Origin of the sequence: Streptomyces sp. NPDC032161 (genome assembly GCF_040636995.1) — a bacterium.
Taxonomy (GTDB): domain Bacteria; phylum Actinomycetota; class Actinomycetes; order Streptomycetales; family Streptomycetaceae; genus Streptomyces.
Genome location: NZ_JBEZVN010000017.1, coordinates 57,672 through 112,589, shown reverse-complemented (window position 1 = coordinate 112,589; position 54,918 = coordinate 57,672). Strand labels below are relative to the sequence as shown.

The following is a 54,918-nucleotide window of genomic DNA, read 5'->3' as shown; positions in this document are numbered from 1 at the left end:
GTGACGTCGGTGACCGATACGGCGGTGTTCGTCCCGCCGAAGGTGGCCTTCCAACTGGCGGTGAAGGCGGGCACCTCGCCCGGTTCGACGTACACGTGCGTCGTGTCGTACTGAGGACCGACCGCTATTCGGGTGCTGTCCTGGGCGGGGGCCTGTTCCGGGGCGTCCGCCGAGGTGGGGGCCGGGTGGGTGGCCAGCAGGCCGGATACGGCCGTCAGGGGCAGAAGGCAGGCGAGAACGCGTTTCCTCATGAGGGCTCCTCCGAGTCGTGAACGACTGTCGGGATGTTCTCGGCCCGGGCTGTCCCTGCCGGGGCCTTCCGTCGAATCCCTGTGACCGCGTACCGGGACCGCATACCTACGTAGAGTAAAAAGGTCCGCGCACGGCTGCACCTCGGAGAGCTCGGAGAGCCGATCACGCCGCGAACGCCGGGCCGTCGCCGCCGCCCGCTCCTCGGCCGACACCGGTGCTTCCCCGGTGCATACCCGGGGTGATGCCCGACCCCGACGCCCGGCCCCGATGCGCGCGTCCGGCCACTGGGCCCGTCGTGCGGAGCCGGGACGGCGAGTGCCGGGGCGCCGCAGGCTCCGCGAGCCGCTCTCACCGCCGCGGGGCGGACTTCATGAGCCAGTTCACCGTACGGCTGACGTCGGACAGCGACAGGATCCCGACGAGTTCGCCCTCGTCCACGACCAGGACGCGGTGCTCGGCGCCGGGTTCCATGCGGGGCAGCAATTCCGCGAGCGCGGTGTCCGGACCCGCGACGACGGTCTGTGACAGCGGCACCATCACCTCGCCGACCGTCACCGTCCCGCCCTGCCCGGGCGGCACCTGCCTGGCGGAGTTCAGGGTCACGAGCCCGACCGCCTCTCCGTGCTCGCCGGTCACGGGGAACGCGGAGTGCCGGTACCGGTATCGCGGGTCGGCCAGCAGGTCCGCCACCGCCAGGCCCACGGGCGCGGTGACCGGATCCCTCGTCATGACGTCACGCACCGGCACCCCTGCGAGCAGACCGCGCAGCTGGGCCTGCCTCCCCTCGGCGGTGGCGGCAGCGATGAGGAACCAGCCGATCAGGGCCAGCCAGAGTCCTCCGAACCCGCCGCCCCTCATGAACGCCACCAGCCCCAGCAGGACGAGCAGCCAGCCGAGGACGCGTCCCGCCGCGCTGGCCCCGGCGGTCGCCCGCAGCCGGTCTCCCGTACGCCACCACAAGAAGGCGCGCAACAGCCGTCCGCCGTCGAGCGGGGCGGCGGGAAGGGCGTTGAAGACGGCGAGCAGCAGGTTGATGCCCGCGAGCCAGGCCACCACCTCGATCAGGAGCCCGGGCGCGGACACCAGGGTGAGCAGCCAGTCGCCCAGGACGAAGAGTCCGCCCAGCAGGAGGCTGACCAGCGGACCGACACCCGCGATGCGCAGTTCCGCGGCCGGGTTCGACGCCTCCGACTTGAGCCGGGCCACCCCGCCCAGCAGCCACAGCACGATGTCGTCGACGGCCACCCCGTTGTGCCGGGCCACCACGGCGTGCGCGAGTTCGTGCGCCAGCAGTGAGGCCAGGAAGACCAGGGCGGCCCCGAGGCCCGCCGCCCAGTACACGACCGGGGCATGGCCCGGATACGTGTGGGGGAACCGGCCCTGTGCGAGGCCGAACGCGATGATGACGAAGATGAACAGTACGCTCCAGTGGACCCCGACCCGGACCCCCGCGATCCGCCCCAGCGTCAAGGTGGCCCGCACGGCGTCCCTCCTTGCCCGGCGTTTCTCCAGCGCCGCTCGACGTACGACAGGTCTCCGCCCATGGCCGACGGGCCGAAGAGGGCGCCGGCGTGCAGCGGACGTGCGCCGAACAGGTTCCGGTCCCGTCGGGCCCGGTTCAGATCAGCGGAACGACGACGGCGACCGCCAGCACGATGATGATGATCAGGGTGATCCACACCCAAGGGGTCCGGTGCCGGGGAGACGGATCCTCCGGACCGCCTCCACGCGGCCGGTCCTCGGGAAGACTGGCGTCATCGGGCCGGTCACGGCGGTAGAACTCGGAGTCGGACATGATGAAAGCCCTTCTCTCGCCCGGTCGCCCCATTCGAGTGGGACGTCCCACACGCCCCATGGTCCCACTTCCGTCTCTTGCGCGACGCAGTGCCGTCGCCCAGCGGCCGGGGGAGCTTCGGCGGCTGTGCGCCGCACCCTGGGAGAAACACCCCTGACCGGTCCGTGCGTGTGCCGGGCCCGGCCGGCCGTGCCCGAAGACCGACGTCCCCCGTCCGGCGGCACCGCGCGAGTGCCGTGCCCCTGATCTGCGTAATGCGGGAGTACGCGCAGGACAGTCCGCATAGTGCACAGGGGCGCACTGTGCGCCGCGGGCGCGCTTCCCGGGTGTGCCACCCGCAAGCCGTGGAGGGAGTCGACCGGTGCTTCTGTTCCCCGGACGCAGGCGCGCGCTCAAGGAGAAGACGCGCCGGATCGCCGAGGCGGGCTATGTCGCGGCCGACCGGCGCGCGCCCGTCTCGGAGGCCGCCCGGGGGATGATGCGCAAGGCGTTCCCCGACCACTGGTCCTTCCTCCTGGGCGAACTCGCCCTGTACAGCCTGATCGTCCTGGTGGTCACGGGCACCTTTCTGACGCTCTTCTTCGATCCCAGCATGAAGCAGGGGACGTACCTGGGTTCCTACAGTCCGCTGCACGGCCTGAGGGTCTCTCAGGCGTACGCCACGACGCTGCACCTCAGTTTCGACGTGCGGGGCGGGCTGCTGGTCCGGCAGATGCACCACTGGGCCGCCCTGATCTTCGTCGCGGCCCTGGGAGCGCATCTGCTCCGGGTGTTCTTCACCGGCGCGTTCCGCCGGCCTCGGGAGGGCAACTGGATGGTGGGCGTGACGCTGTTCCTCCTCGCCCTCCTGGAGGGCTTCTGCGGCTACTCCCTGCCGGACGACCTGCTGTCCGGAACCGGACTGCGCACCGCGGACACCATCGTCGGCTCCCTGCCCGTCGTCGGCACGTACCTGAGTCATTTCCTGTGGGGCGGAACGTTCCCGGGGCAGTCGATCCTCCCGCGCCTCTACGTCGTCCACGTCCTGTTCGTCCCCGGTCTTCTCATCGGCCTGGTGATCCTCCACCTGGGAATGGTCGTGTACCTGAAACACACTCAGTGGTCGGCGCCGGGGAGGACCAACCGCAACGCGGTGGGACAGCCGATGTTCCCGCACTTCACCGCCAAGTCGGCGGGACTGAGCATGATGGTCGCCGCTGTCGTCGCGTGGCTCGGCGCCACCGCCCAGATCAATCCGGTGTGGAGCTACGGCCCCTACCGGGCGGATCAGGTCTCCACCGGGTCGCAGCCGGACTGGTACGTCGGCTTCCTGGAGGGCGCGCTGCGGCTCATGCCCGCCTGGGAGAACGTGGTGGCGGGACACACGCTGATGTGGAACGTGCTGGTTCCGGCGGTGCTGCTGCCGGGGCTGTTCTTCCTGGTTCTCTACATGTACCCCTTCTTCGAGAAGTGGGTCACCGGTGACGTGGGCGAGCACCACCTGTGCGACCGCCCCCGGGACCGTGCCACGCGCACGGGCCTGGGCGTGGCGGCCATCGCCTTCTACGCGGTGCTGCTGGCCGCGGGCGGCAACGACGTGACGGCGTTCGTCTTCGACGTCTCCATCGAGACACTGACATGGATCCTCAGGGTCGTGCTGGTCGTGGGGCCGCTGATCGCCTACCTCGTCACCAAGCGTGTGTGTCTCGCGTTGCAGGCACGCGAACGTCAGCTGGTGGAAAAGGGACTGGAGACGGGGCGGGTGGAGCAGAACGTCTACGGCGCGATCGGCGGCGGCCATCGGCCGCTCGACAGCAAGCGGCGCTACCGGGCACTGGTGAGGGATGTTCCCCCGCCGCTGGCCGAGCCCGGCAGGAGGGCCTCGCGCCGGGCCCGCGTCCGCTTCCGGCTGAGCAATTGGTACTACGGCGACCGGGTCGACATGCCGACGACGGAGGAACAGCGCGCACAGATCGAGGAGAGGCTCGGAGACCCGGTCGGCGAGTCCGAGAAGCGGTGAGGGACGGTCGCCCCGGTCATGTGGCAGCGGCGCGTCCGTATGCCGGGTCCGGCGTCGGCGCGCGCCGACGCTCCTGAGCGGTCTCAGTCCTCCCGGTCGGCGAACTGGAACGTCATGCCGAAGACCCCGCACAGCGTGATGCCGAGGCCGATGAGGAACAGGAAGAGTGCATAGACCACGCCCAGGGCCATCAGCACCATGCCCACGGCCACGGTCACCGGATAGGCGCTGTGCGGCGGGAAGAAGTCCACGAAGCCGGAACGCTCCTGGATGTCCGAGTCCGGACGGTCCTCGGGTCTCGCGCCCCTCCTGCGGTGGTTCGCCCAGCAGAAGAAGCTGACGAGCGCCGACATGAGGAAGGAGACGGTGAGCGCCACGGCGCCGGCCGGTTCGCGCGCGAACCAGATGTAGGCGGCGCCGGTGAACAGGAAGAACAGTGCCACAACGGCGAAGAGTCGTGCCTCCGGTCTCATGCGCCCCGCCCTCCGATCGTGTCCGGTGTGGGCGTGTCTCCGCCCGGCCGCGCCGCCTTCGGCGCGAGTGCCTCCGGATGATGGAGATCGAACGCGGGGGAGTCGGAGCGGATCCGCGGCAGTGACTCGAAGTTGTGCCGCGGCGGGGGACAGGAGGTGGCCCATTCCAGTGAACGGCCGAAGCCCCAGGGGTCGTTCACCGTCACCGCCGGAGCGTGCCGGGCCGTCTTCCAGACGTTGTGGAGGAAGGGGAGTGTGGAGATCCCGAGCAGGAAGGCGCCCACCGAGGAGACGGTGTTGAGCACGGTGAAGCCGTCGTTCGCGAGGTAGTCCGCGTACCGGCGGGGCATCCCCATCTCGCCGAGCCAGTGCTGTACGAGGAAGGTGGTCTGGAATCCGATGAACAGCGTCCAGAAGTGGATCCGGCCGAGCCGCTCGTCGAGCATCCTGCCGGTCATCTTGGGCCACCAGAAGTAGAAGCCGCCGAACATGGCGAAGACGATGGTGCCGAACAGCACGTAGTGGAGATGGGCCACGACGAAGTAGCTGTCGGTGACGTGGAAGTCCAGTGGCGGCGACGCGACGAGGACGCCGCTCAGTCCGCCCAGGAGAAACGTGGTGAGAAAGCCGAGGGCCCAGAGCATCGGTGTCTCGAACGACAGGCTTCCGTGCCACATCGTGCCGATCCAGTTGAAGAACTTCACGCCGGTCGGCACCGCGATCAGGAACGACATGAGCGAGAAGAAGGGCAACAGCACGGCCCCAGTGGCGAACATGTGGTGAGCCCAGACGGAGGCCGAGAGCATGGTGATGGCGATGGTGGCCCCGACCATCCCGACGTAACCGAAGACGGGTTTTCGGCTGAACACGGGAAGGATCTCGGTCACGACGCCGAAGAACGGCAACGCGACGATGTAGACCTCCGGATGTCCGAAGAACCAGAACAGGTGCTGCCAGAGCAGTGCCCCGCCGTTGGCGGGATCGTAGACGTGCGCCCCGAACTTGCGGTCGGCCATCAGCGCCAGCAGGGCCGCCGTCAGCACCGGGAACGCCAGCAGGACCAGGATCGAGGTGAAGAGGACGTTCCAGGTGAAGATCGGCATCCGGAACAACGTCATTCCCGGGGCGCGCAGGCAGACGATCGTGGCGATGAAGTTGACGGACCCCAGCGTGGTGCTGATGCCGCTCAGGACCAGCCCCATGGCCCAGAGGTCACCGCCGGCCCCGGGCGTGCGGATGGCGCTGTTCAGCGGGGCGTAGGCGAACCAGCCGAAGGAGGCGGCACCGCCGGGGACGACGAGACCGCCGACGACCATCAGCCCTCCGAAGAGGAAGAGCCAGTAGGTCAGCGCATTGAGCCGCGGAAACGCCACGTCGGGCGAACCGATCTGCAGTGGCATGACGGCGTTCGCGAACCCGGCGAACGTGGGCGTCGCGAACAGCAGCATCATGACCGTGCCGTGCACGGTGAACAGCTGGTTGTACTGCGTCGGATTCAGGATCTGGAGCCCCGGCCGTGCCAGTTCGGCGCGCATGACCATCGCCAGAGCCCCGGCGAGCAGGAAGAAGGCGAACGAGGTGACGAGGTACATGTTGCCGATCGTCTTGTGATCGGTGGTCGTCACGATCTCCCGGATCCGGCAGCCCATGCGCACACGGGGGTTGTCGGTCACGGCCTTCTCCGGCGGTGTCCGCTGCAGGTGGTCCAGCTGTGACATGGTGCCTCCGTGGTTCCGCGCGGCGGCGGTGACGGGGCCCGCCGCCGCGCAAGCTGGGTGGTCTCCTTCTGACGGCCGGACACCTTCCGGTGAGCCGACGACCCGCCGCGGGCACCGGTGGGCGCCCGCGCTCGGCGGCACGGGACGCCGGTGAGATGGCGGTGAGGCCACGGCGGAGTGCCGCTGGGGAGGGGTGTGGGCCGTCCTCCCGGACGGAGGGCGGTGGGGACGAGGAGCGACGGCTCCGCTTCGGTCACGTCGGGGCCCGGGCAGAGCCGTGACGGTGTCCGGCACCCCGAGTTCCGGACACCGTCACGGGGAGCCGAAGCGGGCAGCGGCTCTCCACCGATATGAACGAAACCCCCTCTGCGGAGGATTCGCCGCCGAACGGGTGAGCGGTTCAGGCCGACGGAGAACGCCGTGCGCCCCTGCCGGAGCGATGCGTCTCGGTGGCCGTCCCACCGGCCATGGGGCCGAAGCTAGAAAGCGGTTTCTGCATACGGGGATCCGGTCGGCGCGGTGGGCGCACTCCGCCCGCCGCCGGTGCGCGCGGCGACCCCGTTACGCGAACACGCCAGGGCTGCTTGTCATACCAACACGGCATAGACGAGGAAGAAAGCCGCCACGAATACGACGATGACAAGAATGGCGATCAGTGGCCCCGCCGCCCATCCCCTGGGGGGTTCGTTGCGCGGCCCTGCCTCGGAGGTACTGCCTTCGGCGGGAGGCGTCTCACCGGGTGGGACGCCGCCGCCGGGCTCCAGGCCGGTCGTATGGCGCGGATCAGGATCCGGATTCCCAATGGTCATATTCTGTATCTACCCATTTGATATCAATCGCACCATCTCCTCGTGGAGAGGTCCGCTCTCCACGAGGAGATGTCCGGCGCTCTGCCGCCTGGACCGTGCGGTGGGATGGGTCTCTGTTGTGCCGTCGGGGTCCGTGCCTCTTTGCGCGGGAGAACTCACGGCTGAGGGTGACGACGGAAAGCCCTATATCATGAAGTAGCGCCGCATTGTGGTGAGAACGGTAGGTTATCTCCGCCTTCGGAGAGTGAACATGGCCGCAGCCGAAGAAGACGAGACGCAGCGCCTCAAGCGACCGTCGGGCAGGAAGGCCGCCGAAAGAGCCGGTGACCGGCAGGGCGACGACCGGACGAATGGAGCCGGACGTGCGACACACGCCGTGACCGCGCCGCAGGCCATGCGACGCGCGGCCGACCAGCTGCGGGAGTTGCTGGGGCGAGCACCGGAATCGGTGTCGGCGGTCAGACCGACCGATGAAGGCTGGCAGGCCGACATAGAGGTGCTGGAACTGGAACGCGTTCCCGGCACCACCAGCGTCATGGCGAGCTACCGGGTCCTGCTGGACGAGGAAGGCGAGCTGGTGGCGTACGAGCGCACCCGCCGCTACACGCGGGGGCAGGTGGACCGGGGCGGTTGACACACCGGACGCCGTCGGCGTGCCCGAGAAGGAGGGGTACGGCCGCGCCCGGCGCCGGAGGCTTTTCCTGAAGGGAGGCACCCATGACTGTGGTGCCGCAAGGCGCGGGAACCGTCGCCACGGGCGGCGGAGGCTCCGCCAATCTCTACGACATCCTCGACCTGATACTCGACCGCGGCCTGGTCATCGACGTCTTCGCGCGGGTCTCACTGGTAGGCATCGAGATCCTGAAGGTCGACGCCCGCGTCGTCGTGGCCAGCGTGGACACGTACCTGCGCTTCGCGGAGGCGTGCAACCGCCTCGACCTGGAGGCGGGACGCAAGGCGCCCGCTCAACTCACCGACGTGGTCGGAGAGGTGACGGAGGGCGGCTCCCGCGGCAAGGCCAAGGGCGCACTGAGCGGCGCGGCCGAAGTCCTGAGCGACGCTCTCAAGGGAGGCCGGGACGACGAGGAGACCGAGGAGACCGCGGAGGCCGAGGAGGAACGGGAGCGGCCGAGGCGTCGGCCCGCTGCCCGGCGCCGGAGGGAGTGAGCCATGGCCGTGTACGTGTACACCGTCGTCGACAGAACGCATCCGCAGCGGCTGGACGGCCTGCCCGGCGTGGGCGACCCGCCGACGACCCTGCGCACCGTGGGATCGGAGAAGTTGTCCGCCGTCGTCAGCGACGCCCCGGAGGGGCTGCGGCCCAAACGCCGGGACCTCGCCGCACATCATGCGGTGCAGGAGCGTCTGATGGGCGACGGCACCGTACTTCCCCTGCAGTTCGGCTTCGTCACGACGGACGACGACGCGGTACGCGCAGTGCTGGAGCAGCGTGCCGAGTGGTTCCTGGAGCGTCTGCGGGCACTGGAAGGGTGTGTCGAGTACAACCTGAAAGCCGGCCAGGACCAGAGCGCACTGCTGCGGCAGATCCTGCGTGACTCCGAGGAGGCGCGCAGGCTGAACGACGAGATCAGAGGCGGTCGTGACGATCCCCAACTTCCGTTCACGCTCGGTGAGTTGGTAGCCGGTGAGGTGCGGGACCGGCAGGGGCGCACGGCCGAGACGATCGTCGATTCTCTGCGCGGCTTCGCCCGGGAGGAGCACGCCTCGCAGTCGACGGGGGACGACTTCCTCAACGCGTCCTTCCTGGTGGAGCAGGAGAAGGAGAAGTCCTTCCTCGCCGCCGAGCGGGAACTCGCGAAAGGACTCGGATCGGACTACGACCTGCGGCTGCGTGGACCGCTGGCCCCGTACAGCTTCGTTTAGGAGGCGGGATGGGACTGCTCACCCAACTGGTCACTCTGCCCCTGGCCCCCGTGCGCGGGGCGGCGTGGGTGATCGAGCGCGTCGTGGAGGCGGCGGAGAACGAGTACTACGACCCCGGGCCGGTCGAACGGGAACTCGCCGCTCTCGAACGCCGGCTCCTGTCGGGCGAGATCGACGAGGAGACGTTCGACCGGCGCGAGGACGAACTCCTGGACCGGTTGGACGAGATCAGGGCCCGTGGCCGGGGGAACACCGCCTGAACAGGCAGCTTCTCCTCCGTGGGACCGCGCGCTCCCGGCGTGTCGCCGACGCGCCGGGACAACAGGGAAACGAGGTGCAGTGGCTGTGACCGAACCCGTCGCCAGGAGGCTGGGAGACGTGCCGTCCCGGTCCGCACCCTACGGACCCTACGGTCAGGGAACGTCGGCCAACCTCGCGGACATACTGGAGCGGGTCCTGGACAAGGGAATCGTCATCGCGGGGGACATACGGATCAACCTCCTGGACATCGAACTGCTCACCATCAAGCTGCGTCTGCTGGTCGCGTCGGTGGACAAGGCCAAGGAGATGGGCATCGACTGGTGGGAGCACGACCCGTCGCTCTCCTCCCGCGCTCACGACGGATACCGCTCGCTCACCGACGAGAACGAACGTCTGCGCGCCGAGATCGAGGCGCTGCGCCGAGGTGCCGAACCGCTGACCGGCCGACAGGGGGAATCCACCGCGGAGATCAGCCGCGGCGCTCCTCACAAGGAACGGGAACAGGGGCGGGAACAGGAGCGGGAGCCGGAACGGGAACGGAGGCGGAAGCGGGAACGACCGCGCCGGACCGATGAACGGGACGAGCCATGACCGCCGACGCCATCAGCTACGCGTACGCGGTCGCACGCGACGACGGCGGGCTGGAGCGGGCGCTGGCCGGTCTCTTCGGTGTCTCCGGGGCGCCGGTCCACCTGGTGCGCTCGGAACACTGCGACGGCTTGGTGATCGCCGTCAGCCTCGTACCGGAGAGCGAGTTCGAGGAGGACGCGCTGCGGCTCCGTCTGGAGGACCTGGACTGGTTGGAGTCCACCGCCAGGGCGCACCACCGGGTGGTGGAGGCGCTGGCGGCACGCACCACCGTCCTGCCGTTGCGGCTGGTGACCCTGTACCGCGACGACGAGCGGGTGCGGTCCGTGCTCGCGGACCGCTGCGACGCGTTCGGTTCCCGGCTCGAGGCCCTGGCCTCCCGAGCGGAATGGGGCGTCAAGGTCTTCGTCGACGAGCCGACGGCGGAAGGCCGGGAGGAACCGTCCGCCGATGAGGGCCTGGGCCCCGGACGGGCCTACCTGAGCCGCCGCCGGGCCCAGCGCAGCGCCCGGGACGACGCCTATCGCCACGCCGGACACGTGGCCCGACGAATCGAGTCGGCCGCCCGGTCCTACTCGGTCGGCAGGGTCAGGCACCGCCCGCAGCAGGGCGTTCTCGCACCCGGGGCGGGACAGAACATCGCCAACGACGCCTATCTCGTCCCGTCGAGGTACACCGACGAATTCCGGGCCCACGTGGCGTCGGCGGCAGACGGGTTCGAGGGCGTGCGTGTCGAGATCACGGGGCCCTGGGCCCCGTACTCGTTCGCGACTCCAGACCTGCCGCAGGGCGGGGAGGGGGTGGCGCGGTGACGGCCATGGGGCCGCCGGTGCCGTCCGAGGAGCCGCTTCCCGACCGGCAGGTGGCGCTGATCGACCTGCTGGACCGGTTGCTCAGCGGTGGGGTCGTCCTCACCGGCGACATCGTGCTGTCGATCGCCGACATCGACCTCGTGCGCGTCTCCCTGCGTTCGCTGATCGTCTCCATCAGTGAGCGGAACCCCGCCCCGTGGGAGACCTCTCCACGCCCGTGGAGGTGACGATGACCGGCGAGCAGCACCTGCCGCACAGCCGTCTCGGCGAGATCGCCGAAGCCGCCGACCGCGCGCTGCGTTCCCTGCCCACGAGGGAGGAGGACGTCCCGCACGTCCCGCGAGGCGCTCGGCGGCCGGCCCGCAGGGTGAACGCGGACCCCGACACGGTCGAACGCGACCTGATGAAACTCGTCCTCACCCTCGTCGAGTTGCTGCGGCAGCTCATGGAGCGGCAGGCGCTGCACAGGGTCGAGGCGGGGGACCTCACGGCGGAACAGGAGGAGCGCCTGGGAGCGACACTGATGATCCTGCACGACCGCATGACCGAACTCTGTGCCCGGTACGGCCTCACCATGAGCGACCTCAACCTGGACCTCGGCCCGCTCGGCACTCTGCTGCCTCCCCGGGAATGAGAGCGTTCGGCGTCCTGCGGTGACCGAACGCGGCCGGCACCGCGGGCCACAGCGACGAGTGGCGGCTCACGGAGCGCTTCGACCCGCTCCGGGCAACCGGACGCGCACGATGCCGTCACCGTCGACACGCACGTCGAAGGCCGGTTGCGGAGCGGTGGCCGGCCCGCGCACGTTGACGCCGTCCGACAGCCGGAAGACACTGCCGTGCCAGGGGCACTCCACGCAGCCGTCGGCGATCCTTCCCTCGGAGAGCGGGCCCGACTGATGACTGCAACGCTCCCCGAGGACACGGATCCGTCCGTCCTCGCAGCGGAACACCAGAAGGGCCACCTCGCCCACCTGCCTACGGACCGCCACACCCGCCGGGAAGTCCGCAATGGCGCCAACGGGATGCCAGCCCGCCCCCAGCAGACGTGGAACGGACTCGGCCCTGTTGGCGCCGACCGCCTGCCGATAGGCGAGATGGCCACCCAGCAGTCCGCCGACGCCGACGGCGCACAGCCCGGTGAACCCCAGTGCCTTGGCCAGAACCGTGCGGCCGTCACGGCGACGATGCGCCCAGGAGCCGGCGTACAGCGCGACGGCGGCGGTGACGGACGCCGCGTGGACCAACCCGGTGCGCATGTGCTCGGGGGGTTGCTCCGCCCAGTCCACCCATCCGGCCAGCGCCGCGGGAGCGGCCCCGAGGACTCCCACGCCGACCAGCACGCGTGCACCGCGCCGACTGCCGGGTACGCAGTCCAGCACCGCTGCCGACAGCCATGCCCCCACCGGGACCTGCACGAGTGCCGGGTGCAGCGGATGGCCGATCGGCAGACCCCGTAGAGCGTCACGGGAGCGGCCGAGGGGGAGACGGCGTACCACCCACCGCATCGGGGACGACAGCACGTCGAGCTTCTCCATGCGACTCAGCGCGTCGAGGCGGTCCAGGAGAAGACGCTCGGCGCGCGCGACACCGCCCCTCGTCGCGTCACCACGCGCAACCGGGTCCGCGCATTCCGTCTTTCTCGCCGAAGGCCGCATGGCAGGCGTTTGCCATGCGGGCGCGTGCCTCAAACGTCCGGGGTCCCCGCTCCACCCCGCTGGTCGCGACACAGGGCGGGGTGCGAGGGGGAAAACGTCGGTCAGTCCGGCTCGTCGTCCTCACGCCCGTCCTCCTCGTCCTCGTCGTCCTCGCGCCGGTCCTCGTCCTCGGGTTCTTCCTCGTCCTCCTCCCACGCGTCTTCGGCCTCCGGCCCCTCTTCCTCCTCGTCTCCTTCGCTCTCCTCCTCCGCCTCGTCCGACTCGCGGTCCCACCGCGCCTCCTCGTCCTCGACGGCCTGCTCGTGGGTTCGTACCACTTCGCCGTCACGGATCTCACCGCGCCACCCCTCGGGCTCCTCGTCGGTGAGAGTGACGTGGCGCTGGAAGTGCTTGAGGTCCAGCCGCAGTCTCCGTCCCTGTGCGCGCCAGAGATTGCCCGTCTTCTCGAACAGCCCCGATGCGTAGTACTCGACGACCAGCACGATGCGTGTCAGGCCGGGAGCCAGTTCGTGGAAGCTCACGGCACCCCGTGTCGTTCCCTTGGCGCCGTCGGACGTCCAGACGATGCGTTCGTCGGGAACCTGCTCCTGGACAGTCGCCTTCCAGCCACGGGTCGAGGGGCCGACCTTGGCCTTCCAGTCGCTCGTCGTCTCGTCGGACAGCGAGACGTTGCGCACACCCTTGGTGAACCCGCTGAACTTCTCGTAGTGCGTCCAGTGGTCGTAGGCCGTGCGCAGGGGGACTCCCACATCGATCACCTCGACGATGTTGGTGACCTTCTTGTCTCCCGGCGCCTTTCCCTTGCCGCCGAGGAGGCTCCCCGTCTTGTCCAGGAGCGTGTCCTTGACACTCTTCGCCGTTCCGGAGAGCAGCGCTTTGACGGGGGAGCCGCCGCCGAGGAGGCTCGCACCCATCCGGGAGAGCGACCCGCCGTTGCGCGCGACGTCGACGAGCTGGTCCGTCACGTCGAACAGCTTGTCGCTCGCCCGCTCCGCCAGGTCTCCGACGCGAGCCGACAGATAGTCCCCCAGTTCGTCGCGGAACCGGTCGAGCCCTGAAACCTCGGTCTCCTTGAGCCGCTGTGCCATGACTGGTCACCTCCGGTGCCCGGCGTGTGACGGCGCTTTCTCCGAGGAAGGAGTCTTCTTCTTCCCGGGGGCGGCCCTTTCGGTGGTCTTCCGCCGGGCCGGGGGTTTCTTGGAAGGCGCCGTCCCCCCGGCCGCCCGCTCGCGGTCCCCCGTCTTCCTCGTGCCGTCGCCTCTGTCCGCGCGGTCGCGGGGCTTCTTTCCCGAGGTGCCGCGGGCGCGCGGCCCTCTCGCACGGCCCTCGTGCGCGTGCTCCTCCTCGTGTTCCTCTTCCTCGTCGTCCCGATCGAGGTCCTTCCCGTCCGGCCGGTCCCGGACCTCCTCCTCACCGGAGCCCTCCAAGCGAAGAGTCCGCTCGTGAAGAGCATCGGCGAACGCGGAGAGACGACGATCGGCGGCCGCTGATACGGCTTCGCGACCGACCGTCATCAGTTCGCCCCGCAATTGATCGCCCAGGTCCGCGACCTGCGGAATCTCCCCGAGCCTTTTCACGCCCTCGGTGACGATCTTCCGTGGCTCGACCCCGTAATGACGGCCGGCCGCATAGGACGCCACCGTGAGGGCGAGCCGCCCCTTCTTGGTCCGCCCCAGAACGTAGCCGCCTGCCACCGCCACGGCGAGCAACAGTCTGTTGACATCGGTCATGGGTTGTTCACCCTCTCATCGACGTCGAGCTCTCACGGACGTCGAATTCTCCTGGGTGCCGAGTTCTCACGAGTGTCGAGCGGAGCCGTGGGAGATAGGGATTCCTCCGGCTCTGTTCCGCTGCTTCCGTCGTTTCGTGCGCGCGCCGTCGACCGGGCCTTCGCGGGAGCCCCTGGAAATGGGCCCGGAGGAGCGGGAGAACGCGCCGGGGCCGCGAACGGCCCGCACTTCCCGCAGGGGCGTGCGGGCCGTCACGCGACTTCCGCCCCGCCGACCTTCTCCGGTCGTGCGGCGGAAGGGTGATCGATGGCTACCGAGAGGGCGGTACGTGAGGCGGGGTGCGGTCACGGCCGCCACTCATCTTCTTCTTGATCTCGCCCTTGGCCTGCTCGGCCTTTCCCTCGGCTTCCTTGCGGCGGTCTCCCGCCAACTTGCCCAAGGTTTCCTTCGCCTTGCCCTTGATCTTGTCCTTGCCGCTTCCGTGAGCCATTGCGACTCCTCCGATGGGCTGTTCAGGGCTCTCCTTCAAACGTAGTTCCTGTCCGAGTCATCGGCGCGGTGTGGAAGAGATTCACTGAAAGCGGGCCGATGCGGAGGTGCCGCTGGGGCCGCGTTACCAGCCGGTCGAGTCGGATACTGGCTGGAGAGACGCAGCCACGGCCCACTGCCCGGCCTCGCCGACCGATGCGCGCACCCGCGGAGGAGGAGCCGATGAAGGACAGGGAGCAGGCCCGGCGAGGCGGCGTCCGGGCCGCCGATCCGGCCGACGGACCGATGCCCCCGGGGACGACGTCCCACACGGGTGCGCGACCGGAAGGGGCGCCATGACCAGCAGTGCGAAGGGTCCGCGCGAGAGCGCCCTCGACTACGTACCCGCACGGGGCGGCCTGCCCGCGCTGCGCCGTGCGGCGGCCGATTGCCGCGGGTGCCCGCTGTACGCGGACGCCACGCAGACGGTCTTCGGTGCCGGGCCGGCCACCGCGCACACGGTCCTGGTCGGGGAGCAGCCCGGCGACCAGGAGGACCGCCAGGGCGTGCCCTTCGTCGGTCCGGCGGGCCGGCTGCTGCGCAGGGCACTGGCCGAAGCCGGCATCGATGAGGAGCAGGTCTACTTCACCAACGCCGTCAAGCACTTCAAGTTCTCGCCCCTCACGGGGACGCAGAAGCGGCGTATCCACAAGGCACCGAACCTCCGGGAGATCACGGCCTGCCGCCCCTGGCTGGCAGCCGAACTGCGCCGGATCGATCCGGCGCTCGTGGTGGCGTTGGGCGCCACCGCGGGCAAGGCCCTGTTCGGCGGCTCCTTCAGGGTGACGGAGGTGCGTGGCGCGCTGCTGTCCCTGCCGGACTGGGACATCCCCGCGACTCCGGATGCCGCAGGGGAGGGCGAGTGGAACGGCCATCGGGTGCTCGCCACGGTGCATCCCTCGGCCGTGCTGCGGGCGAAGGACCGGGACGTGGCGTACGGAGGACTGCTCTCGGATCTGCGGACGGCCGCACGGTTCCTCGGCTGAGGCGTTCCTCCCGCGGCCGGGGCCTTCTCGTGCGGCTTCGGGCCGCCGAGTTCGAGGGCGCGGTCCGCCGAGCCGTGTGGCGCGGTGCGGTGGACGCGCCCTCGGCGTCGTCCACGGCACCGGCGCCGTGCGGTCGACTCACGCCCTGAACGAGCTGCGGACGGTGGCCGTCCGACGGCCGGCGACGAGCCGTTGCCGCCGGGCACCAAGAGGGTGATCTCGGCGGTGGTTGGGCCGGATGGAGCAGACAGGCACGGGCGAGCACCGCGAAGAGGGAAGCTCCTTCGGAGAGAACTCCGGATCCAGGTGCGGGAAGGGAGGCCGACGGTGGCCACGATGACGGGTGAGACGCGGGACGGTTCGGTGTCGGGGTGTCTCAGGTTGCCCGGCATCGTGCTCGGGGTGGGGATGGGCGGGTTCGCCGACGGCATTCTGCTGCATCAGGTCCTGCAGTGGCACCACATGCTCAGCAGCACCGACCACGACCGTATCGGAATCAAGTACTACGACCCGAACACGGTCTCCGGCCTGCAGATGAACACGGTGTGGGACGGCGTCTTCCACACCGTGTGCTGGCTCGCCGTACTGATCGGACTGGCCATCCTGTACGCGCGCGTCACCCGCGACCGGCGACGGGTGTGGCGGTCGCGGGTGCTGTGGGGCTGGATGCTCGTCGGCTGGGGCCTGTTCAACCTCGTCGAGGGCGTCCTGGACCACCATGTCCTGGGCATCCACCACGTCCGCTCCGGAAACGGCCAGGTCTGGTGGGACATCGGCTTCCTGGTCCTGGGCGCTGTGCTGATCACTGCCGGCTACCTGATGCAGCGCAGCGGCCGGCCCTTCGAGCCGGCCGCGCCCGCCCGCCCTGAGGAAGGCCGGTACGCCTGATGGGACATGACGTGTCCGTGCACCAGCATCCGGGCAACGGGGCCCTTGAGACGCTGCTGCCCGTCCTCGCCCTGTCGGCGGCCGTCGGCGCGTACCTGCTGCTGGCACGCCGGGCCCGCCGCCGCAACCCGGTCCTGGGCTGGAGCCCGTGGCGAACGGCGAGCTTGCTGACCGGGGCCGTCCTGCTCGGGGCGGCTCTGCTGCCGCCGGTTGCGTCCCTGGCCCACGACGACTTCCGCGCGCACATGATCCAGCATCTGCTCATCGGCATGTACTCACCGCTCGCGCTCGTCCTGGCAGCGCCCGTCACCCTTCTGCTGCGCACCCTGTCCGGGCCCCGGGCCCGTCGGCTGACCGGCATGCTGCGCAGCACGCCGGCCCGGTTCGTCGCCCGACCGGAGGTGGCCCTCACACTCTCCGTCGGCAGCCTCGTCCCGCTCTACTTCACTCCCTTGTACAACGCGATCGCGGGTGTACCGGCGGCGCACTGGCTGTTGCACGCGCACTTCTTCCTGTCCGGATGCCTGTTCACCCACGCCATCGCCGGTCCCGACCCCGCCCCGTCGCGACCGGGCGTGCGCGTACGTCTGGTCTGCCTCGGGGTGGCCGTCGCGATGCACGCGGTGGTCTCGCAACTCATGTACGGCGGCTTCCGGGTCCACATCCACGCGCCGATCGACCAGGTCCGAGGGGGCGCGGAGATCATGTACTACGGCGGTGACGGCGCCGAACTGCTCCTGGCCGCCGCCTTGGTGACCACGTGGCGACCCGACCGCCGGCGTACGGCACCGCCACGCGTCGCCGGGACCGGAGCCGCTCCGACACCTGTCTGAAAGTCGACATGTCACGGCGATGGGGGAAGGTTGGGCGAACCGGACCGCGCGGCGGCCCCGAGGACCTGACGCAGGGCGTGGTACCGGACACGGGCGCCCGGAGTGGGCTCCGCAGGCGCCGGTCCGTCAGCGGGGCCCCGGGGCGGCGGACTTGACCGTGTGCGTGGGCGCGGCTCCGGTGTCACGGGAAAGAGCGACTCCGGGAAGTCACGGGGAAAGGGACGCCAGGGACCGGGCGGGATGGCGTGGGCCGAGGAACACGGCGATGCCCTGACCTCGGGCGAGGGGTGGGTGGCCGGTGTCAGGCCCAGGCGACGGTAGAAGGCCATGGCACGGGGGGACCGGGCCGAGGTGAGCAGCCAGGCGCGGCCCTCGGGTGCGTCAGCGGTCACGGCCTCCCGCAGTTCGGCGGCGAGGCGGGTGCCACGGAAGGCCGCGCGGACGGCGAGTTCGTCCGTCTCGCGGGCGTCGCACAACCATTCGGCGGTGCGGTCGGGACCGAGGCCGGCGGCGGCCTGTGCGTAGCTGCCGCGCCCCATTTCCGCACGTCTGCGCTGCTCGGCGGGGCCGGGGCGCTGGCGCCCCGGCCCCGGTGTTCCGGCCGGCTCAGGACGGGGAGAGCTCGCCGCGGACCGTGCGGGCCGCGGCGACCAGGTTCTCCAGGGAGGCGCGGGTCTCGGGCCAGCCGCGGGTCTTCAGGCCGCAGTCGGGATTGACCCACAGCCGCTCCGCCGGGATGGCCTTCAAGCCGGTGCGCAGCAGATCCGCCGCCTCTCCGGCGCTCGGGACGCGGGGGGAGTGGATGTCGTAGACGCCCGGTCCGGCCTCGCGCGGGTAGCCGTGGTCGGCGAGTTCACGGGCGACCTGCATGTGCGAGCGGGCGGCCTCCAGGCTGATGACATCGGCGTCGAGGTCGTCGATGGCCTGGACGATGTCGCCGAACTCGGCGTAGCACATGTGGGTGTGGATCTGGGTGTCCGCACGCACACCACCGGTGGTGAGCCGGAACGCCTCGGTGGCCCACGCGAGGTAGGCGTCGCGGTCGGCGGCGCGCAGCGGCAGGGTCTCGCGCAGGGCGGGCTCGTCGACCTGGATGACCGACGTACCGGCCGCCTCCAGGTCGCCCACCTCCTCGCGCAGCGCGAGGGCGACCTGCCGGGCGGTCTCCCCGAGCGGCTGGTCGTCGCGGACGAAGGACCAGGCGAGCATGGTGACCGGCCCGGTGAGCATGCCCTTGACCGGGCGGTCGGTGAGCGACTGCGCGTACGTCGTCCAGCGGACCGTCATCGGATCCGGGCGGGAGATGTCGCCTGCCAGGATCGGCGGGCGCACGTAGCGGGTGCCGTAGGACTGCACCCAGCCGTGCTGGGTGGCGAGGTAGCCGGTCAACTGTTCGGCGAAGTACTGGACCATGTCGTTGCGTTCGGGCTCGCCGTGCACGAGGACGTCCAGGCCCGTCTTCTCCTGGAAGGCGATCACCTCCTGGATCTCGGCCCTGACGCGTTCCTCGTACCCTGCTGTGTCGATCCGGCCGGCCCGCAGGTCCGCTCGCGCGGCGCGCAGCTCGTCGGTCTGCGGGAACGAGCCGATGGTGGTGGTCGGCAGCAGCGGCAGGCCGAGATGTGCGTGCTGGGCGGCGGTGCGCTCGGCGTACGGCTGGGAGCGGCGCGCGTCGGCCTCCGTCGTGGCGGCGGCACGGGCACGGACCGCCGGGTCGTGAGTGATGGGCGAGTGCGCGCGGGACGCGAGGTCGGCCCGGTTCGCGGCGAGTTCGGCGGCGATCGTGTCGGTGCCCTGGGCGAGGCCCTTGGCGAGTGTGACGATCTCCCGCGTCTTCTGCCGTGCGAACGCCAGCCAGCGCAGGATCTGCGGTTCGATGTCCCGCTCCGGTGCCGTGTCCAGCGGCACGTGGAGGAGGGAGCAGGAGGCAGACACATCGACGCGGTCGGCCAGGCCCAGCAGCGTGCCCAGTGTGGACAGGGACTTGGCGAGGTCGTTGCCCCAGATGTTGCGGCCGTCGACCACCCCGGCGACCAGCCGCTTGCCGGGCAGTCCGCCGACGGCGGCGAGCGCGTCCAGATGGGCGGCGGCGCCCTCGGTGAAGTCCAGCGCGAGCCCGTCGACCGGCGCCTTCGCCAGGACCGGCAGGGCGTCGCCGAGCCGGCCGAAATAGGAGGCGACCAGCAGCTTCGGCCGGTCGGCGAGCGCGCCGAGGCCGCGGTAGGCGCGCTCGGCGGCGTTCAGCTCGGCAGGGGTGCGGTCCTGGACCAGGGCCGGCTCGTCCAGCTGTACCCACTCGGCGCCGGCGGCTCGCAGGTCGGCGAGGACCTCGGCGTACACCGGCAGCAGCCGGTCGAGCAGGGTGAGCGGATCGAAGTCGGCGGCCACGCCGGGAGCCGGCTTGGAGAGCAGCAGATAGGTGACCGGACCCACGAGCACGGGCCGGGCGGTGAGTCCGAGCGCGAGGGCCTCCTTCAACTCGCCCGTCTGCTTGGCGGAGTCGGCGGTGAAGACGGTGTCAGGGCCCAGTTCCGGGACGAGATAGTGGTAGTTGGTGTCGAACCACTTGGTCATCTCCAGTGGCGCCACCTCCTGGGTGCCGCGGGCCATGGCGAAGTAGCCGTCCAGGGCATCGGCGGTGACGGCGTCCCGGTGGCGTTCGGGGATCGCGCCGACCATGACGGTGGTGTCCAGGACATGGTCGTAGAACGAGAAGTCGCCGGTCGGCACCTCGTGGATGCCTGCGTCGGCGAGGTGCCGCCAGTTGTTCCGGCGCAGGTCGGCGGCGGTGGCCCGGAGGGCCTCGGCCGTGACGCGGCCCTTCCAGTAACCCTCGACGGCCTTCTTCAGTTCCCGGTTCCGGCCCTGACGGGGGTAGCCGTACACGGTGGCCCGTGTTGCCGCGGCTGCGGACTTCGGTGTCACGGAGATCTCCTTCGCGAGATGAATCCCTGAGATCCCGGGGACGGGACGAGAGCGCGAAGGGATGACGAACCGGGCGGAGACGATCCCGTGCGGCAAGGCACGGTCATCCGCCTGGTATGTACGCCGACCCGCCCTCGAGGTCACCGGGATGTCCGCGCACGACTGGTCCGTGCGCGGGCAGTTGGCAGGTCTTCGGACTCGCGGGCACGTCCTCACCTCATGAGGACATCTACTGGCCGTCGCTTCCCAGACCCTGTACGTCGGGTCCAGTGCGTATGACGGCGGTCGTTCCCGCTCACCGCTGCGGGGCAGTCCCGGATTCCCACCGGGTTCCCTCTTGCGACGCTCCCGCCTGGCTGACGGGGGCGAACCAGCTGCTGCCCGCAGCCTACGGGCTGACGCGCGAGGAAGGGCGAGGTCGTCCATCATCCGGATGGTGAATCAAGTCACGTGTGGCGGACGGCGCGGGGGCATGGACGCGGTGGGCGCGATCCCGGTCCACACCCCGCGGCGTACCGGATCCTGAGCCCCGGTCGCGGGCGTGGAAGCCCCGCTTGGAGGGCCGCCTCTCGGATCCGTCTGTGGTTCGTTCTCTCCAACGGGCAGCACGACGAGTATCCGGACGAGGACACCGTGCCGATCGGTGAGGCGTTCAGGATCGTGGAGCACATCGTCGGCGCCGGATCCTGGCCCGCCGACGCGCACCGGGTGGTCGATCGCTGATCCGGCGGACCTGTCGCCGGGCTCGGACGCCAGGATTTCGGTACGACGGCCGGTCAAAGAAGTCCCCGCACCGCGCGGTGATGCTGCCACGGGAGACATGCGGTGAACGGGATTGATCCGATCCTGCGAACGCTGAACACGGCGAGTTCCTGCTCGCCAATGAAATCGAGCGCCGCCCGGTGCCAACGGGGGCCCGGACGAAGAATGCCGAACGCGGCCACCGGAATAGCGTAAAAGCATTGCAGTCCCTCAGGATTCCGAATGTTCTGCCTTCGGAGGTCTCCGAGGTATACCGACGCAGTGGTGCCAAGCATGCTCTCCGGGTGGGCGACGGCAGCGACGCAAGGACGCCGGGCAACCGAAAGGGCCGCAACGGATCTGCTCGTTCCCCGGTACGGCACTGAACGTCGAGGCGGTGGCCTGATCGGAGGATCACCCCTGGTCAGGGCCTTTGGGGGAGGTGCCGGTAGTGAGTTGTTCACGTGACTCGGCCGTATTGCTCACGCCGGTCGGCACGCCGTCAAGGGCGACTTTCCTCACAGTGGGAGTTTGCTCTCCGCGGGCCCTTCCCGGTGATTACGCGATGGTAGCCTCGAGTGAGTGAGGGATCGACTCGCCATTGCGGAAGCCCGCCGAGATATTCCTGGTGAAACGTCTGTCGATTTGCCTCGGAATGCTTCGCTTCTATGTACCGAGGTCCAGATGGCTGGTAAATCGCTCTTGGTATTCGACACGGCGTTCACAGGGGTGCGAAGCCGTTGTTCGAGGTCCTTTTCGGTGTACGCCCGCAGGATCGTCGAGCAGCTCGAAAAGCCGGACACGGATTTCCTTGCGAGGATTTCATCGACGATCGGCACCGATGGGCGGTACATCGCGGAGGGCACCCCGACACAGGTCGTCCGTCCCGCCTTGTGCACGGGCGGATTCCCTCGCCCGCTGCTGGGGGCGGCATGAGCCCGGGGCAGACGGAGACCGGTGAGCTGCTCGTCGAAGAAGCTCCGGTGGAGACGGAGGACGACACCGACGCCCTCCCCGCGCAACTCCTCCCCGACGGAGGCACGACGGACCCGGTCAAGGACTACCTGCGGCTCATCGCCCGTGTCCGTCTGCTCACCGCCGAGGAAGAGGTGGATCTGGCCAAGCGGATCGAGGCGGGGCTGTACGCCGAGCGCCTGCTGGCGGAGAGGCCGGACGCGGAGCCTTGTTCCAGACGGGAGTGGGCGGCGCTCGCGGCCGACGGGCATCGGGCCAAGGACCACCTCACCGAGGCCAACCTCCGCCTGGTGGTTTCCATCGCCAAGCGCTACACGGGCCGGGGGCTGGACCTGCTCGACCTGATCCAGGAAGGGAACGCGGGTCTCATCCGCGCCGTGGAGAAGTTCGACTACACCAAGGGATTCAAGTTCTCCACCTACGGGACCTGGTGGATCAAGCAGTCCGTCAGCCGCGCTCTCGCGGACCAGAGCCGTACCATCCGCATTCCGGTCCACGCCGTCGAGGTCATCAACCGAGTCACGCGAGTCCGCCACGAGATGCTCCGGGACACAGGCGTCATGCCGACGCCTGAACAAGTCGCGGAAAAGATCGGCATCTCGACGGAGCGATTGCTCGAACTGGACCACTACGCCGCGGAACCGGTCTCCTTGCACACGGCGATCACCGCAGCCGGCGACGTCGAGCTCGGGGACCTCATCGAGGACGACGACTCCCCACCGCCCTGGGAGGCCGTGATCCACGGAGTCCTGCGGGAGACCATCGACAGGCTCCTGGCCGGAATGACCGCGCGCGAGGCCGGCATCATTTCCCTGCGCTTCGGACTCGCCGACGGCAGGCGGTGGACCTTGGAGGAGATCGGGCGCGTCTACGGCGTGACACGTGAACGGATTCGTCAGATCGAGCACAAGACGATGTCCAAGCTCCGCCATCCGTCCCGCTCGCAGGCACTCGAAGACTACCTGCGGGCCGACTGACGCGGCCGGTGAACGGCGGTCTGGAAACCGAGGGGGTGGGCCAGGGGCCGCGAGGCCGGTCGAACCGACGACCTGCGCCGACGGCCTGCGGGCGGGGATTCGCCTGCCGGGGATACGAGCGTGTACCGATCTCGATCCATCGGATCCCGGCCGGGACCGGATCCCGGCGGGACCGCGTCAACATGGTTGTTCCGCCAGCGAGGGTGGCGGGGTGTCGGTCCAGGAGCGGTCCGGATCCCGGACCGGCGGGCAGTCAGGACGGCCCGAGCGCGCGAGGCCTGCCCGTGCCGGGCGTGGGGCACGCTCGCCTGTCACGACGCCTCGCCACGTTGTCCGAGCGCCCGAATACATCCAGTGTGCGGGCGCCCCTCCGCCTTGCGATGCACCGCAGCCGACGCCGCGCACTGATCCACCAGGGATTACGGGACAGCCCTCAGCGCTTCGCGACGTCGTCGATCACCGGTACGCGTGACGCGATGCCGCCGGACGGCAGGGGCGGTACGGAGAATGCCGTGCGCCACGGGCGCCCCAGCAGCTCTTCGACACCCTTGAGGTCACCGGCCGCCAGGCGGCTGCGTATCAGAGTGGAGGAGCAGGTACGGCCGTCGCGGGCGACGAGCGGCACGGCGTCCACGGTGAAACCGAGCCGCCTTCCCGCGCGGCCGAGCAGGGCGGTGTCGCCGCCGCCTCCCCGGCCGAAGCGGAAGTTCTCGCCCACCACGACGGCGCGGGCTCCGAGTGTGCGGCCGAGGAACCGGTCGGCGAACTCGTCGGCCGCCATGTCGGCCAGTGCCGTGGTGAACGGCAGCACGAGCACGACGTCGACGCCGAGACCGTGGGCGAGGCGGACGCGTTCTTCGAGGGACGTCAGGTGCTTGGGCGCGCGCTGCGGACAGGTCACCGTGAGGGGGTGCGGGTCGAAGGTCAGCAGCACGGACGGCAGCCCGTGGTGAGCCGCCCGTTCGCGCACCCGCCGGACCAGTGCGGCATGGCCGCGGTGGAATCCGTCGAAGACGCCCATGGTCACGGCGCAGCCCCGCCAGTCGGAGGGAACGTCGTGCGGGCCCGTCCACACGGCGCCCGAGGCGCGGACTGCCGGTGCGAACTCCGGGCAGTTCGGGGAAGATTGCGCTGTCACATCCGCATCCTTGGTCTCAGGCCCGTTCGAGGACGAAGTCGTACCGCTGCACGAGGCCGCCTTCCCCGTCCGCCACGGGGCGCAGGATCAGTTCGGGCTTGGTCGCCCGGGCGACGTCGTCGTCCACCCACGCGCCGCCCGCGAAGTACAGCTGCGTCGTGACCTGCCGGTGCCCCTCCGCCCGGACCATCACATGCAGATGAGCGGGACGCCAGGGGTGCCATCCCGCCGCGGCGATCATGCGTCCCGTGGGGCCGTCGGCCGGGATCCGGTACGGGGCCGGGCGGACGGTGCGGATGGAGAACCGGCCCTCGTCGTCCGTGACGACCAGGCCGCGCAGGTTGCCCTCGGGCAGGTGCGGCGCGAAGCCGGAGTAGTGGCCGTCGGCGTCCGCGTGCCAGATGTCGACCTCCGCTCCCGGCAGGGGAGTGCCGTCCACGTCGCGGACCCGGCCGGTGAGGGAGAGCGGTGTGCCCTTTTCGTCGGCCCGGCGGGGCAGTTCGCAGTGGGCGGGCAGACGGCGGCTGCCAGGCAGGTAGTACGGGCCCTCGATGGAGCCCTTGGTGCCCTGTCGGCTGCGGGAGGCCACCTCCTCGACGGCGTGCTCGACGAATACGTCCAGGAGAAGAGGCCATTCGCCACCCTCTCCGACCTCCATCAGCCAGCTCTTGGCCGCCTGGAACTCGGGATAGGTGATCTCGTGGTCGGAGACGACCTGATGCACCGCGCCGAGCAGGGCCTTCAGGATCGTGTCGACGCGTTCGGCGGAGGTCTCCGCCGTGTCGTGGTGTCGCCTGTCGGCCCGGAACGCGGCGCCGGCCGGCGCGCCGGAATCCGCGGCTGTGGGGGACGTCGAAGGATCGGTGATGCTCATCGTGCGGCTCCGAGGTGGGCCGGGGCGGCACCGGACCGCCCCGGCGAAGTGATCAGCGGCGGTGGATGCTCACGTCATCCGGGTTGATCAGGTCCGGCACGGTCCAGCCGTTCAGGTCGTACTCGGCCATGCACTGCTCCGCGAAGCCCTTCATGGCGTCGGCGGCCCCGGAAGCCTGGGCGGTGAAGAGCATCTCCGCGCGCACCTGCTCGTGGTTGCCCGAGTAGTTGCGCTCGTACAGCTCGTGCCGGCCGCCGAACTCGCTGCCGATGGAGTCCCAGATCAGCTTCATCAGCTTGACCCGCTCGACGGAGTCGTAGCCGTTGGACCCGCGCACGTACTTGTCCAGGTAGGGGCGGATCTCCGGGACGGAGAAGTCCTTGGCGTTGGAGTTGAGGTAGATCAGCCCACTGCCCAGGTCCTGCATGATGATTTCCTTGATCCGCGGATAGCCGAGGGTCATGAACCAGCGGTAGGCCAGGCCGTAGTCGAGCTTGGGCAGGAGGGCGTCGTCCTTCCACGAGTCCGGGTTGTTCGCCATGGCGTCGGTCAGACCCCAGAACAGGTTGCGCCAGGCGATGACCTCGCCCACGCGGGTCTGGATGCCGCGGAAGTCCTTGGTGCCGGTGACCTCCACGCCCTTCATCAGCAGTCCGGCGATAAAGTCGAGCTTGACGGCGAGGCGCGTGCAGCCGTGGAAGGTGAAGCGGTGCAGGAAGCCCGAGCCGGGGAAGAACGTGCTCGCCTTTTCGGCGTCGCCGTAGATGAAGACGTTCTCCCAGGGGATCTTCACCTTGTCGAGGATGAAGATGGTGTCGTTCTCGTCGAAGCGGCTCGACAGCGGGTAGTCGAAGGGGCTGCCCATCACGTCGGCGTTCATCGCGTAGGAGTGCCGACTGATCAGCTTCATGCCCGGCGTGCCCATCGGGACGGTGCAGACCAGCGCGAACTCCTTCTTCTTGATCGGCAGGCCGTAGTGGGCGATGAAGTTGTAGTGGGTGATGGCCGAGCCGGTGGCCACCACCTTGGCGCCGCTGATGACCAGGCCGTCGTCCCGCTCCTCGTCGACGTGGACGAAGATGTCCTTGACCTCGTCGGGGTTGCGGTCGCGGTCGACCGGCGGGTTGATGATGGCGTGGTTCCAGTAGAGGACCTTCTCCTGCGACTCGGTGTACCAGCGCCGGGCATTGTCGCCGAAGGGCTGGTAGAAGTCGCTGTTGGCGCCGAGGGTGCCGAGGAAGGCCGCCTTGTAGTCGGGGCTGCGGCCCATCCAGCCGTAGGTCATCCGCGCCCACTCGGCGATCGCGTCGCGATCGGCGACCAGGTCCTCGCGGCTGCGCGGCGTACGGAAGAACGGATGGGTGAAACCGTCGCTGCCGGTGTCGGTCGGCACCGTGAGCACCGACTGCTTGTCCGGGTCGTGCAGCGCGTCGTACAGCCGCGCGGTCATGCGCACCGAGTTGCGGAAGGCGGGGTGCTCGGTGACGTCCTTGACCTTCTCGCCGTAGACCCACACCTCCCGTCCGTCACGAATGGACTCGATGTACTCGTCGCCCGTCAGCGGGCGGGTCTTGCGCACGCCCTCCGCGGGCGGGGTGGCCGGAGAGCGGGTGTCTTCCTGAGTCATGTCCGTCCTAGCTGATCTCGAAGGTGGGTGAAAGGTGCGTGAGCGGGGATTACGAGGCGTGGTGCGTGACGCGCTCCGCGTGCATCGCGGTGAAGGCGGGGGCACCGGTGAACCATCCGCTCTCGGGGCTGTCCAGGCAGGCGCCCCAGTGGACGCCCGCGTCCTGTCGGCCCAGGTGGCGGAAGGTTCCGGCGTGGAACAGCAGCGGCTCCAGATCGGTGATGTCGGCCTCGACCACCTCGCCGATGACGATCAGGTGGTCCCCGCCGTCGTAGGTGCGCCAGGGGCGGCACGAGATCGTGGCCGCCGCTCCCGTGAGCACGGGGCCGAGGGGCCCGTCGGACCACTGCGGTTCCGGCTCCACCGGCCGCCCGGCGAAGTGCCAGGCGGTGTCGGTCTGGTCGGCCGCCAGGATGTTGACCGCGAAGGGCGCGTCCTTCAGATAGAGGCACGCCTTGGACTGGCGGGTGAGGGTCACCTGGCACAGGGCCGGTTCCAGGGAGACGGCCGTGAACGCGTTGACCGTGGCGCCGTGGCGTCCGCCGTCGGAGGTGGCGCAGGTGACGACCGTGACACCGGTGGCGAAGCGGCCGAAGGCGTTCCTGAGGTGGCGCTGGTTCATGTGGCCCGCCCCGGAGAGCCTGCGGACGCGAGGTGCTCGCCGGCCCGGCACCCGCTGCCGGATGTCCGGCCCCGGGCGCGCCCGGACGGGGCCGTCCCGTCGCGTGTCGTGTGCACCGAGTGGAGTCCGGCGAAGCCCGTGCCGACGATCATCGCGCCGGACGCTCTTCCGGGTGCCTTCACCGGGCGGCTCGTCCTCGTGGGTGTCATTGCCCCGCTCCTGACTGTCGGAGGTGTGGCACGCGGACCGATGCCGTGCCTGCCACAGCACCGGCCCGCGTCGTGGTGACAGAACTCTGGGCACGGGCGCGGCCGTGGTCTCGGGTGAGATGACCCCCTTGGGTACCCCCTCCACCCACGTGGGTACCCCGCACGTCGAACCTGTGATCGGATTGAGTCGCGGACGATATGGGCTCCGGGCATGGGCCTATGGATCAAGGCGCTGACCGGGGAAAACGACTCTCTCTTCGGGTGCGAGTTCTTGGCACGACGTGTCCTTCGGCATAGCGTCGGGGGAAGCGGAACGGGCGAGGCGAGGACATCGAGGACCATGTACGACGACAGTGGACGCGGTTGTCTGGTCGGCTCCGGCGGCCTCACCAGCTTCGTGGGGCGCCGACAGGAGATCGCCGACGTACGCAGGAGCCTGTCGACCTCCCGGTTGGTCACGCTCACCGGCCCCGGCGGCATCGGCAAGACACGGCTCGCCCTGGTGGTCGCGGACCGGGTCCGCAGAGCGTTCCGGGACGGTACTCAGGTCGTCCAGCTGGCCAGCCTCGACGACGTCCGGGAGGTGGCCTCCGCGTTCACCTCGGCTCTCACCGTCCTGGACCAGTCGAACCGGTCCGCGACCCAGCAACTGGTCGATCATCTGGGATCCCAGCAGGTGCTGCTGGTCGTGGACAACTGCGAGCACGTGCTGACCGCCACCGCCGAGCTGCTGGCCGAACTCCTCGAAGCGGCACCGGGCCTGCGCGTCCTCGCCACCAGCCGCGAACCGCTCGGCATCGCGGGCGAGCTGGTCACGGTGATCCCGCCCCTGTCGGTGCCCACGGCCGAGCAGTTGCACGACGCCGCGAGCGTCGACCACAGCGAAGCCGTTCAGCTGCTGGTCGACCGGGCGCGGAGCGTCGCCCCCGACTTCGCCGTCACCGATACCAACCGCCCCGCTGTCCAACAGCTGTGCGAACGGCTCGACGGGATGCCACTCGCCATCGAACTCGCCGCCATCCGGCTGCGCACGTTGTCCGTCGGCCAGGTCGTCGAGCGCCTGGACCGCCGATTCGAACTGCTCACCGGCGGCAGCCGGGTGGCACGCCCCCGACAGCAGACCCTGCGCGCGCTGATCGACTGGAGCCACGAACTGTGCTCCGCCGACGAACGCCTGCTGTGGGCACGGATGTCGGTCTTCCCGGGCGGATGCGATCTGAAGGCGGTCGAGGAGGTCTGCGCCTTCGGCGACCTCGCCTCCGAGCGCATCGTCGACGTCCTCGACCGGCTCGTCGCCAAGTCGATCGTGATAGCCGAGCACACGGGTGAACAGGTCCGCTACCGACAGTTGATGACCGTGCGCGAATACGGCGCCGAGCGGCTCGACGGGCTCGGGGAACCACCGGTGCTGCGGCGCCGGATGCGCGATCACTACCTGCGCCGGGCCCGCTCCATGGTGGAGCGCTGGTGCGGGCCCGGGCAGCACGAGATGCTCGCCACCATGCGGCGCGACCACGCCAACCTGCTCGCGGCTCTGGAATGGTCCCTCACCACGCCCGACGAGCGACCCGCGGGCGGCCGGCTCGCGTCCTTCCTGTGCTACCACTGGATCGCCGGCGGCTCGCTCAGCGAGGGAAGACGATGGCTGGACCGCATCCTCGGCGTGCTCGACGGTGACACCGTCGAGCGGGGCTCGGTGCTGTGGGTGGCGGCCTGGGCGACGCTTCTGCAGGGCGACCGCGAGGCCGCCGCCGTCCGTCTGACGGAACTGGAGCACGTGGCGGAGGTGCTGGACGACCCCGAGCTGGCCGCGCACGCCGCGAACTGGCGGGCCCTCCACCACCTCTTCAGCGGCAGTCTGCCCACGGCGATCGGCCTGTACCACCGGGCCGTGGAGGGGCACCGCGCGCTCGGGAGCACCGGCGCGGTGCTCACCGCGCAGTTCCAGCTGGCCATGGCACGGAACTTCCAGGAGCCCGCGGGCAACGCCCTGGAGACCTGCCGGGAGGTGCTCGCCGTGAGCGCCCGGCACGGAGAACGCTGGAATCACGCCTACGCCCTCTGGATCAGCGGTCTGCAGCACTGGCGCGCGGGCGACATGCCCGCGGCCAAGCAGGCCGCGACGGCGGCCCTGGAGATCCAGCGCGACTTCACGGACGGCGTCTGCACGGCCCTGGTACTGGAGCTGATGTCCTGGATCGCCATGTCCAATCGGCACGCGGACAACGCGGCCATGCTGGGAGCCGCCGCCGGAGCGGTGTGGCAGCGGCTCGGTACCTCCATCGACGCGTTCGGACCCCACATCACCGCGGAATCCCGGCGTATGGCCCGACAGGTCGTCGAAACGCTGGGCACGGAACGGGTGGAGAAGGTCACCCGGCGACTGGCCCATCTGACCAAGGCCGAGGCGATCGAACTCGCACTGGAGATCGCCGCAGCCGTCAAGCCCACGACCGCGACGCGTGTCGTCCGGAGCTGCCCGCTCACGGACCGGGAACTGGAGGTGGCGCGTCTGATCGCCACGGGACTGAGCAATCGTGCCATCGCCGAGAACCTGGTGATCTCGCATCGCACCGTGGACGGCCACGTCGAGCGCATCCTGGGCAAGCTGGGCTTCACCTCCCGCACCCAGGTCGCCTCCTGGATCGCGTCCTTGGACGAATCCGGTGGCGAAGCCCGTCCACATCGGGCTCCAGCGCCCTGACGTGGGGGAGCACGGCCGCCCCATCGAGGCCGCCACTGCCGTGACGAACACGGCACTGCCGTAGTGCCGGCTTCGACACCCTGATCGTCCGGCCGTTCCGAGCGCGGCGACCCCCCTCTACCGACGCTCCGGTTTCCAGCCCCCGGGAGTCCTGCTGGAACTCCCGGTCGACACCTGAGGAGGCGCCCCCGATACACGCCCGAGTCCCGGACCGGGCGCGGGGTGCCGACGAGGATTCGCCGGCCCCTGTCTCACCGGGACCATCGCGACGGCGAGTGGCGGCTTCACCCACGCACGGTTGGTCATCGCCGTTACCATGACCACCGGAATGGCTGTCTTGCCGACCACAGGGCGCTGGACGGAAGGACCGGACGGGAGTCTGTCGTGACCACCGCACTGATCATCGGCGACATTCAGCAGGGCATCACGAGCAACTACCCCTTCGCCAGGCGTGTCGTGCCGCCGCTCACCGAACTGCTGCCGCGCGCCCGCGCGGCCGGTGCCCTCGTCGTGTTCGTGCACTTCGCCTTCCGGGGCAACGGGACCGACCTGCCGCCGGGCAACGCGCTCTTCAGGACGTTCTACGAGGCCGGGGACGCCTTTCACGAGGGATCGGCCGGAACGGAGATCGCCCTGCCGGTCGCCGACGAGGACGTCGTCGTGATGAAGCGCCGCGCCAGCGCGTTCGCCGGCACGGATCTCGACCTGGTGCTCCGCGCGTACGGTGTCGGCACCGTCGCGATCGCCGGAGTCGCGACCAGCGCGATGGTGGCCGCGACGTGCTACGACGCGGCGGACCGCGGCTACGAGGTGACCGTGCTGCGTGACGGCTGCGCCGACGGCGATGCGGCGATGCACGACTTCTTCATGGATGCCGTCTTCCCCAGCCGGGGATTCGAGGTCATGCCCTGCGCCGGCTGGCGTGGGGAGGGGAATCGATCTCGACTCGGACGGTGATCACGGCGGACTCGGATCAGCTGCTGAGAGAGTCCTGGTTTCCGGCGCCCCGGGCGGACCGTGATGCCCGCGTCCCGCCCTCGACGAGGCTCGCGGACAGGTGAGCGGCGAGAGCGGTCTGCAGTGCTCGGGGGGCCTCGACGGCCAGGTGCCCGCAGTCGATGACCTCCAGGGCGGCCCGCGGGATGCCCTCGGCGAGTTCCTCGGCGTGGTCCGGGGGGGTGGCCGTGTCGTGCGAACCGCCGACCACGAGGGTGGGCGCGGTGATCCGTCCCAGGGCGGGGCGCAGATCCGACGTGGCGAGGGCGTCGCAGCAGGCCGCGTACCCCGACGGGTCGGCTTCGGCGAGGTTGTCGAGCAGCCTGCGGCCGAAAGGGGTGCCCGCGGTGTCCGCGGTGGCGAACCAGCGGTCCGGGACGGTCGGAAGAAGAGGGGCGGTGCCCTCGTGCCGGACGAGTTCCGCCCGCCGGTGCCAGGTCTCGGGCGCCCCGAAGCGCGCGGAGGAGCAGACGGCGGCCAGGGAGGCGACCCGCTCCGGGCGGAACGCCGCGAGATGGGTCCCGATGGCTCCGCCCAGGGAGATGCCGGCGTAGTGAAAGCTGTCCCAGCCGTGGTGGTCCGCGAGATCGAGCACCAGGGACGCCAGGTCGTCGACCGTGGTACGACCCGGTGCGGGATCGCGCAGCAGCGCGGTGGGTGAGCCGCCGTGTCCGGGCAGGTCGAAACGCAACACCCGGAAACGGCGGGTCAAGGAGGGCAGCTGGGGTTCCCAGATCGCCTTGGAGGTGCCCAGGGACGGGCCGAGGATCAGGGGTGGTGCGTCGGCCGCGCCGACCAGGTGGTGGTGCAGCAGATGGGGCATGGACACCGTGCCTCCTTGGACGGGGTCAGCGTTCGAGGACGAGGGCCAGTCCCTGACCCACGCCGATGCAGAGGGTGGCCACACCGATCCCGCTTCCCTTACGGGCGAGTTGGTGGGCGACGGTGCCGGCGAGACGGGCGCCGGACGCGCCCAGCGGGTGGCCGAGAGCGATCGCCCCGCCCTGGGGGTTGAGGACGGCAGGGTCGAACTCGGGCCATTCGGCGAGGCAGCCGAGGACTTGCGCGGCGAATGCCTCGTTCAGTTCGAGTACGTCCAGGTCGGCGAAGGACCGGCCGGCCTTGGCGAGTGCCCGGTTCACCGCTTCGACGGGGGCGAGTCCGAAGTACTGCGGGTCGACGGCGGACACCCCGGTGGTACGGACGCGGGCGAGCGGCTCCCGGCCGGTTGCCCTCAGACCTTCCTCGTCGGTGAGAAGCACCGCGGCGGCGCCGTCGTTGAGCGGGGAGGCGTTGCCCGCGGTCACCGTGCCGTTCTCGGTACGGAAGGACGGCTTCAGCCTCGCCATCGCCTCCGGTGAGGTGTCCGGGCGGACGGACTCGTCGGCGGTGAAGGCGATCGCCCCGCCCTTGGGCCGCGGGACGGCCACGGGTGCGAGTTCGGCGTCGAAGCGTCCCTCGGCCTGGGCCCTGGCGGCCTTCTCGTGGCTGTGCAGGGCGAACTCGTCCTGTCGCTCGCGGCTGATCCGGTGCTTCTCGGCGATGAGCTCGGCGGACTCGCCCAGCGGGATGGTCCACTCGGGGTTCATCGCCGGGTTGACCATGCGCCAGCCGAGGGTGGTGGAGTACAGCTCGGCGTGGCCGGCCGGGAACGGTCTGTCGCTCTTGGGCAGCACGTACGGCGCGCGGGTCATCGACTCCACGCCGCCGGCCACGACGACGGAGGCGTCGCCGACGGCGACGGCACGGGCGGCCTGGACGACTGCTTCGAGGCCGGAGGCGCACAGCCGGTTGACCGTCACCCCGGGCACGGTGGTGGGCAGACCCGCCAGCAGGACGGCCATGCGGGCGACGTTGCGGTTCTCCTCGCCCGCCCCGTTGGCATTGCCGAAGTAGACGTCCTCGATGCGGGTCGGGTCCAGCTCGCTCGTTCGGGCGAGGAGTTCGCGGATCGTGTGGGCGGCCAGGTCGTCCGGGCGTACGCCGGCGAGGGCGCCGTTGTAGCGGCCGATCGGGGTGCGTACCGCGTCGACGAGGTAGACGTCTCTCATGACGGAGTTCCTTCGGGGATGCGGAGCTCGGCGTCCGTCCGGTCGCTGATCTCCGCGGTGGTGATGCCGGGTGCGGTTTCCACCAGGACCAGGCCGTCGTCGGTGACGTCGAGGACACCCAGATCGGTGATGATCCGGTTCACACACGCCCTGCCGGTCAGCGGCAGCGCGCACTCGGGCACGATCTTCGCCGAGCCGTCCTTCGCGGTGTGGGTCATCACCACGACGACCCGCCGGGCTCCGTGGACGAGGTCCATGGCACCGCCGATTCCGGTCACCAACTTGCCCGGAACGGCCCAGTTGGCCAGGTCCCCCTTCTCGGAGACCTGCATGGCGCCCAGTACGGCGACATCGATGTGCCCGCCGCGGATCATGCCGAAGGACAGGGCGGAGTCGAAGAAGGACGCGCCCGGCAGGACGGTCACCGTCTCCTTTCCGGCGTTGATCAGGTCCGGATCGACCTCGTCCTCGGCGGGGTAGGGGCCGGTGCCCAGGATTCCGTTCTCCGATTCGAGGACGACCTCGACTCCCGGCGGCAGGTGGTTGGGAATGAGGGTGGGCAGGCCGATGCCGAGGTTGACGTACTGCCCGTCCTCCAGCTCACGTGCCGCACGGGCGGCCATTTCCTGACGCGTCCAGGTCATCGGTTGCTCACCGTCCGCTGCTCGATCCTCTTGTCCGCGGCCTGCTCCGGGGTGAGCGCCACCACCCGCTGCACGAAGATGCCCGGCAGGTGAACCGCGCCCGGCTCGATGTCACCGGGCTCCACGAGTTCTTCCACTTCGGCGATGGTGACCCTGCCGGCCATGGCGGCGAGCGGGTTGAAGTTGCGGGAGGACTTGTTGAACACGAGGTTGCCGTGCCGGTCTCCCCGGGCCGCGCGGACCAGGGCGTAGTCGGTGCGGATGCCGCGCTCCAGCACGTACTCCGCGCCGTCGAACTCGCGCACCTCCTTCGGGGGCGAGGCCAGTGCCACCCCGCCGGAGCCGTCGTAACGCCAGGGCAGCCCCCCGTCGGCGACCTGGGTGCCCACCCCGGCCGGGGTGTAGAAGGCGGGGATCCCGGTACCCCCGGCGCGCAGGCGCTCGGCGAGGGTGCCTTGCGGGATCAGCTCCACCTCCAGTTCCCCGGCCAGGTACTGGCGCGCGAACTCCTTGTTGGCGCCGATGTAGGAGCCCGTCACCCGGGCGATCCGGCCGGCCGCCAGCAGTACCGCGAGGCCGGAATCCATCGCCCCGCAGTTGTTGGAGACCACGCTCAGACCGCTGACGCCCCGTTCGTACAGCGCCTGGATCAGTACGTTCGGCACACCGCTCAGCCCGAACCCGCCGACGGCGAGCGACGCGCCGTCCGGCACATCGGCCGTCGCTTCCACGGCGCCGGCGACCACCTTGTCCATCACGCCACGACCTCGTCCGCGGCCAGGTCGGACGGATGCTGGGCCAGGGGTGTGACCTCGATCGTCATGTAGGGGAAGAGGGGCAGGCCCCACAGGATGCGGTGCAGTGCCTCGTTGTCGGCGACATCGAAGACACTGATGTTGGCGTATTGCCCGACACAGCGCCAGATGTGCACCCATTCCCCCGACTTCTGCAGTTTCCGGCAGTACGCCTTCTCGCGTGCCACCAGGTCCCCGCGGACCTCGGGGTCGAGGTCACGCGGGATGTCGACGTCCATGCGTACGGCGAAGAGCACGGTCGATCACGCCTTGTCGAGAGCGAAGTCGTAGGTGACCTCGTGACCCGTGCCGTCGGCGACCGGGGTGGGGTCGAGGATCAGTTCGGGCTTGACGGCGGAGGCGATGTCGTCGGTGACGTACTCGCCGCCCCGGAAGTAGAGCTGGGTGGTGATCAGCCGGTACCCGGGCGCGGAGACCTTGAGGTGCAGGTGGGCCGGGCGCCAGGGGTGCCAGCCCGCCGCCTGGATGAGGCTGCCGCAGGCGCCGTCGGTGGGGATCCGGTACGGCGCGGGCTGAATCGTGTGGATCTTGAAGTGGCCCGTCTCGTCGGCGATCACGGTTCCCCGCAGGTTCCACTCGGGCAGGTTCGGCGCGAACTGGGAGTAGTAGCCCTCGTCGTCCGCCTGCCAGATCTCCACCTTGGCCGCCGACAGCGGGGTTCCGTCCACGCCGGTGACCTGGCCCTGGAAGAGCAGCGCGGTCCCCGCCTCGTCCTCCCGCATCGGCAGGGCCGCCTCGGCGGGCAGCGCGGGCGCGTCGGGCACGTAGTACGGGCCCTCGATGGTGCCCTTGGTCCCCTCGCGGTTCTCGTTGGCGACCTCCTCGACGACGTGCTCGACCCACACGTCCAGGAAGAGCGGCCACTCGCCGTCCTCGCCGGCCCGGATGAGCCACGCCTTGAGGGCGTCGTACTCGGCGTAGGTCAGCCCGTGGCGGCGGATGATGTCGTGGGCGGAGGTCAGGAGTTCGGTGACCAGGGCGTCGACGCGGCCGGTGTCGACGGCGGCCGCTTCCTGGCGCTGCTTGTTGCGGAACTGCTCGGTGGCGGCGGCTCCGGAGGCGGCGGCGGTGGCCTGCTCGGTGATGATGTCGGTCATGATCGTCCCGTCTTCTGAGAGTGGGTCAGCGGTCCTGGCGGTAGCGCGCCAGCTTGTCGGGGTCGATGTCGATGCCGAGGCCGGCGCCCTCGCGTACGCGCAGGGTGCCGTCCTCGATGGTCAGCGGCTCGGTGAGGAGGTCGTCCGTCATGTCGAGGAAGTTGGACAGTTCGCCGGCGTGGCGTGAGCCGGAGCGGTGGGCGGCGCCGAAGGCGACCGAGCACAACGTGCCGATCTGGCTGTCGACCTGGTTGCCCATCACCACCTCGACTCCCAGTCCCTCGCACTCGTGCAGGACGCGTTGGGAGGCGGTGAAGCCCGTGCGGGCGGTCTTGATGCTGATGGCGGTGGCGGAGCCGCCGAGGAGTTCGCGGGTCACCTCGCCGGTGCGGGTGGCGCTCTCGTCGGCGATGAACAGCACCGGGCTCTGAGCGACCAGCCAGCGGCGGCCCAGCACGTCGTCGGCGGGGCAGAGTTCCTCGGCGAAGGTCAGCCCGAGGTCGGCCATCTCGTGCAGGGCGCGGGCCGACTCGGACACCGTCCAGCCGCGGTTGCCGTCGATGTAGAGCTCGACGTCCGGGCCGAGCGCCTCGCGCAGGGCGCGGACGGCGGCGACGTCGTCGCGGTAAGGGCGGCGCCCGACCTTCACCTTGAACGTGGTGATGCCGTGGGTCGACCGGATGCGTTCGGCCTCGGCGATCATCTCCCGGGCCGGTGCGAAGCCGACCATGTGGCTGACCCGCATCCGGTCGGTGTAGCCGCCGAGCAGTCCGGAGACCGGCATGCCGGCGGCACGGCCGAGGATGTCCCACAGCGCCATGTCGATGGCGGCCTTGGCGGTCGGGTTGCCGACGGTCCGGTCGAGGCGCTCGTGCACCGCCTCCCGCTCCAGTGCCGTCAGCCCGAGAATCTGCGGCGTGAAGATCTTCTCGATCACCGCGACGATCGATTCCTGCGTCTCGCCGTAGGTGTACGGCCGTGGTGGTGCCTCGGCGGTGCCGACCAGCCCCTCGTCGGTGTGCACACGGACCAGGACGTGGTCGGCGGTGTGCACCTCGCCGCTCGCGAACTTCAGCGGCTTCGCGTAGGGAATGGCGAAGGGGACTGCCTCCACCTGGACGATCTTCATGCCGGTCCTTCGAGAAACATGTCGTTCTGCTCCAGCACCTCGAGGAGGTTGCGCAGCAGAGGGGATTCGTCGTCCTCGCGCCAGGCCAGGGACAGGGGGATGGAGAGGGCGTCCTCGATGTCCTTGCACAGCACGCCCTCGCGGGGCGCGGAGCGGATCGAGTCGGGCAGGACGGCGATGCCGAGCCCGGCGGCGACCAGCGCCAGTGCGGCCGAGGTCTCGGTGACCTCGTAGGCGCGGTGCGGGTAGAACCCGGCGGCCAGGCAGCTGCGGACGACGGCGTCGTCGACGACGGAGCCGAGCGTGGCGCCGTACATGACGAAGTCCTCGTGCCGGAGCTGTTCGACCCGGACGGTATCCGCCTCGGCCAGCGGGTGGCTTTCGGGAACGGCGACGACCAGGGCCTCGGCTGCCAGGGAGCGATGGGTGATGCCCTCCTGGCGGACCGGTGGCCTGAGGACGCCGATGTCGAGGCGGCGCTCGATCAGCCCGGCCTCCTGAGCGGGCGTGAGCATCTCGGTGTGCACCTCCAATATCACTTGAGGCATCTCGCGCTTCACCAGCCGTGCGAGAGCGGGCAGTTGTCGGTACGAAGCGGAGCCGGTCAGGCCGATCCGCAGCACCCCCTCCGCCCCGGAGGCGAAGCGCCCCACCCGCGCGACCGCCTCGTCGACGGCCTTGAGGATGCGCTCCGCGTCGGTACGGAAGACCTCGCTGGCTCCTGTCAGGGAGACCTGCCGGGTCGTCCGGCGCAGCAGTTCCACTCCCAGTTCCCCCTCCAGGCGGCGGATCGCCTGGGAGAGTGGAGGCTGGGCCATGTGCAGCTGTTCCGCGGCTTTGCCGAAATGACGTGTCTCGGCGACGGCCACGAAATAACGGAGGTGCCTGAGCTCCATCGGGCAGCCCCTTTCTTGTTGCCGGGGCCCTCGAATACGCCTCAGCGTAGGAGTGACTCCCATACGACACAAATACCTGATTACAGGCTATTGAGACGCACGGAATATCAATAGCACCTGGGATGGTTCGGGCGGAGAGAGGCGCCCGCCCCGTTCCTCGTGGGGCGGCGCGCTCGGTGCCGCCCGGCGCGAAGCGGCGAAGCGGCGCAGGGCGGTGAACCGGGCCGCACCGGGGCGCTCGCGCGGCGCCCCCGTCGTGCGGATCCCTCGTGCGCCGTCCGCGACGGCCTTAGATTGGGAGGATGCACGAGGGCGTGGTCACCCTGTTCCTCGGCGGGGACGTGATGCTCGGCCGGGGCATCGATCAGATCCTTCCGCACCCCGGTGATCCGGCGCTGCGGGAGCCGTACGTCCGCGACGCCCGGGTCTATGTCGAGCTGGCCGAGGCGGCGAACGGGCCGATTCCCCGGCCGGTGGACTTCCGTCGGCCGTGGGGTGAGGCGCTGGCGGTCCTGGACCGCGCGGCCCCCGACGTGCGCGTGGTCAATCTGGAGACCGCGGTCACCGGCGACGGGGACTTCGCGCCCGGCAAGGACGTCCACTACCGGATGAGCCCGGCCAACCTGCCCTGCCTGGCCGCGGCCCGCCCGGACGTCTGCGCGCTGGCCAACAACCATGTGCTCGACTTCGGCCCGCGCGGTCTCGACGAGACGCTCGACGCCCTGGCGGAGGCGGGGCTGCGGACGGCGGGCGCGGGCCGGGACGCGGTGCGAGCGGGACGGCCGGCGATCGTGCCCCTGCGCGCCGGCGGGCGGGTGCTGGTCTTCTCCTTCGGGATGCCGTCCAGCGGGATCCCCGTGGACTGGGCCGCCACCGGGCAGCGGGCCGGCGTCGACGTCGTCGCGGAGCCCTCGCCGGCCGCCGCGGCCGCGTTCGCCGATCGTCTGCGGCAGGTCCGGCGACCGGGGGACATCACGGTCGCCTCGGTCCACTGGGGCCCCAACTGGGGCTACGGCGTCTCCCGCTCCGAAGTCCGCTTCGCCCACGCACTCCTCGACGCGGGCGTGGACGTCGTGCACGGCCATTCCTCGCACCACCCCCGCCCGCTGGAGGTGTACAAGGACGGGCTCGTCCTGTACGGCTGCGGCGACCTCGTCGACGACTACGAGGGCATCGGCGGCTACGAGAGCTACCGGGACGACCTGCGGATGTTGTACCTGGTGTCGGTGGAGGCGGACACCGGCCTGCTGGTCGACGTGCGGATCGTGCCCCTGCAGGCGCGCAGAATGCGTCTCGAACCCGCCTCGCCGGAGGACACCGAGTGGCTGCGCGCCGTCCTGGACAGGCACAGCCGGGCGTTCGGCACCCGCGTCGACGGCGGGCCCGACGGCACACTCACGCTGCGGACCCCGCACGCCGCGCCGCGCACATGAAGCGGACGTGTTGCGACCCGAAGAACCACCCCCGGCGCCCGCCCCGTCGCGCAGGGGACGGGAGCGGGCCCGTGGTCACGTCGCGTACTCGATGTCCTGCTCGTCGATGTGCACGGAGTTCGGCACCATGGCCTGCGGGCGGACCACGTCCTTGAGCAGGAAGAGTGCCAGGTCCTTCGCACTCCTGCCGCGCAGTGCCTCTCCCGCCTGAGGATCCACCGTACTGATCCGGGCCACTTCGGCCAGGAGCCGTTCGACGAGGCCGGGGATGATGTCCGGGCCGACCAGGACGTTCTGGTGGAGCAGTTCGGGGCGCTCCAGAACGGCCTTCCGAGGCCCGGTGTAGCGCTGCCTGGAATTGGCTTCCTCGGCTATCTGGGTCCGGATCTTTTTCGACTCCGTGCGGCGTTCATCGGTCATGGAACGCGGTTTTCCGGGCCCCGGGATCTTCTGGTCGCGTTTGAACTCGCGCAATTTCGCGGTGTTCTTGTTCTCCTTGAGGAACCGGTTCACGTTCTTGGTGATGGACTGGACCTTGGGAGGGTCGGAACGTTCCACCAGCAACGTCGGGAACTCCCGCGCGCCGAAGTCGCTGAGCATCACCCACCCCCTGCTGAGCAGCCCCGATTCCTGCAGGCCGAGGGATATCCGTGCTTCTTTGCCGAAGCGGGAAACACGGAAGCCGCTCTCGGGCGCTTCGATGTAGAAGAACACGAAGCCCGTGTTGGCCAGGGCGTGAACATCGTACGGGTCCGTATTGTTCACTGCGCCGCCGTGCTCCGCCTCGAGCTTCGCCCTCGACTGCAGTCCGCCGCCGAGTATGCCCTCGATCCTTTCCTTCGGGGCGTAGTGGCGGACCATGAAGCCACTCAGCACCCGCTCCAACTCGCTCCGCATTCCGCTGTACCACTCGAGGTCGCCGGAGATGTTCGCGTTCTCCTCCCGCAGCCCCTGGAGGTTGTCGGCCGAGATCTGCTCGAAGTAGGGCCTGCCGGTCTTCTGCACCGCTGCCGTGTTCTTCGAGAAGTCCTCGTCTGTCCAGAGGATTCCCTGCCGGGTCATCAGGTCGTAGGGGCCGTCCGGCGTGCTCATCGTGGTCCGCAGGGCCGCCAGCTCGTCGTCGACGTGCTTGAGTTCCCTCTCCACGATGTCGCGGATGCCGCTCGGGCCGTCCGGCAGCAGGCCCTGAATCGTCTTCAGTTCCTTTATCTGCGCATTGAGGTCCAGATCCGTCAGTTTGTCGTACCGTTTCACGACCTCGGCCACGTTGTCCGGCAGGTCGTGCTCCCCGAACTGCTCGTTCAGCGAGGTGGTGGTGCGGCGCTGCAGGACGGGGCCGGTGCCGGCAGCCGTGTTCTGCTCCACGCGGCCGTGGGCGGCCGGTGCGTCCGGTACCGGGCCGGCCATCACGCGCGCCGCGTTCGCCTCCGCCGCCCGCTCGAAGCGGTCGTCCGGGTGCGAGAGGTACAGTCCCGCGCCGTTGTCCGTCCCCGCCACGGCTCCGCGGCGTTGCTGGATCACGTGCGTGAGCTCGTGGGCGAGGGTGTGCTTGTCGGTGCCGCCGGCGCCGATCACGACGTGGCTGCCCGACGTGTACGCGCGGGCGCCGACTTCGGCGGCGGACGCCCGGGCGGCGCTGCCGTCGTGGACGCGGACGTCGGAGAAGTCGGCTCCGAGCCGTGCCTCCATCTCGGTCCGGGTCGCGTCATCGAGAGGCTTGCCACCGGTGCGCAGGACGTCGTGGACGGCGGACCGCTGCACCGCCGGCTGCTCGGCCCGCGGGTGTCCGCGGTCCGCGCTGTGCTGGTGCTCTTCCGCCCATGGATGCCCGGCCTGACGGAGCATCTGGACAACGGCCGCGTTCCCGGCCGTGCTCTGCAGCGGGAGGACGCCCTCGGGCGGCATCCGCTCGTCCGCCGCGGGTCTGCGGGCCGGCGCATGCCAGGTCGCCGCGGCGGTCGGTCGCACGTGGTCGTGATCGCGCAAGGGGTCCTCTTCCCGCGTAGGAATGTGTCTCCTTCTGCACACGCCGCGCCTCGCCGCCCGATCCAGGTGCTGAGAGGCAGAGAAGAGAGGGCGAACGGGCAGACCGTGGGGCCTGGACCCCGGCGAGGGAGCCTTGATCCGGCCCGGCGTGCAAGGGCGGTCCGCGAGCCCCCGGAGGAGCGCGCCGCCGAGGCCCTTCGAGTGGGCACCACCACGGCGGCGCTGTCGCCGCTCCGGTCGGCTCCCGAGCCGTGTCCGGCTTCACGTCCGCTTGAAGAATTCGACCTCCCCGACCGCGATGGGCCGCCCCTCGCCCTGACCGGACGCGGCCCGCAGCACGAGCCGGACGGAGACGACGTCGCTGATGCCGGTCCGTACGGTCTGCGGGCCCGGTTTGTCGGCGAGCGTCACCGCCTTCTCATGGACCTCGCCGTCCGTCGTGGTGACGATCAGATCGGCCCGAGTGGGCCTGCCCCCCTGCCGGAACTCCTGGAGTTCCTTCGACACACCGGCGTGCACCACGACGCCGACCAGCCGGAACGGCTTGTCGAAGACACAGGTCAAGGACGAACCGAGCGTGGGCGCCCCCCAGTACGTGTTGGTCACCCCGTCGATGGCCGCGGTCGCCGGATGACCGGGGACCTGGGAGCTCGCGGTGGCCTTCGCCGGGCTGATCTCCGCCGTCCCGCCGAGCTTGTCCCGCACGTCCTCGAAGAGGTAGCGCCCGGCCGGCAGGAGCAGGAAGCCCGCGAACAGCACCCCGACGACCGCCAGCACCAGCAGGGTCCGCCGCAGCGCCCGGCCCGTTCCGCCCCGCACGCGGCGGCGGAACGGCCACACCGTGCGCCACCACGGCAGCGGCTTCGGCTGCTCGCGGGTGTCCAGCGGTGCGGCGCAGCGTCGGCAGAACCGGCGTCCCGGAAGGTTCGGGGTGCCGCACGCCGGGCACGGCGGCCCCTCGGGGTCCTCCTCCGCTGCCACGGACCTGACGACGGGGCGCCGGGCGATCGGTTCGGCCGGCCGTACCGCGACCACGGGCACGTCCTCCTCCGCCGATGGTTCCGGCGGGAGAGGGGTCGGCCGCGCCGGCCGCCGGGGCGGTTCCGGGGCCGCTGCGGGCACCGCAGGGGGCGGTCCGGCGGACTCCGGCGCATGCGACCGCGTCGGTTCCACCGGTGGCTCCGGGCGCGGGGAGGCCGGCGCCCCGGCCGCGGGGCCCGGGGCGGCACCGGTCCCGGGAGAGGCCGGGGGCCGGACCGTCGGCCCGGCCGTCGGCTCCTCCGGGTCGACGGGTTCCGCGGCGGGAGGGTTCCGCGGCGACTGGGAGGACCAGCCCAGATAGGAACCGCAGTTCCCGCAGAATTCGTCGCCCTCGCGGTTGGCCGCACCGCACGCCGGACACGAGCGCATCGCGTCAGTCTCCTGTCTCTTCTGGCGGGCCCGGCAGGATCTCCACCCGGCACGTGAGGTGTACGGGGCACGACGCCGCGACGACGTCCAGGACACGGTTCGCGTCCACCCGGCCCCCGTGCGGCGCCCAGACCCGCACCAGAAGTTCGCCGGTCGGCGCCGGGGGCAACGCGGTTCCCGGCTCCGACGACCATCCGACGCCTCCGCCGTCACGGATGTCGGCGTGGACGCCGAAGCAGAGCCGGAGCTGTTCGATCAGGCCCCGACGGGTGCCACGCCACCGGTGCAGCTCGACGGCCCGGGCGACGACGGCCCGCCGCAGTTCCAGCGGCAGTTCCGGATCGAAATCGGCGCCCACCCACGACGCCAGCCAGGGCAGGAAGTCGGCCGGGGCGAGAGCCGGGTCGAAGTAGGCGGGAAGGTTGTCCAGGGTGGACAGGACGGGGGCCAGCACGGTGTCCAGGCCCGCGGTGAACCGCTGGGCCAGGTCGTCGTCCGCGTACAGCGCGGGCAGCATCCCGCCGATCGGGTAGCGGCTGGCGAGCCCCGGTACCGCGGCCCTGGTCATGAGCCCTCACCGTGCCCGCCCGCGGCGACCACGACCTGGTGCTGGTGCGAGAAGACCAGGGCACCCGCGGCGACGTCGATCCGCTCCTGCGCCGCCCCGCGCCGGCCGGTGATCGGGTCCGCCGGGAACAGCCGCACCTCCTCGACCAGGCCCACTCCCGGCACGTTCTGGAGCACCGCGAAGACCTCGCCGTACTGCACCGGCCTGCCGAACGGCCACCCCGCGCCGTCCGCCCCGCCCCGCAGGGGGTCGATGTGGCGGAACAGTGCCGCGAGCGCCTCCGTGCGGACCCGGTCCACGTCCCCACCGGACGCCACCAGCCTGGCGACCACGGTGACGCCCTGGTACGCGGGCGGCTCCACCACCAGCCGGGTCCCGACCAGCCGCCGTTCGTCGAGCCGCGCCGCGACCGCCGAGAGCACCGAGTCCGCCGGGATCAGCTGCTCGAACCGCAGGTTTCCGCCCTCGTCGGGGACCGCGTCGGGGACCACCAGGACCCGCACCGCACCGCCCTCGCCCGCGGCGGCGGGCAGGCACCGGACCCTGCGCAGCGAGGGAGCGGCCTCGCGGGCGATCATCTCGTGATCCGCGGCCGTGACCGCCCGCTCCTGCACCCGGAGGATGTGGGGCGCCCGGACCTTCGCGTTCTCCACCGTCTCGCCGTCGACCCCGCCCCGGGCCGCCTCGCGATTGTTCACGCTCGCCACGTACGGCACCGAGCTGCGCAGCACATTGATGGCGCCCCGGGCGACGTTCCCGGCCGCGCCACCGCCCGTCCGGTAACGGGGGACCCGCAGCTGTGCGCCCTTCTCGGGCACGGCGCCGCAGGCGCGCATCGTCCCGTCGGGCTCGCGCACCTCGGGCGGGAACGCGAACTCGCCGGTGACGGCGTCGATCCGCACGTGACGGTCGTCCGGCCGGGAGACGCCGAAGTGCTCCACGGCGGTCCACACCTGCCAGCCCTCCGCGGAGGACACCTGGACCACCGGCGGCTCCCCGTCCAGCAGCAGCGGGGCCCTGCTCACGGAGAACCGCTGCCCGGCGACGCCCTCGGAGACGCCGAGCGGAACGTCCAGGACGGTCTCCGCGTGCTCCACGTCCGCGGTGCCGCCGACGGTGAACGCCTCGGCCTCCCGGATCGTCGGCGACTCGGAGTAGAACGGCTGGCCCGGCTCCGGCGCGGTGACCCGGCAGCGCAGCCACCCCGCCCGGGTCCCCGCGGCCACCGACGTGGTGTGCCCGGCGGGGACGAACACGGTGACCTCGCCGGGCCTGTTCAGCCCGCCGGTGCTGTCGGTGCCGGTCCGGCACGTCACCCAGCGGGCACCGTCCCACGCCTCCCACACCAGCGGCGGCTGGCGCGGGTCGACGCCCACGCCCTCCACCCGGCTGTCCAGGCGTACCGCGACGATGCACCGGGGAACGGCGGTCGGCAGCCCGAACAGCACGGCGTCGCCCGGCTCCGGCCGGGCCTGGAAGCACGGGACGTCCTGGCCCGCACCCAGCGGTGAGGTGCGGTCGGTCTGCTCGCCCGACACCGGCGCGGTGACCAGCCGGACCAGCGAACTCGGCACGATGGGAAGGTCGTCGGGCAGGGAGAACACCACCGCCTCCTCGGCCTCGCCGCGCGAGGTCGCGACCTCCGTGCCCGCCGGGAGCAGCACGGTCTCCGGTTGCGGGGCCGACAGCCAGAAGTCGACCTCCGCCCGCGCCGCCGTCGGCGGGAACAGCGTGACGCCGAGCAGATCGAGGAAGGCCGAGTAGTTCTTGTCCGGCACCCGGTTCAGCCGGTACAGCAACTGGTCGACCATGTACGCGAACGTCTCGATGAGCGTGACCCCGGGGTCCGACACGTTGTGGTCGGTCCACTCGGGGGTGCGCTGCTGGACGTACCGCTTGGCCTCGTCGACGAGTTGCTGGAAGCGCCGGTCGTCCAGGTTGGGCGAGGGCAGGGCCATCAGCGCACCCCCGCTTCCTCGGAGCCCTCGGAGGAGGGGATGGTGTAGAAGGGGAAGACGAGGTTGCGCAGGTCGTTCGTGGCGCGCACGGTGTAGTGCACGTCGATGTACAAGGTGCCCTCCTCGACGGCGTCGAACGCGATCACCACGTCGGTCACCTCGATACGTGGCTCCCAGCGCTCCAGCGACGTGCGGACCTCGCGCGCGATGCGGCCCGCGGTGGCGCCGTCGCCGGGGGCGAAGACGTAGTCGTGGATGCCGCAGCCGAACTCCGGCCGCATCGGCCGCTCGCCCGGCGCCGTGCCGAGGATCAGCCCGATCGCCTCCTCGATCTCCTGGTCCCGCTCGACCATGCCGATGCCGCCCGTGGGACCGACCCGCAACGGGAAGCCCCAGCCGCGCCCGATGAAACCGCCGCTCACACCGGACCTCCGATCAGCACGTTGAACGCGCCGCTGACGATCTGCGCGCCGCAACTGGTGGTGTCCCGCATGCGGGCGGCCGGCAGCCCGCCGATCAGCACCTGACCGGTGAGTGCGGAGGCGGGGTTGGGCATGATGACGTTCCCGGGCCCGAGCGCGGCGTGCGGGGGGACCACGCACACGTGCAGGCTGCCGACGACGGCCGCCGGTCTGCCGCCGATCAGCACGGTGGCCACGGCCGCGGCACCCGGCGGCGGGGTGCCGATGAGGCCGCCGTGAACGGTGGAGTCGCCCGTCCGGGCTGCAGGGGGCATGGTCGCTGTTCTCCTAGCTGCGAAAGGACTTCGGCCGCCGTAACGGGCCTCGTCGGGGCTTCAGTTGATCCGGATGAGCTTGGCCTTGAGGACGGCGAGCAGGCCCCCGTCGACGGTGACCCCCGTCCTGCCGTTGACGGTCACCGACCTCCCCCTCACGTTCACCTCACCCGTGCCGGCGTCGAGCGTGATGCCGGACGCGGAAAGGGTCACGGAGCTCAGCACCCGGGTGCCGCCCGGGGCGAACACCTTCAGCGCGATCTCGTTCCGCCGCTCGTCCAGCGTGACGTCGAGCCGTTTGTCACCGCTGGCCAGCCGGACACCGGACGGTCCGCGCGGGCTGTCCAGAAGCTCCAGCCGGTGCCCGGAACGGGACACCAGCGAACGGCGGTTGACCTTGCCGCTGGTCGGGTCGACCAGCGGCACGTCGTGGGGCGACGGCTTGTCGACCCCGTTGTAGAGGCCGCCCAGCACGTAGGGGCTGTCCAGCAGGCCCTGCTCGAATCCGACCAGCACCTCGTCGTTGACCTCGGGACTGAACACACCGCCGCCGCCCTGGCCGCCCCACTGCACCGTACGGACCCAGTCGGACACGTAGGCGTCGTCGAGCCAGGGGAACTTCAGCCGGACCCAGCCCCGTTCGCCCCTGCCCTCGCGGATGTCGGTGACCACGCCGATCGCGAGGCCCGGTATGCGCGGACCGCGCGCGGGCGCGTTCGCGCCACCGGCCAGTCCCGCCAGGGAGCGGTCGGGAGCGGCGCTCACCAGCACGGTCGTGCGGTAGCCGCCGTTCGGCTCCAGGACGTGGTGCGCGGCGGTCGCCGTGTAGCGGCCGGAGAACGCGGGCCCGACGTTGCCGAGCGCCACCGGCTCACCGGCCCGCAGATGGGGGTTCCCCTCGGCGACCGCTTCGATCTCCCCGAAACCGGAGCTCACCGACGAGGCCAGGGAACCGGCGACGGCCGTGGCCTCGGCCTGGGTCCGGTACGGGGTGTCGGCGACCGTCAGCCGGGTGCCCGACCCGAACGCGCCGGCCGCCCGCGCAGGACTCATCCCGGGGGACACCGTGTCGCTGCGCACGGACTGCTCACGGGCCACCAGCCGCGACTTGGTCTCCACGTCCCAGCCGCGCACCTCCACGTCGTGCGCCCCGTCCGCGCCGGTCAGCACGGCCCGCAGGGCCAGCAGATTGCGCCCGTACTCGAGAACCATCGGGTTCCGGGCGGCGGAGGTGTCGGGCGAGGGCGCCGAAGCGGCGGGCTTCGGCTTCACGAACTGCAACAGGCCCCGGTCGTCCACCCGTACGTGTGCGCCGCTCTCGCCCGCGAGGTACTGGAGGAACTCCCAGTCGGAGATGTTGGGCTGGGTCAGCTGCTTGTACGTGACGGGGGCGGCCTCGATCCTTCCGCAGGCGAGGCCGGCGCCCGCGGCCACCTTGCGGACGATGTCCGCGGTCCTCATGTTGCGGTAGGCCACCACCTTCCGCCCGCGCTGCAGCCGGTGGGCCTTGGAGAAGGCCCGGACGACCGTGAACGAACCAGTGGTGTCGCTGTCCAGCTCGACCGCCGTGACCTCGCCGGTGAACAGCCGCTCGCGCGCCCGTTCCTGCACGGTGACCACGGATATGTTCAACGGGGTGCCGATGGTGAGTCCGGTGGCGGTGAGCAGCTTGTGATCGGGGTCCCGGTACGTCAGCACGGCGGTGTCCGGCAGGCCGACGTTCTCGTCGACCACGCAGCTCACCAACTGGGCCGCCCAGACAGGGGGCAGCTCACCGGGGGCCTCGACGATCGGATCGGCGGCGAAGGAGCGGCCGGGGGCGGTCACCGGCCGCCCTCCGCGGCGGGGGCCTCCAGGCCGGGTACGACCAGCTCCCGGCCGGGGACCAACTGCATCGGGTCGTCGATGTCGTTGGCGTGGGCGATCGTGCGCCACGCGGTGGCGTCGCCGTACTCCCGCCAGGCGAGCAGCGGCAGACTGTCACCGACGACGACCCGATGGGTGCGCCGCGCCTCCCGCGAGCCCGAGGTCGGGTTCTGGCCGGGCGTCTCGCTGCTCGCCTCCTCGATCGAGAGGGAACAGGTGGCGCGCAGCGGCTTCCCGTCGACGTCGAAGAGCGTGTACGAGATGGACAGGCTGGACATCACACCGTCGAACGAGGTCGTCCGGGACGTTCCCCAGTCGAAGCGCACCCAGGGGCTGGCCGGCGTCTTGCGGGCCAGGCTGTTCGGGGTGGGCGCACACGCCAGCATCAGCTGCTCCACCGCCTTCTCCACCGAGTTGTCATGGGTGGCCGTGGCGTCGAGGAAGACCTCCATGGACAGCGTCCGGGGTCCGCTGCCCACGAACTCGGGCAGCGCGGACTGCTCGGCCATCCGGGACGGCGTGCGCCGCCATTCGGTGCTCTTGTTCAGCGACAGCCGCGCCGGGTTGAACTGCAAGGTGAGCTGGGCGATCCTCCCGCCCGGCTTGGCGCCGACCTCCGCCGGCGGCTCCATGATGGTCAGCTGGGCGCGAGCACGACTCGTGCGGGCGACGGGTGACATCGCGTTCCTCCTTCCGGGACTTCGCGTGTGACGAACGGGACTTCACGTGCGACGGACCGCTGGTGTCCGCAGGCGCACCGGTGAACGCTCAGGAGGGCTCCAATCCCTCGTGCGCGATCTCCAGCGTCTCGATCGCCGGCTGGGAGCTGGCGGGATCGAAGGAGGGGCCCCGCCAGCGCACCGGCACGATGCCCTGTACCTGCCAGCTGATGATGCGGCTGAGGTCGGGGCGGAGCGCGACGATCTCGCCGTCCTTGCGCTCGACACGCTGGATCGTGTCGTTCAGCCACCGCGCGATCTTGAGCGTGTCGGTGGTGACCGGGCGGGTCAGTGTGATGTTGGTCCAGGTGATCCGCCCCGGCAACTGCCAGGTGAAGCCGTTGTTGCCGCCCTCGGCGTACTGCTCCAGCTCCACCTCGGCACCCAGGCCCGAGCAGGTGTGGAAGGCACCCAGGTCGTTGCCTCCGATCACCAGCTTGAAGAACACGCTCGTCGCGAAGATGTTGTCCGTCATGTGCTTTTTCTTCTTCTCTGCTGTTTCCGAGTGCGTTGCCGGGCGGGAGCGTTGTCAGCGGCGGCCGTCGTACAACCGGCCGGTGCGTTCCCGGCCCCGGCGCAGGTCCGCGCGGATCAGGCGGCTCACCGGATCGATCAGGCGACGTGCCAGTTCCTCGATCTCCGCGCCGGTCACCCGCTGCGCGGCCGGAGCCGCCGCCCCGGGCGGGTCGGCCGGTCCGGTCCTCGCCGACGGACCGGCGGGCTTCACCGGGGCCGCCCTGACCGGAACACCGGTGATCCCGGCTTCGGCCGCCGCGCGCTGCACGGCCCGCGCCGCGGCTCCCGGACCGTTCGGCGCGGTGGCCGGAGCGGGTGCGGGACGCGGTGACTTCGGCACCCGCACCGAGAGGGCCGGTGCCCCGCCCGGTACGGCACCGTCTCCGGGCGCCGGACCGGTGAACGCGGGTCCGGCGGACTCGGACACCACCGGCATCGCCAGCCGCTGTACGGCCGGGGCGGCCGGTCCCGGGCCGCCCGTCGCGGGCGGATGCGGCCGCACCACGGGAACCGGCCGAGTGGCGGACGGCGCGGACATCCTGGCGAGGGACGTCGACGCGTGCGGTACGGACGAAGCTCCGGGGGAGAACGGCGACGTGTACGGGAGAGTCGGTGCGGGGAGCGGTGCCGGGGACGGCGGAGCGGGAACGCGGGCAGGGCGGGATTCCCCGTGCTCCCGCGCCGGCGGGTGGGGGTCGAGCGGGGACGGCGTGGCCGGTCCACCACCCGCCGAACGACGCACGAGCCGCAGGAGGGAGCCGCCGCCCCACGGCCCGCGACCTGTCCGTCCGGCACCGGTCGCGGGCCCCGCCCCGGAGCCGTCCGGTGCGTGGCGAGCGGGACCACCGGACGTCGTCCGGCCCGAAGGCGCTCCGCTCCGAGAAGCAGCGGGCCCGGGGCTTTTGGACACCGAGCGCCGGACGGTTCCACCGGGCCCCGGCCCTTCGGGTGTTCGTCGCGCGCGCGTCGGCGGTTCGGGTACCGCCTTCCTGCCGTCGACGTGGGTCCGGTGCGGCGGGACGGGCGCGGCGGGACCGGTGTGCGGGTGAGGGGGCGTAGGCCGGGGAGACGCACCGGTCGACGGCCGGTGCTGTCCGGGCGACGCACTCCCGTGTCCCGGTGGCGGCACGGCGGCCCCCGGCTGCGGCACGTCACGACGCCACGTGGCTGCCACGACCGGCCGGGCCGTGCCGCCGCCCGCCGTCGTCACCGGGGCCGAGAAGCCCTCGGCCGAGCCGGTGCTGACCTCCAGCGCCCTGCTCGGGAGCAGGGCGCGCGACCGCTGGACGACGGGCGCCTGCCCCCCGGTATCGACGGTGGGTCCGTGGGCGCCTGTCGGCGCCCGCTCCGGAGCGACCCTGCGGACACGTACCGGGACGGCGGGAGCGGAAGGAACCGGAGGAGCCGGGGGAGTCCGGGGCGTGGAGGGAGAGGATCCGGTGGCGGACGCGTTCGTGGGCGTACGGGGGTCCGCCACGCGCTGGACGGCCGCCGGGCCCGGTGCGGCCGAGGTGGGAGCTCCGGACGCGGGAGATGCCAGCGCGGGCATCCCGGAAGGCCCGTCCGGCCGCGTCGGTGTCCGTACGGGCCCGGCCGGTGCGGACGGCGGGGGAGTCGAGGGCTCCCGCACCGGCGTCGTGCCGTGCCCTGGTCCCATGGCCCCCGGGTGCGTCCGACGGCGGTCACCGAGCAGGGGGGCGTCCTCCCGGAGCCTGGCCGTCGAGGGGAGCGAGGGGAGCGGGGCGCCGATCCCGCTGCGGGTACGCCTCGGCGAGCCGGTCCCGCCGGGCGGTGGTGGTGTCGACGCCCCGGCAGGTCCCGAGGGCTTCGACGGCTCGTGCCCGGCGGGCTCCTGGGACCGTTCCCGCTCGGAGGACGAAGCCCGTTCCCGAGCCGGTGCCGACTGGAGGGACGGGGACGACCGGGGCGTGCGGGACTGCTCCGCGGCGCCGGGACGCGGGGACGGCCGCGGGCGCGCGGGTGGTGCCGTCGCCTCCGGCGCCCGTGCGGTCACCGGGTCCGATGTCTGCGATGTCTGCCGCTGGAGTACGGGCATGCCCGGTCCGCGCCCTTCCGCCGGGCCGGACGGTACGACCCCGCCCCGCCCCGCCGGGTCGGCGGGCACGGCCCCGGAGGGCAGTTCCCGCAGCGGCTTGCCCAGGGCGGGCCGCACCGCCGTGACGTCGGGAGGCCCGGCGGAGCCGCCCGGTGCGGGTGATGGTGCGGGTGCGGTGTCGGGTACGGGCGCATCCGCACCGGGGCGGCCCGGACGGTCGGACGTGATCCGCTGTACGGCGCCGTCGCCGGTGACGGGGGCGGACGGTGCGGATCCCGCAGCGGGCGGGATTCCGGTGATGTGCCGCAGCGGCATCGCCGGGCGCCGGGCGACGATCAGCGGCGGAGCGGTCCGCCGGGGGCGCACCGCGGCGGGGCGGGTGCGCTCGGGCGCGGCCGGTGCCGGTGCGGCGCTCTCGGCACGTTGCGATGCCGATGCCGGGGCAGGCCCCGGGCCTTCGGCCGATGCCGCACTCTTCGTCGGAGGCGTCCCCGGTGTGGCCCCGGGGGCGGTCGCGCCGCTCGCACGAGCGGCCCGTCCCGGTGTTCCAGGAACGGAGGAGACCGGAGGCACCGGAGCGCTCGACCGCTGGACGGCCGCCGGGCCCCGCCTCGCACCGGTCGTTCCCCGGCCGGCGGCCGCGGGCGGCAGGTCCACGGCGGGCTCGGCGCTCCCGTCCGTAGCGGGCCGGGCGGCGCGCAGGAGCAACGGTCCGCCGTCGGACACCGTACGCGCGCCCGCGGGGCGGGTGACCCCGCGGATGAGACCCACCGGCGCGGACGGCATCACGGCGTGGCCGAGTTCGCCGCCGAACGCGACGTTCTGCCACGAGGCGAGGCCGGACCTGAACCGCAGCCCGTCACTCACCCCGATCGAGGACCGGGCCACGGTCACCGCCGGCGGCGCGACCTGCCGCCAGCCGCCGTCCCAGTCGCCGCCCCGCCCGTCGGCCCGGCCGACGCCCGGGCCGGTCCCGGTCGTCGGCCCGTCACCGGCTTCGTCCCCGCCCCGGGAGGGGGCGTCGGACCGCGTGCGGTCCGCTCGGCGGAACCAGTCGCCGAACCCCATACGATCACCCGCCTTCGTTGACGCGGGTGTTGATCCGCGCTATCTCCCTGACCCACTGCTGACGCTCGCCGTGGGTGAGGTCGAGAATGTCCTCACGCTGCCAGTGGAAGTGGTAGGCGACGTACGCGATCTCCTCCCGCAGGCGGGGAAGCGCGTACGTCACGATTCCCCCAGGCGCCCACCCGAGAGGTCCACCTCGAACGAGCCGTGACACAACGGGCACGTCACGGCGGCGTGCGTGTGACCCTCGCTGTTGATCCGCCGGTAGAAGTCCTGCAGGAACGCCACGTCGGTGGCGTACATCCGCTCGACCACCCCGGCATGCACATCGGTGATGGTGCCGAGCCGGGTGATCACCTGACTCAGCAGCACCACGCTCAGGTACGCGGGGTTCTCCTTCACCCGCAGATCGATCTGCGGGCGCAGCTCGTCCCGTGCCGTCGCGAGCCGCATCGAGCCCTGCCGGTGCACCTGGCCCTCGTCGTCGACGTAACCGCGCGGCAGCTCGAACTCGAACTCCGTGCGCAGGTCCTGGCGTTCCCGTTCCCGCGCGGCAGGCGGCGCGGGGGCCTCCTCGCGCGCGGCGGACGGGGCCGCGGCGAGGGTGTCGAGGACTTCGTCGAGCCCGCCCGACGTAACGGTCCTGCGCCTCATTCGACCACGATCTCCTCGAAGGTGATGGTGACCGTCTCGGTGGCCGCGCTGGACTCGCCGGCCTTCAACGACGGGCCCTCCCACTTGCTGGCCCACCCCTGCATCAGCTGGATGCGTCGGACCGTGTCGCCCTTCGAGTCCTTGATCTCGATGGTGAGGTTCTGGCGCGCGGCGTCGACGGCCCCCTTGTTGAGGGTCTCCTTGATCCAGTTGGTGAACTCGCTGCTCTTGTCGATCCCGCGGGTGATCGTCACCTCACCCGCCTGGCGTGCGCCGGGCTGCTTGCGGATGATCTGCTTGCCCTCGGCGGTCACCTGACGGACCTCGACGACTTCCTCCTCGACGGTCAGACCGCTGACCTCCTGGATCGACTCGACGAGATAGCCGCCGAGCTGCACGCCGAAGACGTGGGTGGAAAGAGCGTCGCCCTCTGCCATGACTCTGTGTCACCTGTTCCGTTTGCGGACCCTGTTCGGGTCACTCGTTGACGAGGCTGGTGCTGTCGGAGAACTGCGCGAGGCGGAAGACCACGAACTCGGCCGGCTTCACCGGCGCCACGCCGATCTCGCACACGACCTGACCGAGGTCGATCGACTCCTGCGGATTGTTGTCGCGGTCGCACTTGACGTAGAACGCCTCCTCGGCCGTGCGGCCGAAGAGAGCGCCCCGGCGCCATTCCTCGGTGAGGAAGGCGGTCACGTTGCGCCGGATGCTCGACCACAGGCGGTCGTCGTTCGGCTCGAACACCACCCACTGGGTGCCCAGGAGGATCGACTCCTCCAGGTAGTTGAAGAGGCGGCGCACGTTGAGGTAGCGCCAGGCGGGGTCGGAGGAGAGCGTGCGGGCGCCCCAGATCCGGATGCCGCGGCCGGGGAAGGCGCGCACGCAGTTGACGCCGATCGGGTTCAGCAGGTCCTGCTCGCCCTTGCTGAGACGGATCTCCAGGTCCAGCGCGCCGCGGATGACCTCGTTGGCGGGGGCCTTGTGCACGCCGCGCTCGCCGTCGCTGCGCGCCCACACGCCGGCGACATGACCGCTCGGCGGCATCAGGGAGTTGCGGCCGGCCGCCGGGTCGAAGACGTTGATCCACGGGTAGTACACGGTCGCGTAGCGCGAATCGAACCCGGTGTCGTCGTTGCGCCAGGTACGGACCCGTTGTGCGCTCATACCCGGCGGAGTGTCCAGCACGGCGACCCGGTCGCCCATCTGCTCGCAGTGCGAGATCAGCGCGAGCTGAACGGCCTTGACGCCCTCGACGTCGATGTCCCCGCGCTGGTGGGCGCTCATCAGGTCCGGCACGGCGACCATGGTGATCTCGTCGATCGCCTCGAGCCCCGCGAGCCCCGTGCGCTCCGACGCGTCCCCGACGAACTCGGCCGGGCCGATGCGCACGGCGCCGGTCCCCGGGCCGGAAGCGGCGGGCGAGAGCGGGAGGACCTGGTTCTCGGGCCGGCTCTGGGCCGTGCCGGGCTGCTCGACGACCTCGATCAGCTTGGACTGGCGGGCCTGGGTGACCAGGTAGCCCTTGACACTCTTGCGGATGGAGACGTCGAAGGTCTCCACCACCTTGCCGGACTGCCGCACCAGCAGCCGGAACCGGTCCTCCGGAGGGTTCTCCCCCTCGGCGTCGGCGACCTCCACCGAGAGATCGCCACTCGTACCGGGCCGTGCGGACACCAGGAAGCCCCCGAGGGCGGCGGAGGCGGCCGCCGCGGTGGCGGATCCGCCCGCCGAGTCCTGAGCGGGGCCGCCCACGCGCACGACGTAGGCCGCGCCGCCGCCGTTGGCGAAGTATCCGTGGACCGCGAGCGTCAGGTACGTGTCGGGCGCGTAGGTGCCGAAGGTCTGGACGTACTGGTCCCAGCTGGTCACCAGCGTCGGCCGGTGGAAGGGGCCGGTCTCCGCGAAGCCGACGAAGGCTGCGACCGCCGTGCCGACGCCCTCGATGGGCCGTGCTCCGGACTGCACCTCCTCCACGTATACGCCGGGGGTGAGGTACGACGGCATGCTCGCTCCTTCGGGTGGTCGTCCGATCGACGCCCAGTCTTGTCGGGCCGCCCCGGCGGGCAGTAGGCCTCGGAGTCCTGGGCACGGGGCAAGGACGCTGCCTTTCCAGGCACCCGGGCGACGGGGGATTCTTCCCCGCGCGGACGTGCGCGACGGGCTCTCGGGCCCGTCCCGAAGCGGTTCCCTCGGCCCATGGGGCTGTGCCCCACGTCGTCCGACGGCGCCCCCGCCTCCGCGGTCGGCGGGGCGGCCCGCGGTCGGACCCCGGTTGAGGGGTGATCACTATCGGCCAGAGTGGAGCGCGCGGG

The 54,918-nt window shown here is 70.9% G+C and carries 53 protein-coding genes, 2 pseudogenes and 1 riboswitch (1 of these 56 cut by a window edge); of the genes and pseudogenes, 16 read left to right on the top strand and 39 right to left on the bottom strand.

Annotated elements, in window-relative coordinates; genetic code table 11:
* The 3 genes from AB0E67_RS24930 to AB0E67_RS24920 form a co-directional block, all read right to left on the bottom strand.
* Positions 1 to 251: the beginning of a glyoxalase gene (locus AB0E67_RS24930; protein ID WP_362030622.1), read on the bottom strand. It extends 679 nt beyond the left edge of the window; 251 of the gene's 930 nt are visible here — the first part of the coding sequence; it begins with the start codon at positions 249 to 251; its stop codon lies beyond the left edge, outside the window.
* 349 nt (positions 252 to 600) lie between these two features.
* The gene (locus tag AB0E67_RS24925; protein ID WP_362030620.1) at positions 601 to 1,734 is read right to left on the bottom strand and encodes a site-2 protease family protein; all 1,134 of its coding nucleotides are present in this window, start codon (positions 1,732 to 1,734) and stop codon (positions 601 to 603) included.
* A 136-nt stretch (positions 1,735 to 1,870) separates the two neighbouring features.
* A complete protein-coding gene (locus AB0E67_RS24920) occupies positions 1,871 to 2,047 on the bottom strand; it encodes a hypothetical protein (RefSeq protein WP_362030618.1) in 177 nt (58 codons plus the stop codon).
* A 475-nt stretch (positions 2,048 to 2,522) separates the two neighbouring features.
* On the opposite strand from AB0E67_RS24920, the gene AB0E67_RS24915 reads away from it, so the two are divergent.
* The gene (locus AB0E67_RS24915) at positions 2,523 to 4,046 is read left to right on the top strand and encodes a ubiquinol-cytochrome c reductase cytochrome b subunit (protein ID WP_362030652.1); all 1,524 of its coding nucleotides are present in this window, start codon (positions 2,523 to 2,525) and stop codon (positions 4,044 to 4,046) included.
* 83 nt (positions 4,047 to 4,129) lie between these two features.
* Here the strand turns inward: AB0E67_RS24915 and AB0E67_RS24910 are convergent, their stop codons facing one another.
* From AB0E67_RS24910 to AB0E67_RS24900, 3 genes are all read right to left on the bottom strand, one after another.
* Positions 4,130 to 4,519, bottom strand: a complete 390-nt coding sequence (locus tag AB0E67_RS24910) for a cytochrome c oxidase subunit 4 (RefSeq protein WP_362030616.1) — start codon at positions 4,517 to 4,519, stop codon at positions 4,130 to 4,132.
* On the bottom strand, positions 4,516 to 6,168 hold the full coding sequence (gene ctaD, locus AB0E67_RS24905; RefSeq protein WP_362030650.1) for a cytochrome c oxidase subunit I: 1,653 nt from the start codon (positions 6,166 to 6,168) through the stop codon (positions 4,516 to 4,518). The genes AB0E67_RS24910 and ctaD overlap by 4 nt, the downstream gene beginning before the upstream one ends.
* 656 nt (positions 6,169 to 6,824) lie before the next feature.
* Complete coding sequence (locus tag AB0E67_RS24900) at positions 6,825 to 7,046, bottom strand: DUF6480 family protein (protein ID WP_360116543.1); 222 nt, start codon at positions 7,044 to 7,046, stop codon at positions 6,825 to 6,827.
* Positions 7,047 to 7,296: 250 nt separating this feature from the next.
* Between AB0E67_RS24900 and AB0E67_RS24895 the strand changes: the two genes are divergently transcribed.
* The 8 genes from AB0E67_RS24895 to AB0E67_RS24860 all read left to right on the top strand — a co-directional run bounded on the left by AB0E67_RS24895 (position 7,297) and on the right by AB0E67_RS24860 (position 11,225).
* Positions 7,297 to 7,680 (top strand): gas vesicle protein, encoded by a 384-nt coding sequence (locus AB0E67_RS24895; RefSeq protein ID WP_362030614.1) that lies wholly within the window; start codon positions 7,297 to 7,299, stop codon positions 7,678 to 7,680.
* Between the two features lie 83 nt (positions 7,681 to 7,763).
* The gene (locus AB0E67_RS24890) at positions 7,764 to 8,213 is read left to right on the top strand and encodes a gas vesicle structural protein GvpA (protein ID WP_362030612.1); all 450 of its coding nucleotides are present in this window, start codon (positions 7,764 to 7,766) and stop codon (positions 8,211 to 8,213) included.
* A gap of 3 nt (positions 8,214 to 8,216) precedes the next feature.
* Entirely contained in the window at positions 8,217 to 8,930 is a 714-nt protein-coding gene (locus tag AB0E67_RS24885; protein WP_362030610.1) for a GvpL/GvpF family gas vesicle protein, read from the top strand.
* A gap of 8 nt (positions 8,931 to 8,938) precedes the next feature.
* Positions 8,939 to 9,190: a gas vesicle protein GvpG gene (locus AB0E67_RS24880; protein WP_362030608.1), complete on the top strand. Its 252-nt coding sequence runs from the start codon at positions 8,939 to 8,941 to the stop codon at positions 9,188 to 9,190.
* 109 nt (positions 9,191 to 9,299) lie between these two features.
* Positions 9,300 to 9,782, top strand: coding sequence for a gas vesicle protein (locus tag AB0E67_RS24875; protein WP_362030648.1), 483 nt, complete (start codon positions 9,300 to 9,302; stop codon positions 9,780 to 9,782).
* The gene (locus AB0E67_RS24870; protein WP_362030606.1) at positions 9,779 to 10,591 is read left to right on the top strand and encodes a GvpL/GvpF family gas vesicle protein; all 813 of its coding nucleotides are present in this window, start codon (positions 9,779 to 9,781) and stop codon (positions 10,589 to 10,591) included. The genes AB0E67_RS24875 and AB0E67_RS24870 overlap by 4 nt, the downstream gene beginning before the upstream one ends.
* Before the next feature lie 5 nt (positions 10,592 to 10,596).
* Positions 10,597 to 10,818 (top strand): gas vesicle protein, encoded by a 222-nt coding sequence (locus AB0E67_RS24865; RefSeq protein ID WP_362030646.1) that lies wholly within the window; start codon positions 10,597 to 10,599, stop codon positions 10,816 to 10,818.
* A gap of 2 nt (positions 10,819 to 10,820) precedes the next feature.
* Positions 10,821 to 11,225 (top strand): gas vesicle protein K, encoded by a 405-nt coding sequence (locus tag AB0E67_RS24860; RefSeq protein WP_362030604.1) that lies wholly within the window; start codon positions 10,821 to 10,823, stop codon positions 11,223 to 11,225.
* 66 nt (positions 11,226 to 11,291) lie between these two features.
* Here the strand turns inward: AB0E67_RS24860 and AB0E67_RS24855 are convergent, their stop codons facing one another.
* The 4 genes from AB0E67_RS24855 to AB0E67_RS24840 all read right to left on the bottom strand — a co-directional run bounded on the left by AB0E67_RS24855 (position 11,292) and on the right by AB0E67_RS24840 (position 14,468).
* Positions 11,292 to 12,128 carry a Rieske (2Fe-2S) protein gene (locus AB0E67_RS24855; protein WP_362030602.1) on the bottom strand — a complete coding sequence of 279 codons (837 nt, stop codon included), beginning with the start codon at positions 12,126 to 12,128 and terminating at the stop codon, positions 11,292 to 11,294.
* Positions 12,129 to 12,349: 221 nt separating this feature from the next.
* Entirely contained in the window at positions 12,350 to 13,336 is a 987-nt protein-coding gene (locus tag AB0E67_RS24850; protein ID WP_362030600.1) for an SRPBCC family protein, read from the bottom strand.
* 6 nt (positions 13,337 to 13,342) lie between these two features.
* Positions 13,343 to 13,978, bottom strand: a complete 636-nt coding sequence (locus tag AB0E67_RS24845; RefSeq protein WP_362030598.1) for a histone protein — start codon at positions 13,976 to 13,978, stop codon at positions 13,343 to 13,345.
* 310 nt (positions 13,979 to 14,288) lie between these two features.
* On the bottom strand, positions 14,289 to 14,468 hold the full coding sequence (locus AB0E67_RS24840) for a CsbD family protein (RefSeq protein WP_362030596.1): 180 nt from the start codon (positions 14,466 to 14,468) through the stop codon (positions 14,289 to 14,291).
* A gap of 334 nt (positions 14,469 to 14,802) precedes the next feature.
* On the opposite strand from AB0E67_RS24840, the gene AB0E67_RS24835 reads away from it, so the two are divergent.
* The 3 genes from AB0E67_RS24835 (at position 14,803) to AB0E67_RS24825 (ending at position 17,213) form a co-directional block, all read left to right on the top strand.
* Positions 14,803 to 15,492, top strand: a complete 690-nt coding sequence (locus AB0E67_RS24835) for a UdgX family uracil-DNA binding protein (protein ID WP_362030594.1) — start codon at positions 14,803 to 14,805, stop codon at positions 15,490 to 15,492.
* 336 nt (positions 15,493 to 15,828) lie between these two features.
* The gene (locus AB0E67_RS24830) at positions 15,829 to 16,380 is read left to right on the top strand and encodes a DUF2243 domain-containing protein (protein ID WP_362030592.1); all 552 of its coding nucleotides are present in this window, start codon (positions 15,829 to 15,831) and stop codon (positions 16,378 to 16,380) included.
* Positions 16,380 to 17,213: a cytochrome c oxidase assembly protein gene (locus AB0E67_RS24825; RefSeq protein ID WP_362030590.1), complete on the top strand. Its 834-nt coding sequence runs from the start codon at positions 16,380 to 16,382 to the stop codon at positions 17,211 to 17,213. Before AB0E67_RS24830 ends, AB0E67_RS24825 begins: the two co-directional genes overlap by 1 nt.
* Before the next feature lie 207 nt (positions 17,214 to 17,420).
* Here AB0E67_RS24825 and AB0E67_RS24820 read toward each other — a convergent pair.
* Positions 17,421 to 17,737, bottom strand: a pseudogene (locus AB0E67_RS24820) (GNAT family N-acetyltransferase); the annotation flags it as partial.
* 82 nt (positions 17,738 to 17,819) lie between these two features.
* Positions 17,820 to 20,138: a 5-methyltetrahydropteroyltriglutamate--homocysteine S-methyltransferase gene (gene metE / locus AB0E67_RS24815; RefSeq protein ID WP_362030588.1), complete on the bottom strand. Its 2,319-nt coding sequence runs from the start codon at positions 20,136 to 20,138 to the stop codon at positions 17,820 to 17,822.
* A 165-nt stretch (positions 20,139 to 20,303) separates the two neighbouring features.
* Positions 20,304 to 20,528: riboswitch (cobalamin riboswitch) on the bottom strand.
* A gap of 1,283 nt (positions 20,529 to 21,811) precedes the next feature.
* Here metE and AB0E67_RS24810 point away from each other — a divergent pair.
* Positions 21,812 to 22,831 carry an RNA polymerase sigma factor gene (locus tag AB0E67_RS24810; RefSeq protein ID WP_362030586.1) on the top strand — a complete coding sequence of 340 codons (1,020 nt, stop codon included), beginning with the start codon at positions 21,812 to 21,814 and terminating at the stop codon, positions 22,829 to 22,831.
* A gap of 433 nt (positions 22,832 to 23,264) precedes the next feature.
* Here AB0E67_RS24810 and AB0E67_RS24805 read toward each other — a convergent pair whose 3' ends face one another.
* From AB0E67_RS24805 to AB0E67_RS24790, 4 genes are read right to left on the bottom strand one after another with little or no spacing between them, the layout of a single operon-like run.
* Positions 23,265 to 23,969 (bottom strand): hypothetical protein, encoded by a 705-nt coding sequence (locus AB0E67_RS24805; protein WP_362030584.1) that lies wholly within the window; start codon positions 23,967 to 23,969, stop codon positions 23,265 to 23,267.
* Between the two features lie 16 nt (positions 23,970 to 23,985).
* Positions 23,986 to 24,843, bottom strand: coding sequence for a catechol 1,2-dioxygenase (gene catA, locus AB0E67_RS24800; protein ID WP_362030582.1), 858 nt, complete (start codon positions 24,841 to 24,843; stop codon positions 23,986 to 23,988).
* A gap of 52 nt (positions 24,844 to 24,895) precedes the next feature.
* On the bottom strand, positions 24,896 to 26,470 hold the full coding sequence (locus AB0E67_RS24795; RefSeq protein ID WP_362030580.1) for a 4-hydroxyphenylacetate 3-hydroxylase N-terminal domain-containing protein: 1,575 nt from the start codon (positions 26,468 to 26,470) through the stop codon (positions 24,896 to 24,898).
* A 49-nt stretch (positions 26,471 to 26,519) separates the two neighbouring features.
* Complete coding sequence (locus AB0E67_RS24790; RefSeq protein WP_362030578.1) at positions 26,520 to 27,092, bottom strand: flavin reductase family protein; 573 nt, start codon at positions 27,090 to 27,092, stop codon at positions 26,520 to 26,522.
* A gap of 549 nt (positions 27,093 to 27,641) precedes the next feature.
* On the opposite strand from AB0E67_RS24790, the gene AB0E67_RS24785 reads away from it, so the two are divergent.
* Complete coding sequence (locus AB0E67_RS24785) at positions 27,642 to 30,005, top strand: LuxR C-terminal-related transcriptional regulator (RefSeq protein ID WP_362030576.1); 2,364 nt, start codon at positions 27,642 to 27,644, stop codon at positions 30,003 to 30,005.
* Between the two features lie 384 nt (positions 30,006 to 30,389).
* Positions 30,390 to 30,962 carry an isochorismatase family cysteine hydrolase gene (locus AB0E67_RS24780; protein ID WP_362030575.1) on the top strand — a complete coding sequence of 191 codons (573 nt, stop codon included), beginning with the start codon at positions 30,390 to 30,392 and terminating at the stop codon, positions 30,960 to 30,962.
* A 16-nt stretch (positions 30,963 to 30,978) separates the two neighbouring features.
* Here the strand turns inward: AB0E67_RS24780 and AB0E67_RS24775 are convergent, their stop codons facing one another.
* Genes AB0E67_RS24775 through AB0E67_RS24740 form a run of 8 tightly spaced genes read right to left on the bottom strand, consistent with a single transcriptional unit; the run spans position 30,979 to position 37,633 of the window.
* A complete protein-coding gene (locus AB0E67_RS24775) occupies positions 30,979 to 31,824 on the bottom strand; it encodes an alpha/beta fold hydrolase (protein WP_362030644.1) in 846 nt (281 codons plus the stop codon).
* 25 nt (positions 31,825 to 31,849) lie between these two features.
* On the bottom strand, positions 31,850 to 33,052 hold the full coding sequence (locus AB0E67_RS24770; RefSeq protein WP_362030573.1) for a thiolase family protein: 1,203 nt from the start codon (positions 33,050 to 33,052) through the stop codon (positions 31,850 to 31,852).
* Positions 33,049 to 33,696, bottom strand: coding sequence for a CoA transferase subunit B (locus AB0E67_RS24765; protein ID WP_362030571.1), 648 nt, complete (start codon positions 33,694 to 33,696; stop codon positions 33,049 to 33,051). The genes AB0E67_RS24770 and AB0E67_RS24765 overlap by 4 nt, the downstream gene beginning before the upstream one ends.
* The gene (locus AB0E67_RS24760; protein ID WP_362030642.1) at positions 33,693 to 34,451 is read right to left on the bottom strand and encodes a CoA transferase subunit A; all 759 of its coding nucleotides are present in this window, start codon (positions 34,449 to 34,451) and stop codon (positions 33,693 to 33,695) included. The genes AB0E67_RS24765 and AB0E67_RS24760 overlap by 4 nt, the downstream gene beginning before the upstream one ends.
* Positions 34,451 to 34,747: a muconolactone Delta-isomerase gene (gene catC, locus AB0E67_RS24755; protein WP_362030570.1), complete on the bottom strand. Its 297-nt coding sequence runs from the start codon at positions 34,745 to 34,747 to the stop codon at positions 34,451 to 34,453. Before catC ends, AB0E67_RS24760 begins: the two co-directional genes overlap by 1 nt.
* Positions 34,748 to 34,753: 6 nt before the next feature.
* Positions 34,754 to 35,608, bottom strand: coding sequence for a catechol 1,2-dioxygenase (gene catA / locus AB0E67_RS24750; RefSeq protein WP_362030568.1), 855 nt, complete (start codon positions 35,606 to 35,608; stop codon positions 34,754 to 34,756).
* A 25-nt stretch (positions 35,609 to 35,633) separates the two neighbouring features.
* Positions 35,634 to 36,737, bottom strand: a complete 1,104-nt coding sequence (locus tag AB0E67_RS24745) for an enolase C-terminal domain-like protein (protein WP_362030566.1) — start codon at positions 36,735 to 36,737, stop codon at positions 35,634 to 35,636.
* Positions 36,734 to 37,633, bottom strand: coding sequence for a LysR substrate-binding domain-containing protein (locus AB0E67_RS24740; protein ID WP_362030564.1), 900 nt, complete (start codon positions 37,631 to 37,633; stop codon positions 36,734 to 36,736). The genes AB0E67_RS24745 and AB0E67_RS24740 overlap by 4 nt, the downstream gene beginning before the upstream one ends.
* Positions 37,634 to 37,935: 302 nt before the next feature.
* On the opposite strand from AB0E67_RS24740, the gene AB0E67_RS24735 reads away from it, so the two are divergent.
* On the top strand, positions 37,936 to 39,066 hold the full coding sequence (locus AB0E67_RS24735; RefSeq protein ID WP_362030562.1) for a CapA family protein: 1,131 nt from the start codon (positions 37,936 to 37,938) through the stop codon (positions 39,064 to 39,066).
* A 75-nt stretch (positions 39,067 to 39,141) separates the two neighbouring features.
* Here the strand turns inward: AB0E67_RS24735 and AB0E67_RS24730 are convergent, their stop codons facing one another.
* The 15 genes and pseudogenes from AB0E67_RS24730 to AB0E67_RS24660 form a co-directional block, all read right to left on the bottom strand.
* Entirely contained in the window at positions 39,142 to 40,971 is a 1,830-nt protein-coding gene (locus AB0E67_RS24730; RefSeq protein ID WP_362030640.1) for a DUF4157 domain-containing protein, read from the bottom strand.
* Positions 40,972 to 41,313: 342 nt separating this feature from the next.
* A complete protein-coding gene (locus AB0E67_RS24725) occupies positions 41,314 to 42,087 on the bottom strand; it encodes a zinc ribbon domain-containing protein (protein ID WP_362030638.1) in 774 nt (257 codons plus the stop codon).
* Positions 42,088 to 42,396: 309 nt separating this feature from the next.
* Positions 42,397 to 42,462: pseudogene (locus AB0E67_RS24720) on the bottom strand (zinc ribbon domain-containing protein); the annotation flags it as partial.
* A gap of 4 nt (positions 42,463 to 42,466) precedes the next feature.
* Positions 42,467 to 43,030: a phage tail protein gene (locus AB0E67_RS24715; RefSeq protein WP_362030560.1), complete on the bottom strand. Its 564-nt coding sequence runs from the start codon at positions 43,028 to 43,030 to the stop codon at positions 42,467 to 42,469.
* Positions 43,027 to 44,988 (bottom strand): putative baseplate assembly protein, encoded by a 1,962-nt coding sequence (locus tag AB0E67_RS24710; protein ID WP_362030558.1) that lies wholly within the window; start codon positions 44,986 to 44,988, stop codon positions 43,027 to 43,029. The genes AB0E67_RS24715 and AB0E67_RS24710 overlap by 4 nt, the downstream gene beginning before the upstream one ends.
* Positions 44,988 to 45,410: a GPW/gp25 family protein gene (locus AB0E67_RS24705; protein ID WP_073784142.1), complete on the bottom strand. Its 423-nt coding sequence runs from the start codon at positions 45,408 to 45,410 to the stop codon at positions 44,988 to 44,990. Before AB0E67_RS24705 ends, AB0E67_RS24710 begins: the two co-directional genes overlap by 1 nt.
* Positions 45,407 to 45,724 carry a PAAR domain-containing protein gene (locus tag AB0E67_RS24700; RefSeq protein ID WP_073784144.1) on the bottom strand — a complete coding sequence of 106 codons (318 nt, stop codon included), beginning with the start codon at positions 45,722 to 45,724 and terminating at the stop codon, positions 45,407 to 45,409. Before AB0E67_RS24700 ends, AB0E67_RS24705 begins: the two co-directional genes overlap by 4 nt.
* 60 nt (positions 45,725 to 45,784) lie before the next feature.
* Entirely contained in the window at positions 45,785 to 47,551 is a 1,767-nt protein-coding gene (locus tag AB0E67_RS24695) for a VgrG-related protein (protein WP_362030556.1), read from the bottom strand.
* The gene (locus tag AB0E67_RS24690) at positions 47,548 to 48,270 is read right to left on the bottom strand and encodes a LysM peptidoglycan-binding domain-containing protein (protein ID WP_073784148.1); all 723 of its coding nucleotides are present in this window, start codon (positions 48,268 to 48,270) and stop codon (positions 47,548 to 47,550) included. Before AB0E67_RS24690 ends, AB0E67_RS24695 begins: the two co-directional genes overlap by 4 nt.
* Before the next feature lie 88 nt (positions 48,271 to 48,358).
* Positions 48,359 to 48,784, bottom strand: coding sequence for a phage tail protein (locus AB0E67_RS24685; RefSeq protein WP_362030554.1), 426 nt, complete (start codon positions 48,782 to 48,784; stop codon positions 48,359 to 48,361).
* 54 nt (positions 48,785 to 48,838) lie between these two features.
* A complete protein-coding gene (locus AB0E67_RS24680; RefSeq protein ID WP_362030552.1) occupies positions 48,839 to 49,363 on the bottom strand; it encodes a hypothetical protein in 525 nt (174 codons plus the stop codon).
* 2,590 nt (positions 49,364 to 51,953) lie between these two features.
* A complete protein-coding gene (locus tag AB0E67_RS24675) occupies positions 51,954 to 52,112 on the bottom strand; it encodes a DUF6760 family protein (protein WP_003966147.1) in 159 nt (52 codons plus the stop codon).
* Positions 52,109 to 52,603 (bottom strand): hypothetical protein, encoded by a 495-nt coding sequence (locus tag AB0E67_RS24670; RefSeq protein ID WP_351524923.1) that lies wholly within the window; start codon positions 52,601 to 52,603, stop codon positions 52,109 to 52,111. The genes AB0E67_RS24675 and AB0E67_RS24670 overlap by 4 nt, the downstream gene beginning before the upstream one ends.
* Positions 52,600 to 53,040, bottom strand: coding sequence for a phage tail protein (locus tag AB0E67_RS24665; RefSeq protein ID WP_073784156.1), 441 nt, complete (start codon positions 53,038 to 53,040; stop codon positions 52,600 to 52,602). Before AB0E67_RS24665 ends, AB0E67_RS24670 begins: the two co-directional genes overlap by 4 nt.
* A gap of 40 nt (positions 53,041 to 53,080) precedes the next feature.
* Positions 53,081 to 54,610, bottom strand: a complete 1,530-nt coding sequence (locus AB0E67_RS24660; protein WP_362030550.1) for a phage tail sheath family protein — start codon at positions 54,608 to 54,610, stop codon at positions 53,081 to 53,083.
* Between the last annotated feature and the right edge of the window lie 308 nt (positions 54,611 to 54,918).

What these genes read in the sequence shown, in the direction of transcription:
- AB0E67_RS24920 (WP_362030618.1), bottom strand. Translation starts at nt 2,047, where the DNA reads ATGTCCGACTCCGAGTTCTACCGCCGTGACCGGCCCGATGACGCCAGT.
- AB0E67_RS24915 (WP_362030652.1), top strand. Translation starts at nt 2,523, where the DNA reads ATGATGCGCAAGGCGTTCCCCGACCACTGGTCCTTCCTCCTGGGCGAA.
- AB0E67_RS24910 (WP_362030616.1), bottom strand. Translation starts at nt 4,519, where the DNA reads ATGAGACCGGAGGCACGACTCTTCGCCGTTGTGGCACTGTTCTTCCTG.
- ctaD (WP_362030650.1), bottom strand. Translation starts at nt 6,168, where the DNA reads ATGGGCTGCCGGATCCGGGAGATCGTGACGACCACCGATCACAAGACG.
- AB0E67_RS24900 (WP_360116543.1), bottom strand. Translation starts at nt 7,046, where the DNA reads ATGACCATTGGGAATCCGGATCCTGATCCGCGCCATACGACCGGCCTG.
- AB0E67_RS24895 (WP_362030614.1), top strand. Translation starts at nt 7,297, where the DNA reads ATGGCCGCAGCCGAAGAAGACGAGACGCAGCGCCTCAAGCGACCGTCG.
- AB0E67_RS24890 (WP_362030612.1), top strand. Translation starts at nt 7,764, where the DNA reads ATGACTGTGGTGCCGCAAGGCGCGGGAACCGTCGCCACGGGCGGCGGA.
- AB0E67_RS24885 (WP_362030610.1), top strand. Translation starts at nt 8,217, where the DNA reads ATGGCCGTGTACGTGTACACCGTCGTCGACAGAACGCATCCGCAGCGG.
- AB0E67_RS24880 (WP_362030608.1), top strand. Translation starts at nt 8,939, where the DNA reads ATGGGACTGCTCACCCAACTGGTCACTCTGCCCCTGGCCCCCGTGCGC.
- AB0E67_RS24870 (WP_362030606.1), top strand. Translation starts at nt 9,779, where the DNA reads ATGACCGCCGACGCCATCAGCTACGCGTACGCGGTCGCACGCGACGAC.
- AB0E67_RS24865 (WP_362030646.1), top strand. Translation starts at nt 10,597, where the DNA reads ATGGGGCCGCCGGTGCCGTCCGAGGAGCCGCTTCCCGACCGGCAGGTG.
- AB0E67_RS24860 (WP_362030604.1), top strand. Translation starts at nt 10,821, where the DNA reads ATGACCGGCGAGCAGCACCTGCCGCACAGCCGTCTCGGCGAGATCGCC.
- AB0E67_RS24855 (WP_362030602.1), bottom strand. Translation starts at nt 12,128, where the DNA reads ATGGAGAAGCTCGACGTGCTGTCGTCCCCGATGCGGTGGGTGGTACGC.
- AB0E67_RS24850 (WP_362030600.1), bottom strand. Translation starts at nt 13,336, where the DNA reads ATGGCACAGCGGCTCAAGGAGACCGAGGTTTCAGGGCTCGACCGGTTC.
- AB0E67_RS24845 (WP_362030598.1), bottom strand. Translation starts at nt 13,978, where the DNA reads ATGACCGATGTCAACAGACTGTTGCTCGCCGTGGCGGTGGCAGGCGGC.
- AB0E67_RS24840 (WP_362030596.1), bottom strand. Translation starts at nt 14,468, where the DNA reads ATGGCTCACGGAAGCGGCAAGGACAAGATCAAGGGCAAGGCGAAGGAA.
- AB0E67_RS24835 (WP_362030594.1), top strand. Translation starts at nt 14,803, where the DNA reads ATGACCAGCAGTGCGAAGGGTCCGCGCGAGAGCGCCCTCGACTACGTA.
- AB0E67_RS24830 (WP_362030592.1), top strand. Translation starts at nt 15,829, where the DNA reads ATGACGGGTGAGACGCGGGACGGTTCGGTGTCGGGGTGTCTCAGGTTG.
- AB0E67_RS24825 (WP_362030590.1), top strand. Translation starts at nt 16,380, where the DNA reads ATGGGACATGACGTGTCCGTGCACCAGCATCCGGGCAACGGGGCCCTT.
- AB0E67_RS24810 (WP_362030586.1), top strand. Translation starts at nt 21,812, where the DNA reads ATGAGCCCGGGGCAGACGGAGACCGGTGAGCTGCTCGTCGAAGAAGCT.
- catA (WP_362030582.1), bottom strand. Translation starts at nt 24,843, where the DNA reads ATGAGCATCACCGATCCTTCGACGTCCCCCACAGCCGCGGATTCCGGC.
- AB0E67_RS24795 (WP_362030580.1), bottom strand. Translation starts at nt 26,470, where the DNA reads ATGACTCAGGAAGACACCCGCTCTCCGGCCACCCCGCCCGCGGAGGGC.
- AB0E67_RS24790 (WP_362030578.1), bottom strand. Translation starts at nt 27,092, where the DNA reads ATGAACCAGCGCCACCTCAGGAACGCCTTCGGCCGCTTCGCCACCGGT.
- AB0E67_RS24785 (WP_362030576.1), top strand. Translation starts at nt 27,642, where the DNA reads ATGTACGACGACAGTGGACGCGGTTGTCTGGTCGGCTCCGGCGGCCTC.
- AB0E67_RS24775 (WP_362030644.1), bottom strand. Translation starts at nt 31,824, where the DNA reads ATGCCCCATCTGCTGCACCACCACCTGGTCGGCGCGGCCGACGCACCA.
- AB0E67_RS24770 (WP_362030573.1), bottom strand. Translation starts at nt 33,052, where the DNA reads ATGAGAGACGTCTACCTCGTCGACGCGGTACGCACCCCGATCGGCCGC.
- AB0E67_RS24765 (WP_362030571.1), bottom strand. Translation starts at nt 33,696, where the DNA reads ATGACCTGGACGCGTCAGGAAATGGCCGCCCGTGCGGCACGTGAGCTG.
- AB0E67_RS24760 (WP_362030642.1), bottom strand. Translation starts at nt 34,451, where the DNA reads ATGGACAAGGTGGTCGCCGGCGCCGTGGAAGCGACGGCCGATGTGCCG.
- catA (WP_362030568.1), bottom strand. Translation starts at nt 35,608, where the DNA reads ATGACCGACATCATCACCGAGCAGGCCACCGCCGCCGCCTCCGGAGCC.
- AB0E67_RS24745 (WP_362030566.1), bottom strand. Translation starts at nt 36,737, where the DNA reads ATGAAGATCGTCCAGGTGGAGGCAGTCCCCTTCGCCATTCCCTACGCG.
- AB0E67_RS24740 (WP_362030564.1), bottom strand. Translation starts at nt 37,633, where the DNA reads ATGGAGCTCAGGCACCTCCGTTATTTCGTGGCCGTCGCCGAGACACGT.
- AB0E67_RS24735 (WP_362030562.1), top strand. Translation starts at nt 37,936, where the DNA reads ATGCACGAGGGCGTGGTCACCCTGTTCCTCGGCGGGGACGTGATGCTC.
- AB0E67_RS24730 (WP_362030640.1), bottom strand. Translation starts at nt 40,971, where the DNA reads ATGCCGCCCGAGGGCGTCCTCCCGCTGCAGAGCACGGCCGGGAACGCG.
- AB0E67_RS24715 (WP_362030560.1), bottom strand. Translation starts at nt 43,030, where the DNA reads ATGACCAGGGCCGCGGTACCGGGGCTCGCCAGCCGCTACCCGATCGGC.
- AB0E67_RS24710 (WP_362030558.1), bottom strand. Translation starts at nt 44,988, where the DNA reads ATGGCCCTGCCCTCGCCCAACCTGGACGACCGGCGCTTCCAGCAACTC.
- AB0E67_RS24700 (WP_073784144.1), bottom strand. Translation starts at nt 45,724, where the DNA reads ATGCCCCCTGCAGCCCGGACGGGCGACTCCACCGTTCACGGCGGCCTC.
- AB0E67_RS24690 (WP_073784148.1), bottom strand. Translation starts at nt 48,270, where the DNA reads ATGTCACCCGTCGCCCGCACGAGTCGTGCTCGCGCCCAGCTGACCATC.
- AB0E67_RS24685 (WP_362030554.1), bottom strand. Translation starts at nt 48,784, where the DNA reads ATGACGGACAACATCTTCGCGACGAGCGTGTTCTTCAAGCTGGTGATC.
- AB0E67_RS24680 (WP_362030552.1), bottom strand. Translation starts at nt 49,363, where the DNA reads ATGTCCGCGCCGTCCGCCACTCGGCCGGTTCCCGTGGTGCGGCCGCAT.
- AB0E67_RS24670 (WP_351524923.1), bottom strand. Translation starts at nt 52,603, where the DNA reads ATGAGGCGCAGGACCGTTACGTCGGGCGGGCTCGACGAAGTCCTCGAC.
- AB0E67_RS24665 (WP_073784156.1), bottom strand. Translation starts at nt 53,040, where the DNA reads ATGGCAGAGGGCGACGCTCTTTCCACCCACGTCTTCGGCGTGCAGCTC.
- AB0E67_RS24660 (WP_362030550.1), bottom strand. Translation starts at nt 54,610, where the DNA reads ATGCCGTCGTACCTCACCCCCGGCGTATACGTGGAGGAGGTGCAGTCC.